The 57,671-nt window shown below is 70.4% G+C and carries 50 protein-coding genes; 41 read left to right on the forward strand and 9 right to left on the reverse strand.

The window, feature by feature from the left end:
- Positions 1 to 53: 53 nt before the first annotated feature.
- From pta to AMS65_RS13530, 10 genes are all read left to right on the forward strand, one after another.
- Positions 54 to 2,180, forward strand: a complete 2,127-nt coding sequence (pta, locus tag AMS65_RS13485; protein WP_053384707.1) for a phosphate acetyltransferase — start codon at positions 54 to 56, stop codon at positions 2,178 to 2,180.
- A gap of 34 nt (positions 2,181 to 2,214) precedes the next feature.
- Positions 2,215 to 3,396, forward strand: a complete 1,182-nt coding sequence (locus tag AMS65_RS13490; RefSeq protein ID WP_053384708.1) for an acetate/propionate family kinase — start codon at positions 2,215 to 2,217, stop codon at positions 3,394 to 3,396.
- 250 nt (positions 3,397 to 3,646) lie between these two features.
- Complete coding sequence (locus tag AMS65_RS13495) at positions 3,647 to 4,531, forward strand: ABC transporter permease (RefSeq protein ID WP_241489452.1); 885 nt, start codon at positions 3,647 to 3,649, stop codon at positions 4,529 to 4,531.
- Positions 4,532 to 4,535: 4 nt separating this feature from the next.
- Positions 4,536 to 5,318: an ABC transporter permease gene (locus tag AMS65_RS13500; RefSeq protein WP_053384710.1), complete on the forward strand. Its 783-nt coding sequence runs from the start codon at positions 4,536 to 4,538 to the stop codon at positions 5,316 to 5,318.
- 52 nt (positions 5,319 to 5,370) lie between these two features.
- Complete coding sequence (locus AMS65_RS13505) at positions 5,371 to 6,423, forward strand: ABC transporter substrate-binding protein (protein WP_053384711.1); 1,053 nt, start codon at positions 5,371 to 5,373, stop codon at positions 6,421 to 6,423.
- Positions 6,424 to 6,461: 38 nt separating this feature from the next.
- Positions 6,462 to 7,562, forward strand: coding sequence for an ABC transporter ATP-binding protein (locus AMS65_RS13510; RefSeq protein ID WP_053384712.1), 1,101 nt, complete (start codon positions 6,462 to 6,464; stop codon positions 7,560 to 7,562).
- A gap of 39 nt (positions 7,563 to 7,601) precedes the next feature.
- Positions 7,602 to 8,402, forward strand: coding sequence for a carbon-nitrogen hydrolase family protein (locus tag AMS65_RS13515; RefSeq protein WP_053384713.1), 801 nt, complete (start codon positions 7,602 to 7,604; stop codon positions 8,400 to 8,402).
- Positions 8,403 to 8,428: 26 nt separating this feature from the next.
- Positions 8,429 to 9,115 carry an RraA family protein gene (locus tag AMS65_RS13520; protein WP_053384714.1) on the forward strand — a complete coding sequence of 229 codons (687 nt, stop codon included), beginning with the start codon at positions 8,429 to 8,431 and terminating at the stop codon, positions 9,113 to 9,115.
- Between the two features lie 92 nt (positions 9,116 to 9,207).
- Positions 9,208 to 9,933, forward strand: a complete 726-nt coding sequence (locus tag AMS65_RS13525; RefSeq protein WP_053384715.1) for a 3-keto-5-aminohexanoate cleavage protein — start codon at positions 9,208 to 9,210, stop codon at positions 9,931 to 9,933.
- A gap of 77 nt (positions 9,934 to 10,010) precedes the next feature.
- Positions 10,011 to 10,487, forward strand: a complete 477-nt coding sequence (locus AMS65_RS13530; protein WP_053384716.1) for an Lrp/AsnC family transcriptional regulator — start codon at positions 10,011 to 10,013, stop codon at positions 10,485 to 10,487.
- Here the strand turns inward: AMS65_RS13530 and AMS65_RS13535 are convergent.
- The gene (locus AMS65_RS13535) at positions 10,468 to 10,995 is read right to left on the reverse strand and encodes an Lrp/AsnC family transcriptional regulator (RefSeq protein ID WP_053384717.1); all 528 of its coding nucleotides are present in this window, start codon (positions 10,993 to 10,995) and stop codon (positions 10,468 to 10,470) included. The genes AMS65_RS13530 and AMS65_RS13535 overlap by 20 nt on opposite strands.
- 151 nt (positions 10,996 to 11,146) lie before the next feature.
- Here AMS65_RS13535 and AMS65_RS13540 point away from each other — a divergent pair, with 151 nt between their 5' ends.
- The 8 genes from AMS65_RS13540 to AMS65_RS13575 all read left to right on the forward strand — a co-directional run bounded on the left by AMS65_RS13540 (position 11,147) and on the right by AMS65_RS13575 (position 22,334).
- A complete protein-coding gene (locus AMS65_RS13540; RefSeq protein WP_394324729.1) occupies positions 11,147 to 14,125 on the forward strand; it encodes a DNA polymerase III subunit gamma and tau in 2,979 nt (992 codons plus the stop codon).
- 70 nt (positions 14,126 to 14,195) lie between these two features.
- Positions 14,196 to 14,801: a recombination mediator RecR gene (gene recR / locus AMS65_RS13545; RefSeq protein WP_053384719.1), complete on the forward strand. Its 606-nt coding sequence runs from the start codon at positions 14,196 to 14,198 to the stop codon at positions 14,799 to 14,801.
- A 136-nt stretch (positions 14,802 to 14,937) separates the two neighbouring features.
- Positions 14,938 to 16,419, forward strand: a complete 1,482-nt coding sequence (locus AMS65_RS13550) for a 3' terminal RNA ribose 2'-O-methyltransferase Hen1 (RefSeq protein WP_083451709.1) — start codon at positions 14,938 to 14,940, stop codon at positions 16,417 to 16,419.
- A complete protein-coding gene (locus AMS65_RS13555) occupies positions 16,419 to 18,998 on the forward strand; it encodes a polynucleotide kinase-phosphatase (protein WP_053384720.1) in 2,580 nt (859 codons plus the stop codon). Before AMS65_RS13550 ends, AMS65_RS13555 begins: the two co-directional genes overlap by 1 nt.
- 191 nt (positions 18,999 to 19,189) lie before the next feature.
- Positions 19,190 to 19,423, forward strand: coding sequence for a hypothetical protein (locus AMS65_RS13560; protein ID WP_053384804.1), 234 nt, complete (start codon positions 19,190 to 19,192; stop codon positions 19,421 to 19,423).
- Entirely contained in the window at positions 19,420 to 19,773 is a 354-nt protein-coding gene (locus AMS65_RS13565) for a hypothetical protein (RefSeq protein WP_053384721.1), read from the forward strand. Before AMS65_RS13560 ends, AMS65_RS13565 begins: the two co-directional genes overlap by 4 nt.
- Before the next feature lie 67 nt (positions 19,774 to 19,840).
- Entirely contained in the window at positions 19,841 to 21,118 is a 1,278-nt protein-coding gene (locus AMS65_RS13570; protein ID WP_053384722.1) for an aspartate kinase, read from the forward strand.
- Between the two features lie 148 nt (positions 21,119 to 21,266).
- Positions 21,267 to 22,334: an aspartate-semialdehyde dehydrogenase gene (locus AMS65_RS13575; RefSeq protein WP_053384723.1), complete on the forward strand. Its 1,068-nt coding sequence runs from the start codon at positions 21,267 to 21,269 to the stop codon at positions 22,332 to 22,334.
- Positions 22,335 to 22,539: 205 nt separating this feature from the next.
- On the opposite strand, the gene AMS65_RS13580 is transcribed toward AMS65_RS13575, so the two are convergent.
- Positions 22,540 to 23,478, reverse strand: a complete 939-nt coding sequence (locus AMS65_RS13580) for a metallophosphoesterase (RefSeq protein WP_053384724.1) — start codon at positions 23,476 to 23,478, stop codon at positions 22,540 to 22,542.
- Between the two features lie 5 nt (positions 23,479 to 23,483).
- Positions 23,484 to 26,048 (reverse strand): transglycosylase domain-containing protein, encoded by a 2,565-nt coding sequence (locus AMS65_RS13585; protein ID WP_241489453.1) that lies wholly within the window; start codon positions 26,046 to 26,048, stop codon positions 23,484 to 23,486.
- Between the two features lie 196 nt (positions 26,049 to 26,244).
- Between AMS65_RS13585 and AMS65_RS19470 the strand changes: the two genes are divergently transcribed.
- Together AMS65_RS19470 and AMS65_RS13590 are read left to right on the forward strand one after the other, a co-directional pair.
- Entirely contained in the window at positions 26,245 to 26,412 is a 168-nt protein-coding gene (locus AMS65_RS19470; protein WP_075201009.1) for a DUF4177 domain-containing protein, read from the forward strand.
- Between the two features lies 1 nt (position 26,413).
- Positions 26,414 to 26,890, forward strand: coding sequence for a RidA family protein (locus AMS65_RS13590; RefSeq protein WP_053384726.1), 477 nt, complete (start codon positions 26,414 to 26,416; stop codon positions 26,888 to 26,890).
- A gap of 162 nt (positions 26,891 to 27,052) precedes the next feature.
- On the opposite strand, the gene acs is transcribed toward AMS65_RS13590, so the two are convergent.
- The gene (acs, locus tag AMS65_RS13595; protein ID WP_053384727.1) at positions 27,053 to 29,041 is read right to left on the reverse strand and encodes an acetate--CoA ligase; all 1,989 of its coding nucleotides are present in this window, start codon (positions 29,039 to 29,041) and stop codon (positions 27,053 to 27,055) included.
- Positions 29,042 to 29,261: 220 nt separating this feature from the next.
- Here acs and AMS65_RS13600 point away from each other — a divergent pair, with 220 nt between their 5' ends.
- From AMS65_RS13600 to AMS65_RS13640, 9 genes are all read left to right on the forward strand, one after another.
- Positions 29,262 to 30,266 carry a CpaF family protein gene (locus AMS65_RS13600; protein ID WP_053384728.1) on the forward strand — a complete coding sequence of 335 codons (1,005 nt, stop codon included), beginning with the start codon at positions 29,262 to 29,264 and terminating at the stop codon, positions 30,264 to 30,266.
- A gap of 35 nt (positions 30,267 to 30,301) precedes the next feature.
- A complete protein-coding gene (locus tag AMS65_RS13605; RefSeq protein WP_241489454.1) occupies positions 30,302 to 31,273 on the forward strand; it encodes a type II secretion system F family protein in 972 nt (323 codons plus the stop codon).
- Between the two features lie 167 nt (positions 31,274 to 31,440).
- On the forward strand, positions 31,441 to 31,899 hold the full coding sequence (locus tag AMS65_RS20375) for a DUF4244 domain-containing protein (RefSeq protein ID WP_241489455.1): 459 nt from the start codon (positions 31,441 to 31,443) through the stop codon (positions 31,897 to 31,899).
- Positions 31,877 to 32,374: a TadE/TadG family type IV pilus assembly protein gene (locus AMS65_RS20040; protein ID WP_075201010.1), complete on the forward strand. Its 498-nt coding sequence runs from the start codon at positions 31,877 to 31,879 to the stop codon at positions 32,372 to 32,374. Before AMS65_RS20375 ends, AMS65_RS20040 begins: the two co-directional genes overlap by 23 nt.
- Positions 32,371 to 33,171, forward strand: a complete 801-nt coding sequence (locus AMS65_RS13620) for a M23 family metallopeptidase (protein ID WP_053384729.1) — start codon at positions 32,371 to 32,373, stop codon at positions 33,169 to 33,171. The genes AMS65_RS20040 and AMS65_RS13620 overlap by 4 nt, the downstream gene beginning before the upstream one ends.
- Positions 33,172 to 33,342: 171 nt before the next feature.
- Positions 33,343 to 36,186: a type I DNA topoisomerase gene (gene topA, locus AMS65_RS13625; RefSeq protein WP_053384730.1), complete on the forward strand. Its 2,844-nt coding sequence runs from the start codon at positions 33,343 to 33,345 to the stop codon at positions 36,184 to 36,186.
- 80 nt (positions 36,187 to 36,266) lie between these two features.
- Complete coding sequence (tmk, locus tag AMS65_RS13630) at positions 36,267 to 36,899, forward strand: dTMP kinase (protein ID WP_053384731.1); 633 nt, start codon at positions 36,267 to 36,269, stop codon at positions 36,897 to 36,899.
- A gap of 14 nt (positions 36,900 to 36,913) precedes the next feature.
- Entirely contained in the window at positions 36,914 to 37,240 is a 327-nt protein-coding gene (locus tag AMS65_RS13635; RefSeq protein ID WP_157502283.1) for a hypothetical protein, read from the forward strand.
- A 43-nt stretch (positions 37,241 to 37,283) separates the two neighbouring features.
- Positions 37,284 to 37,802 (forward strand): DUF6609 family protein, encoded by a 519-nt coding sequence (locus tag AMS65_RS13640; protein ID WP_053384733.1) that lies wholly within the window; start codon positions 37,284 to 37,286, stop codon positions 37,800 to 37,802.
- Between the two features lie 45 nt (positions 37,803 to 37,847).
- On the opposite strand, the gene purL is transcribed toward AMS65_RS13640, so the two are convergent.
- The gene (purL, locus tag AMS65_RS13645; RefSeq protein ID WP_083451710.1) at positions 37,848 to 40,178 is read right to left on the reverse strand and encodes a phosphoribosylformylglycinamidine synthase subunit PurL; all 2,331 of its coding nucleotides are present in this window, start codon (positions 40,176 to 40,178) and stop codon (positions 37,848 to 37,850) included.
- 285 nt (positions 40,179 to 40,463) lie between these two features.
- Between purL and AMS65_RS13650 the strand changes: the two genes are divergently transcribed.
- The 5 genes from AMS65_RS13650 (at position 40,464) to AMS65_RS13670 (ending at position 46,033) form a co-directional block, all read left to right on the forward strand.
- On the forward strand, positions 40,464 to 41,576 hold the full coding sequence (locus tag AMS65_RS13650; RefSeq protein WP_053384734.1) for a hypothetical protein: 1,113 nt from the start codon (positions 40,464 to 40,466) through the stop codon (positions 41,574 to 41,576).
- A gap of 389 nt (positions 41,577 to 41,965) precedes the next feature.
- Positions 41,966 to 42,979 (forward strand): siderophore ABC transporter substrate-binding protein, encoded by a 1,014-nt coding sequence (locus tag AMS65_RS13655; RefSeq protein WP_053384735.1) that lies wholly within the window; start codon positions 41,966 to 41,968, stop codon positions 42,977 to 42,979.
- A complete protein-coding gene (locus AMS65_RS13660) occupies positions 42,976 to 44,139 on the forward strand; it encodes an ABC transporter permease (RefSeq protein WP_241489456.1) in 1,164 nt (387 codons plus the stop codon). Before AMS65_RS13655 ends, AMS65_RS13660 begins: the two co-directional genes overlap by 4 nt.
- A gap of 11 nt (positions 44,140 to 44,150) precedes the next feature.
- A complete protein-coding gene (locus tag AMS65_RS13665; protein WP_241489457.1) occupies positions 44,151 to 45,167 on the forward strand; it encodes an iron chelate uptake ABC transporter family permease subunit in 1,017 nt (338 codons plus the stop codon).
- Positions 45,168 to 45,250: 83 nt separating this feature from the next.
- Positions 45,251 to 46,033, forward strand: a complete 783-nt coding sequence (locus AMS65_RS13670; protein ID WP_053384809.1) for an iron ABC transporter ATP-binding protein — start codon at positions 45,251 to 45,253, stop codon at positions 46,031 to 46,033.
- Positions 46,034 to 46,221: 188 nt separating this feature from the next.
- On the opposite strand, the gene AMS65_RS13675 is transcribed toward AMS65_RS13670, so the two are convergent.
- Positions 46,222 to 47,526, reverse strand: coding sequence for a glutamyl-tRNA reductase (locus AMS65_RS13675; RefSeq protein ID WP_053384737.1), 1,305 nt, complete (start codon positions 47,524 to 47,526; stop codon positions 46,222 to 46,224).
- A gap of 118 nt (positions 47,527 to 47,644) precedes the next feature.
- Here AMS65_RS13675 and hemE point away from each other — a divergent pair, with 118 nt between their 5' ends.
- From hemE to AMS65_RS13710, 7 genes are read left to right on the forward strand one after another with little or no spacing between them, the layout of a single operon-like run.
- Entirely contained in the window at positions 47,645 to 48,763 is a 1,119-nt protein-coding gene (hemE, locus tag AMS65_RS13680; protein WP_053384738.1) for a uroporphyrinogen decarboxylase, read from the forward strand.
- Positions 48,753 to 50,270, forward strand: a complete 1,518-nt coding sequence (gene hemG, locus AMS65_RS13685) for a protoporphyrinogen oxidase (protein ID WP_053384739.1) — start codon at positions 48,753 to 48,755, stop codon at positions 50,268 to 50,270. The genes hemE and hemG overlap by 11 nt, the downstream gene beginning before the upstream one ends.
- On the forward strand, positions 50,267 to 51,331 hold the full coding sequence (gene hemC, locus AMS65_RS13690) for a hydroxymethylbilane synthase (RefSeq protein ID WP_053384740.1): 1,065 nt from the start codon (positions 50,267 to 50,269) through the stop codon (positions 51,329 to 51,331). The genes hemG and hemC overlap by 4 nt, the downstream gene beginning before the upstream one ends.
- Positions 51,328 to 52,299, forward strand: a complete 972-nt coding sequence (locus tag AMS65_RS13695) for a uroporphyrinogen-III synthase (RefSeq protein ID WP_053384741.1) — start codon at positions 51,328 to 51,330, stop codon at positions 52,297 to 52,299. Before hemC ends, AMS65_RS13695 begins: the two co-directional genes overlap by 4 nt.
- Entirely contained in the window at positions 52,296 to 53,267 is a 972-nt protein-coding gene (gene hemB, locus AMS65_RS13700) for a porphobilinogen synthase (protein WP_075201011.1), read from the forward strand. The genes AMS65_RS13695 and hemB overlap by 4 nt, the downstream gene beginning before the upstream one ends.
- On the forward strand, positions 53,264 to 54,619 hold the full coding sequence (locus AMS65_RS13705) for a glutamate-1-semialdehyde 2,1-aminomutase (protein WP_053384811.1): 1,356 nt from the start codon (positions 53,264 to 53,266) through the stop codon (positions 54,617 to 54,619). Before hemB ends, AMS65_RS13705 begins: the two co-directional genes overlap by 4 nt.
- A gap of 58 nt (positions 54,620 to 54,677) precedes the next feature.
- Positions 54,678 to 55,271, forward strand: coding sequence for a GNAT family N-acetyltransferase (locus tag AMS65_RS13710; RefSeq protein ID WP_053384742.1), 594 nt, complete (start codon positions 54,678 to 54,680; stop codon positions 55,269 to 55,271).
- Positions 55,272 to 55,494: 223 nt separating this feature from the next.
- Here the strand turns inward: AMS65_RS13710 and purQ are convergent, their stop codons facing one another.
- The 3 genes from purQ to AMS65_RS13725 form a co-directional block, all read right to left on the reverse strand.
- The gene (purQ, locus tag AMS65_RS13715) at positions 55,495 to 56,199 is read right to left on the reverse strand and encodes a phosphoribosylformylglycinamidine synthase subunit PurQ (protein WP_053384743.1); all 705 of its coding nucleotides are present in this window, start codon (positions 56,197 to 56,199) and stop codon (positions 55,495 to 55,497) included.
- Positions 56,199 to 56,456, reverse strand: a complete 258-nt coding sequence (purS, locus tag AMS65_RS13720) for a phosphoribosylformylglycinamidine synthase subunit PurS (protein ID WP_053384744.1) — start codon at positions 56,454 to 56,456, stop codon at positions 56,199 to 56,201. The genes purQ and purS overlap by 1 nt, the downstream gene beginning before the upstream one ends.
- 266 nt (positions 56,457 to 56,722) lie before the next feature.
- Entirely contained in the window at positions 56,723 to 57,631 is a 909-nt protein-coding gene (locus AMS65_RS13725; RefSeq protein ID WP_053384745.1) for a phosphoribosylaminoimidazolesuccinocarboxamide synthase, read from the reverse strand.
- Positions 57,632 to 57,671: the final 40 nt, after the last annotated feature.

The following is a 57,671-nucleotide window of genomic DNA, read 5'->3' on the forward strand; positions in this document are numbered from 1 at the left end:
CGAGTACGGTCTCCGCTCGCCGGAGCTGGGGCTGGGGCAATAGGCTTGAGGGCGTGGCTGCAAGCATCTACCTGACCTCGGCCGAAGGCCGCACCGGGAAGAGCGCCGTCGCCCTCGGGGTGCTCGACGCGCTCCTCGCCGATGCCCCGCGGGTGGGCGTCTTCCGCCCGCTCATCCGCTCCTCCGGCGGGCGGGACCGGGTACTCGAACTGCTGCGCACCCGGGCGACGGCAGAGGTGGCCTACGAGGCCTGCATCGGGGTCACCTACGAGGACGCGCACGCCGATCCCGAGACCGCGATGGTGCGTATCGTCGCCGCGTATCGCGAACTGCAGGAGCACTGCGACGCCGTGATGGTGGTGGGTTCGGACTTCACCGACGTCGCCGCGCCGACGGAGCTGGCCTTCAACGCGAGGATCGCCGCCAACCTCGACACCCCGGTGCTGCTGGTGCTGGGCGGCCGCTCCAACGAGGAGGCCGAGCACCTGGGTCAGCAGCCCGCACGTACGCCGGACGAGATCGCCCAGATCGCCGAGCTGGGGGTCGCCGAGCTGCGCGACGAGCACGCGACCGTGCTCGCGGCGCTCGTGAACCGGGCGGATCCGCAACGCCTGCCCGAGATCGAGCGCGCGGTGTCCGAGGTGCTGCCGGCCGGCATGCCGGTGTGGGCGGTGCCCGAGGAGCTGCTGCTGGTCGCACCGCCGGTCTCCGGGGTGATCGAGGCGGTGGACGGCCGGCTGGTGCGCGGCGGTTCGGACCTGCTGGTGCGCGAGGTGCGCGACGTGGTCGTCGCGGGCATGTCGATGGAGAATGTGCTGCCCCGGCTGCTCGAGGGCTCGGCGGTGGTGATCGCGGCGGATCGCTCGGAGACCCTGCTCGCGGTGACCATGGCGCACGAGGCGCCGACGTTCCCCACGATCGCGGCGGTGGTGCTCAACGGCGATTTCGAGCTGCCCGCCGCGGTGGAACGGCTGCTCGACGGCATCGACTCCACGCTGCCGGTGGTGCGCACCCGCTTCGGCACCTTCGACACGGCTCGGCGCATCTCCCGGGCCAGAGGGCTGCTGACGGAGGAGTCGCCGGCCAAGTTCGATACCGCGCTCGCCCTGTTCGCGCAGCACGTCGACGGAGCGACGCTGCGCGAGCGTCTGCGCTTGCACCGCGGCGGCGTGCGCACACCCGTCATGTTCGCCTACGAGCTCTTCGCCAGAGCTGCCGAGGCTGACGCGCACATCGTGCTGCCGGAGGGCCACGACGACCGGATCCTGCGCGCCGCGAGCACGCTGCTCGCCCGGGGCACGGTGCGTCTCACGATCCTCGGAGAGGAAGCGGCCGTGCGCAAGCGCGGCGGTGAGCTCGGCCTGACGATCGATGCGGCGGAGGTGATCGATCCCGCGACGTCGCCGCTGCGCGAACGGTTCGCCGCCGAGTACACCCGGCTGCGGGCTCACCGGGGAGTCACGCTGGAGCAGGCCAGGGATGCGATGGCCGACGGCAGCTACTTCGGCACGATGATGGTGCACCTCGACCTGGCGGACGGCATGGTCTCCGGCGCGGCGAACACGACCGCCCACACGATCAGGCCGAGCCTCGAGATCATCAAGACCCGGCCGGGGGTCTCGGTGGTTTCGAGCGTGTTCTTCATGGCGCTCGCCGATCGGGTGCTGGTCTACGGGGACTGCGCGGTCAACCCGGACCCGTCCGCGGCCCAGCTGGCCGATATCGCGGTCTCGTCCGCCGATACCGCCGTGCAGTTCGGCGTCGAGCCGAGGATCGCGATGCTCTCCTACTCGACAGGCGAGTCGGGATCGGGCGCCGACGTCGACAAGGTGCGGGAGGCCACCGCACTGGCACGGGCCGCACGACCGGATCTGCTCCTCGAGGGGCCGATCCAGTACGACGCCGCGAGCGATCCCGAGACGGCCGCTGCGAAGCTGCCCGGATCCGAGGTCGCCGGTCGCGCCACGGTCTTCATATTCCCCGATCTGAATACGGGGAACAACACCTACAAGGCGGTGCAGCGCTCGGCCGGGGCCGTGGCGGTGGGGCCGGTGCTCCAGGGGCTCGCGAAACCCGTCAACGACCTCTCGCGCGGGGCCACAGTCGAGGACATCCTCAACACCGTCGCGATCACCGCCGTGCAGGCGGGCGGGCGCCATCGGGCTCCCTCCGCCGATTGAGCGGCGCGCAGCGGAGTCGAAATCGAGGAGCAGAATGAGCCACATCCTGGTGATCAACGCCGGATCGTCATCGATCAAGTACCAGCTGGTCGACCCGGCGAGCGGCGAGCGGTTCGCCTCCGGTCTCGTCGAGCGCATCGGCGAGCCGGAGGGGCGCATCGTGCACCGCGGCGCGCGGGAGGAGGAGCTGGCGATCGCGGCGGCGGACCACACCGCGGCGTTCGAGGCGATGGTGGCGGCCTTCGCCCGGCAGGGCGCATGGGTCGAGAGCCTCGGGATCGCCGCGGTCGGGCATCGTGTGGTGCAGGGCGGCGACGAGTTCGTGGCGCCCACGCTGATCGATGACTCCGTGGCGGAGCGGATCCTGCAGCTCGGGTCGCTGGCCCCGCTGCACAACCCGGGCCAGTACCAGGCCATCGTCGCGGCTCGAGCGCTGTTCCCCGATGCACCGCACGTCGCCGTGTTCGACACCGCATTCCATCAGACCATGCCTCCAAGTGCATACACCTACGCGATCGCCCCCGAGGTCGCAGCGGAGCACGGCGTGCGACGCTACGGGTTCCACGGCATCTCGCACCAGGTGGTGTCGCGTCGGGCAGCGGAGTTCCTCGGGCGGCCGGTCGGAGAGCTGCGGCAGATCGTGCTGCACCTCGGCAACGGCGCCTCGGCGTGCGCCATCGACCGCGGGCGCTCGGTGGACACCTCGATGGGCCTCACTCCGCTCGAGGGGCTGGTGATGGGGACGCGCAGCGGCGACATCGATCCGGGCGCACTGCTGCACCTGCTGCGCGCGGGATACGACGTCGACGATCTCGACCGGCTGCTCAACGCACGGTCGGGGCTGCTCGGTTTCACCGGCACCAACGACTTCCGGGACGTGCGCGCGGCGGCCGAGGCGGGCGATGCCGCGGCCGCACTCGCGATCGACCTCTATGCGCGCCGGATCCGGCACTACCTCGGCGCGTATCTCGTCGAGCTCGGCGGAGCGGACACGATCGTGTTCACGGCCGGCGTGGGCGAGAACAACGCGGCGCTGCGGGCCGAGGTGTGCGCGGATCTCGAGTGGTTCGGGATCCGGATCGATGCCGACCGCAACGAGTCGACCGAGCGCGGCGCGCGCCGCATCAGCGCAGACGACTCCCGCGTGGAGGTCCTCGTCGTGCCCACCGACGAGGAGGCCGAGATCGCGCGCCAGACGCGGCAGCTCGTGGGGTGAACTCCCGGACCGGACGAGGAACGCGCTCGGGAGCTGAATCAGTGGCGAGCGGATGACTGCGGGGCGGGACCGCCCCTGTTTCCGCCGTTCCTGCCGGCTGCTCGAGGGCGCCGTGCGGGCCCTCCTCGCGAACTGCATGAAGATTCGCGGCGTCTCCCACGGATTCCGCAGCCTATTCAGGGGCGCGGCCCTCGCCCCGCGCCCAAGATGGTGAATGTACACAGACCGAAGGCGAGCGCAAAGGAGCAACGTGACATCGACGACACGCATGATTCACCTTGGTCGGAAGGAACGACCGAAACGCGGATCGCTCCTGCTGTTGATCCCGGGGCTGGCCTCGGTCGTGCTGCTGGGCATCCTTCCGCTGTTCATCGTGGCCCGCAACAGCTTCGCCGTCGCCGATAACTACGGCGGCATCACCGGCGGCTTCACCCTGGAGCACTACGCGAAACTCCTCGATCCGGTGTATTCCAAGACGCTCCTGTTCTCGCTCGGCCTCGGCCTCCTGAACACCGTCGTCTGCATCGTGGTCGGCTACCTCACCTCGTACTACATCGTGTCCCGTCCCGAGGGCAGACAGGGACTGCTCCTGCTCCTCGTCATCATCCCGTTCTGGACCGACTTCCTGGTCCGCACGTTCGCGTGGATCACGATCCTCGGTTCGGGCGGACCGATCGCCGGGGTGCTCGGCATCTTCGGCCTCTCCGGATTCTCCATGATCCCGAGCAACGTCGCCGTCATCCTCGGCCTGCTGTACGCCTTCCTGCCCACAGCGATCTTCCCGATCTACGCATCCATGCGATCGATCGATCCCTCGCTCAAGGAGGCCGCGACCGATCTCGGCTGCAGCTGGTGGGGAGTGCACCGCAGGGTGATCCTCCCGCTCAGCAGCCCGGGCATCCTCGGTGCGGCCCTCCTCACCTTCATCCCGACGATGGGCGTGTTCGTGATCCCGGTGCTGCTCGGCGGGGGCAAGGATCCGCTCGTGGGCAACCTCATCGTGACCCTCTACACCGAGTTCCGCAACCAGCCGATGGGCGCGGCCGTGTCGATGGTGCTGCTGGTGCTCATGGTGCTCTCGATGGGTCTGATCGGGCTCTTGCTGAAGCGCACCTCGAACAAGAAGGGAGCGTAGCCCCGTGGACCGCATCGTGAACGGCATCGCCCGTGGAGTATTCGTCTTCCTCTACGTGCCCATCGCCGCAGTGATCATCTACTCGTTCAACGCGGCGGGCACGAACACCCGCTTCGAGGGGTTCACCCTCCAGTGGTACGCCGACCTCTTCCAGGACGGGGCGCTGATGCAGACGCTCCGCACGAGCGCCATCGTAGCGGTGCTCACCGCGACCGTCGCGACGGTCATCGGCATCATGTTCGCCCTCGGCATGACCAGGTACCGGGGCCGCGGCAAGGGCGGACTCCTGGCACTCATCGCGCTGCCCCTCATCGTTCCCGAGATCGTGCTGGGTGTCGCCCTGCTGAGCGTCTTCAGCGCCACGAAGGTGCCGCTCGGGATCGCGACGCTCGTGCTCGGCCACCTCATCGTCTCGCTCCCTCTCGCGACGCTCGTGCTCATGAGCTCGGCGGCGATGCTGGATCCGAGCCTGCCGGAGGCTGCGACCGATCTCGGCTGCACCCCGTGGCAGACCTTCACCCGCGTCTACTTCCCCCTCCTCCGACCCGCGGTCATCGCGGCCTGGCTGCTGAGCTTCACCACCTCGTTCAGCAACATCGTCATGTCGACGTTCCTCAGCGGCGTCGGATCGACCACCCTGCCTCTGCGGATCTACTCGAGCTTGAAGACGGGGCTCACCCCGAGCATCAACGCGCTCGGCGCACTGCTCATCCTCCTCACCCTCGTGATCGTGCTGGCGGTCGGAGTCACGCAGATGCGACGCATCCTCGTCGACTCCCGCTCGTAGCGCTCCGTTCCACGCCTCACCCTCCATCTCACCCATCGAAAGGACAACCGTCATGAAGAAGAAGACTCTTGCTGCCGTCGGCATCGTCGCCGCGCTGGCACTGACCGGCTGCAGCGGAGGCTCCGAAGGCGGCGCCAAGCAGCTCAACGTCTACGCCTGGGCCGACGAGATCCCCCAGAGCGTGTTCGACGCGTTCACCGAGGAGACCGGTATCCAGGTCAACGTCGACAACTTCGACAGCAACGAGACCATGATCTCGAAGCTCGCCGCGGGCAACTCGGGCTACGACATCGTCGAGCCGAGCCAGTACGCCGTGCAGCAGCTCGTCGGACAGGAGCTGGTCGAGCCCCTCGACAAGTCGAAGATCGAGGGCATCGACAACATCGCCGAGACCTTCAAGGACCCGAGCTACGATCCCGGCCTCGAATACTCGGTGCCGTGGGTGTGGGGCACCACCGGCCTCATGTACAACTCCGAGTGCACCGGCGGCGAGGAGATCACGAGCTGGAAGTCGCTCTTCGACCCGAAGTGGGATGGCAAGCTGAACATGCTCGACAACATGCTCGCCGCGTACATCGCCGGCCTGCAGGTCAACGGCTACGGTGCCGACAGCAGCGATGAGCAGGAGATCGCCCGGGCGACGGAGTCGCTCATCGAGCAGAAGAAGATTCTCGCCGGCTACAACTCCACCAACTACGGCGAGCTCGTCGCGAACGGCGACGTCTGCATCTCCGAGGCCTGGGGCGGCACCAGCACGGCGAAGATCGTCGAGGAGAACGAGCATGTCCACTACGTGATCCCCGAAGAGGGCGGCAGCCTGTGGGTCGACGGCCTCGCGATCGCGAAGGGAGCGCCGAACCAGGATGCGGCTTACGAGTTCATCAGCTTCCTGCTGCGTCCGGAGATCGCCGCGATGGCCACGAACGACGGTGGTCTCGCGAGCGCGAACCAGGCGGCGCAGGAGCACGTGAGCGACCAGGGCCTGCTGTCGAATGCCGCGGTCTACGCGTCCGAGGAGCAGGTGGCCCAGGCCGACTTCATCGTCGATCCCGGCGAGGCCATGAAGTTCTACCAGGACGGCTGGACCCGGGTGAAGGCCTCCTGACCAGCACCCGTCGATTCGAGCGAACAGCGATTGGGATCATGAATACGCAGACCACGACCATCACCGCACCGGCCGTCGAGATCGAGGGCATCTCGAAGAGCTTCGACGGGCACCTCGCGGTGCACCCGCTCGACCTCGAGATCGGCGAGAACGAGTTCTTCTCGATCCTCGGCCCCTCGGGGTGCGGCAAGACGACGCTCATGCGGATGATCACCGGCTTCGAGACGCCGAGCAGCGGCAGAGTCAGGCTCGGCGGCGCCGATGTGACCGCCGTGCCGACGCGCAACCGCGATCTCAACATGCTGTTCCAGAGCTACGCGCTCTTTCCCCACCTCACGGTGTTCGACAACGTGGTCTTCGAACTGCGGGTGCGGCGCGTGCCCAAGGCAGAAGCCAACCGTCGTGCGCAGGAGGCGCTGGAGCTCGTGAAGCTCGCCCACCTCGGGGACCGGAAACCCGACCAGCTCTCGGGCGGTCAGCGGCAGCGCGTCGCCCTGGCGCGCGCCGTGGTCTCCGGCCCGAAGGTGGTGCTGCTCGACGAGCCTCTCGGGGCGCTCGACCAGCAGCTCCGGAAGGAGATGCAGTACGAGCTGAAGCGCATGCAGCGCGAGGTCGGCATCACGTTCATCTACGTGACGCACGATCAGGAGGAGGCGCTCACGATGTCGGACCGCATCGCGGTCATGTCGGAGGGCGTCGTCCAGCAGGTCGCTGCGCCCGAGGACATCTACAACAGGCCGGAGACCCGCTTCGTCGCGGGCTTCATCGGCAGCTGCAATCTGCTCGACGTCACGGTGCCGGCAGGATCCACCGGCCAGGAGGTCGGCGCGGTCCTCGACGGCGTCGGGGTGCTCCCCGGCGTGCTGGCCGAGGACGTGCTCCTCGAGCGGTCGGCGACGCTGCTCCTCAGGCCGGAGCGCATCGACGTGCGCCGCGGCGGAGAGGGCGTTGCCGGTGTGGTCGAAACCCTCACCTTCCTCGGCGAGGAATGGCACGTGCACCTCGCGGTCAACGCGGAGACGATGATCAAGGTGTCTCTGCCGAGCCTCGTGAAGGAACGAGATCTTCCCGGCCTCGCCATCGGGGAGGAGCTGCGCATGGCCTGGCGCCCCGAGGACGCGCGGATCGTCATCCGCTGATCCGACCACCGCACGACGAGCACACCAGAGAGAGAACCGATGAGAGTCGCCGTAGCCCAGACATCCCCCGGCATCGATGCCGACGTCAATTTCGCCACGATTCAGCGATACACCGAGGAGGCCGCGTCGCGCGGCGCGCGCCTGGTCGTCTTCCCCGAGGAGGCGGCGCTGCTGGCCGATGACGAGATCAAGCCGCGGATGGTGGAGATCCTGAGCGAGGTGTGGCCCCGCTTCGAAGCGCTGCTCGCGGGGCTCGCGCGGGAGCACGGGGTGACGATCATCGCGGCGGGGTACGAGCCGAACGAGGCGGGGAGCCCGTTCAACACGATCCTCGCCTTCGATCCCGCGGGGGAGGAGATCGCCCGCTACCACAAGATGCACACCTACGATGCGTTCGCCTACCAGGAATCCGCCTACGTCACCCGCGGGTCCGCGCTTCCGCCGATCATCGAGGTCGACGGCCTTCGCGTGGGAATCGCGAACTGCTACGACGTGCGCTTCCCCGAGCTCTTCCGCAGCATGGCGGACCGCGGCGTGGACATCATCTCTCTGTCGGCGGCGTGGGTGTCGGGCAAGGGGAAGGAGGAGCACTGGGAAGTGCTGACGAAGGCCCGTGCCATCGAGAACGTGAGCTGGTTCATCGCCTCCGGCACGGTCGGGCCGGACTCCGTCGGGCTCAGCCGGGTGATCGATCCTCTCGGTGTGGTGGTCGCCGCTGCTGACGCCCACGGTGAGGGCCTGATCATCGCGGATATCGATGAGGAGAGGACCCGCGTCGCCAGGCGCATGCTGCCCGCCCTGGAGAACCGCCGCATCGAACTCTCCTACAGCGTCCAGTAGCAGAACGACCCCGAAAGGAACCAACGATGTTCTTCCACACCGGAGACACCCCGAACGGACTCCCAGACGAACTCCGGGCCAAGCTCGAGCGTTTGAGCTTCCCCACTCTCGGCCACTACCTCGAGGAGGGATTCGCCGATCCCGGGATCCGGCGCATCGTCGCCGCAGGCGGCCGTGTCATCGGCACCGCCTTCACGGTGCGCACCACGGCGACCGATTCCACGGCCCTCCACCACGCCGCGGGAATGATCCAGCCCGGCCAGGTCCTGGTGCTCGACACCGGCGGGGACCGCCGGCACGCCCCGCTCGGCGAGGTCGTCGCGGCCCAGCTCGTGGCGCGCGGCGCCGCCGGAGCCGTCGTCGACGGTGTCGTGACCGACGTCGACGAGATCGATGAGCTCGGGCTCACCGTGCACGCGCGGGGCACGAGCATGCTCACGACGAAGCTGCACGGGATCGACGCCGGCGGTGTCAACATCCCGGTGACCTGCGGCGGAACGGTCGTCCGCCCCGGCGACGCGGTACTCGCCGACGCCAACGGCGTGCTGGTGGTGCCGGTCGATGTGCTCGAGCGGATCGTCGACATCGCGCTCGCGGACGACGCCGAAGAGCCCGGTCTCGTCGCGGAGCTCCGCGGCGGTGCGCCGCTCGGCAGCCTGACCGGCGCGAGTGCGACCGTCGAAACGCTGCTCGCAAGCGATACGCCGCAGTAGCGGCGACCCTCTCCCGCTCACTCTCCCTCGGCGAGCGCGGCCGCGAAGGCCGCTGCTTCGCCGTGCCCGAAAACCCCTGGAAAGGATCAACCATGCTGCTGAAAGCCGCCATCAACGGTGGTCGCCCCGTGGAGGAGCACCCCGCTGTTCCCCGCACGACCGAACAGATCGTCGAGGCGAGTCTCGCCGCGGTCGCGGCGGGCGCCGACGTCGTCCACGCGCACGTGATCGCGGATGACGGCGAGCAGACCATCCACCCGGATGCGGTGGGCGCCTGGGTGCGCGCCATGCGCGCCGCCGATCCCGGGATCGTCATCGGCACCACGACGGGGCTGTGGACGGTGTCCTCGCACGAGGAGCGCATGGCGAGCGTCGCGGCCTGGCCCGCCGACGCGCTGCCCGATTTCGCCTCGGTCGCGTTCTGCGAGGAGGGAGCCGCCGAGGCAGCCGAGCTGGTGCTCGAGCGCGGCATGATCCTGGAGTCCGCGGTGTGGTCGATGGACGATGTGCCGGCGCTGCTCGCCTCGTCGACGCTGCACCGCAACGTGCGCGTGCTCATCGAACCCGAGGTCGAGGATCCCGAACTCGCCGTCGCGCAGTGCCGGGAGATCGCCGCGACGCTCCGTCGCGCGGGCGTGACCGCTCCGATCCTGTACCACGGCTACGACGAGACGGTCTGGCCGGTCGTCGAAGCCGCGATCGAGGATGGCTGCGAGACCAGGATCGGCTTCGAGGACGGGGTCACCATGCCCGACGGCTCCATGCCGCGGGACAACGCCGAGCTGGTGCGCGCGGTGCGCGAACTGGACCCTCGCTGACCGCTCCGCCGGGTTCACGCGCGCCCCTCTCACCCGAGCCGCTACCCTGGGGTACAGCGGTGAGAGGGGCGGGCGGCATGCTGGACGATCTGGATCGGCGGCTCATCGAGATGCTCGCGCGCGACGGACGACGGAGCTTCGCCTCCCTCGCCGAAGAGCTGGGGGTCTCGCAGTCGACGGTGCGCACGCGTCTCGCGAAACTGCGGGAGGACGATGCGCTGCAGATCGTCGCACTGTGCAATGCGCTGCTGCTCGGCCACCAGGTCGTCCGCCTGCTGCTGCGAGTGCGAAATCTGACCCCGCGTTCCGTGGCGAACGGACTGCTCGGCATCAACCAGATCAACCACGTCGCGCTGGTCGCGGGATCCCACGACCTGTATCTCGAGGCGACCTGCCGAGATCAGCCGCAGCTCATCGACCTGATGGATGAGATCCGCCGGCACCCGGGCGTGGCCTCGATCCAGCCGATCATCGTCACCTCTCTGGCCAAGGACTACACCTGGGAGGGGCTGCGCGGCACCGCCGGGCAGAGCATCAGCGACCCGGACGGCTGAGAAGCCGCCCCGCGCGATTCGCCGGGAGCGGCTCGCGGAAGCCCTGCCACAGGTACGTGTCCTTCATCACCTCGAGCACGGTGAGCGTCTCGAGGTCGGAGATGCCGCGAATCCTGCGCAGATCCTGCAGCACGATCTTGCCGAGCTCCTGCGCGTCCTGCGCGACCACGTCGAGAATGATGTCGTAGTAGCCGAGCGCGCACGCGACGTACTTCACCTGCGGATGATCCGCGATCTCCTGGGCGACGCGGGCGACGGGGACCTCGGAGACGCGGATGCCGATGTGGGCCGCGATCCCGCCGATCTTCGTCTCGTCGTACATTCCGGCGACGTAGATGATGCCGAGCGAGACGAGACGGTTGTACCGCTGCCTGACCGTGGGCTCCGAGAACCCGATCCGGCGGCCGATCTCCGAGAAGGAGAGACGGCCGTCCACGCGGAGCTCGTCGATGATGTCCCGGTCGACATCGTCGAGAAGGGCTTCCTCCTGCTGCTTCACCGCATCCACGGCATCAGTGTACCTTCGGCGTTCTCTCCCGGGTGCCGGATCGCGGTCCGACGGGGCGCGAGAACGTTTTCCTCGGCTCGCGATCGAGCCCCGCGAGCCGGTCGGAGCGACTTCGGGCCGAATGTCGGGGGTCGCCGGTAGCATGGACCCCGTGGTTGCCGCACTGTATCGCCGTTATCGGCCAGAAACGTTCACCGAGATGATCGGTCAGTCGCAGGTGACCGAACCGCTCATGACGGCCCTGCGCACCGGACGCATCGGCCATGCCTACCTCTTCAGCGGCCCGCGCGGCTGCGGCAAGACCACTTCGGCCCGGATCCTGGCGCGCTGCCTCAACTGCGCCGAGGGACCCACCGACACCCCGTGCGGCACCTGCCCCAGCTGCGTGGAGCTGAGCCGGGACGGCGGGGGATCGCTCGACGTCGTGGAGATCGACGCCGCGAGCCACGGCGGCGTCGACGATGCGCGCGACCTGCGCGAGCGCGCCGTATTCGCACCCGCCCGCGACCGCTACAAGATATTCATCATCGACGAGGCCCACATGGTCACGGCGGCCGGCTTCAACGCGCTGCTCAAGATCGTCGAGGAGCCGCCGCCCCACGTGAAGTTCGTCTTCGCCACCACCGAACCCGACAAGGTCATCGGCACGATCCGCTCGCGCACCCATCACTACCCGTTCCGGCTCATCGCGCCCGGTGCGCTCATCGACTACGTGCAGTCGCTCTGCGACAGCGAGGGCGTGCAGGTCGAGCCGGGCGTGCTGCCGCTCGTGGTGCGGGCCGGCGGCGGCTCGCCACGAGACACCCTCTCGATCCTCGACCAGCTCATCGCGGGTTCCGAGGGCGACCTGGTCTCCGCCGAGCGCGCGGCCGGGCTGCTCGGCTTCACGCACGCCGAACTGCTCGACGACGCGGTCGCGGCGTTCGGCGCCCACGATCCCGCCGCGGTGTTCCGCGCCACGGACCGAGTGGTGCAGACGGGGCAGGATCCCCGGCGCTTCGTCGAGGATCTGCTGGAGCGCCTGCGCGACCTCATCGTCGTGAGCGCCACCACGGTCGACGGCGCGGCGGCGGTGTTCCGGGGAGTGCCGCAGGACCAGCTCACGCGCATGTTCGAGCAGGCCCAGAGCTTCGGACCCGGTGAGCTGTCGCGCATCGCGGACGTGGTGAGCGGTGCGCTCGACAAGATGGCCGGGGCCACCGCTCCCAGGCTGCAACTCGAACTGATGGTGGCCCGCGCGCTCGTGCAGAGCGGAACGCCGCAGACTCCGGCGGCAGCACCGGCGGGTCGCGCCGCCACCGCGCCACCGGCCGCCTCGCAGACGGAGCGCACGCAGCAGGCCGCTCGGCCGGCCGGCGCCAACGGTGCCGCGGGGCCGCGGGTCGGCGCTCCGGGGCCGGTCGCGGCACCGCCGGCACCGCGGCCCGACCCGCTCGCGGCCCTCGCCGCAGCGCGCAGCGCGGTGAACGAGCCGCAGGCTGCAGAGGCAGAGCGGGTCCAGTCGCAGCAGCAACCGCAGCCCGCGGCCGATCCGGGGCCGCAGGCGCCGAACGCAGCCGAGACCGCGGCCTCGATCCGGAGCTTCCTGCGCGAGGACCCGGCCGGTGCCGCGCTCCAGCAGGGCGCATCGGATCCTCAGGCCGAGCAAGCGCCGCGACCGGCCGAGCAGCCCCCTGCGAGCTCGTCGGCTCCGAGTCCCTCGGCTCCGAGCTCTTCAGGGCCGAGTTCTTCGGGGCCGAGTTCTGCGGCTCCGGGTTCTTCGGCCGAGCGCCATCCGAACGAGGCCGCGGCCTCCTTCGGGAGGCCCATCTCGGACGTGCTCAGCGCGGCCGACATCGCGAGTATCGGCTCCGAGCCGCCCGCGCCGGTTCGGGCCGCTCCGCAGCCGCCCGAATCGCCCGGACCCGAAGCCCCCGAGGCCCCGGCCCCGGGCGCAGCATCCGCGCAGGCTCCTGCTCCCGAGCCCGACGGGGCGCCCGCCCTCGATCAGCCTTCGGAGACGGCGGACGATTCCGCGGAGCACGACGAAGCAGCCTCCGGCGGGTTCGACGACCTGGTCGAACTCTGGCCCGAGCTGCTCGAGGAGATCCTGCAGCAGGACCGCGACGCCTGGAACGCCGTGCGCGCTGTGACGCCGCTCGCGCTGGAGGGCGACGTGCTCAGCGTCGGGCTCGCCTCGCAGTCCGACCTGGCCGCGTTCAAGGCCGCGGGTGCCGGACCGCTTCGCGATACGATCCACGCCGCCATCGGCGTGAGCGTGAAGTACGTGCCGAAGCGCGTCGCCGCGCGCGAGGGCGCCGCGCCGGGCGAAGGCCCGGGCGGACAGCAGCGGCCACCGCAGCCCGACGCAGAGGAGCCTCACCGAGCCGGCCCAACCGATGCGCCCGCGGTCGACATGAGCGACCCCGTGCAGCGTGCCGCCGCGAGGCTGAGCGCGCTCGGTCCGGCCCTCGCCGCGCCGGGCTGGGCGGGGCCGGTTCCCGCCGAACCCGCGACGACCGCCGTCTCCGATGAGGCGCGGCCCGATCCCGAACCGGGCGATCGAGCAGCAGCCGATCGGGAGCCCGTCGCGCCGAGCGGGCCGGTGCCGAACCCGGCGGGTGAGCACCCCTCGGATCCGAAGCGGCCCGAGACGAGCGAGTTCAGTGCCGCGGTCGCGGAACAGGCGCATCCGGCAGACGCGACGGAAACGGCGAGGCCGGCGGGGTCCGGTGCCTCCGACGACAGTGCTTACGGTGATGGCGCCTATGACGACGGCGCCGACGGTGCCTACGGCGACTCCGACCCGTACGACGACCCCTACGAGGGCGGCGATCCCTACGCCGGCGCGAGCGGCAGCGCCGCGATCCCGGCCGCCGCACCTCCCGCGGCTGCTGCACCGACGGTCGCCGCGTCCGCACCGGCGTCTTCCGCACCGGCGTCCTCCGCACCGGCGTCCTCCACACCTGTGCCGCCGGCACCGGTGGCCGCCGGCGGGTCCGACTCGGATGGCCCCGCGGCCGGGGCACCCGGCGATCCCGCGCAGCCGAAGCGCGCCGCCCCCGCCTTCACCCGGTACGGCGAGGCCGTCGTGCGAGAGGTCCTCGGTGCGAGATTCCTCGAGGAGCGCCCACTCCCTCCGAGCCAATGACGGGCACTGCGCCTGACCGCGCTGCGCCGCCCCACCCGCCCACAGCAGACCGATTCCGCGAGGAGACACCGTGTACGACGGCATCGTCCAAGACCTGATCGACGAGTTCGGCAGGCTGCCCGGCATCGGTCCGAAGTCGGCGCAGCGCATCGCCTTCCACATTCTGCAGACGCAGAACTTCGACGTCTCGCGCCTCGCCGAGCTGCTCTCCGAAGTGCGCGAGAAGGTGCGCTTCTGCGAGGTGTGCGGCAACATCACCGAGCAGGAGCGGTGCTCGATCTGCCGCGATCCTCGGCGCGACCAGACCCTCATCTGCGTCGTAGAGGAGCCCAAGGACGTGGTCGCGATCGAGCGCACCCGGCAGTTCCGAGGCCTCTACCACGTGCTGGGCGGCGCGATCAGCCCGATCGACGGCATCGGCCCGGACGACCTCAGCATCCCCGCCCTCATGCGCCGACTGAACGCGGGAACCGGCGATGAGGCGGTGCGAGAGGTGATCCTCGCCACCGACCCGAACCTCGAGGGCGAGGCGACGGCCGCATATCTCTCGCGTCTGCTCACGAGCATCGAGGTGCCCGTGTCGCGCCTCGCCTCGGGCCTGCCGGTGGGCGGCGATCTCGAGTTCGCCGACGAGGTGACCCTCGGTCGTGCCTTCGAGGGGCGTCGCAAAGTCTAGAGATCCACGTCAGATCAGCAGCGCCCGCCCCGGGCGGTGCAGCAGCGCCGTACCGCACGGCGCTCGGTCCCCGCCCTGCGGAGCACGCACCGAGCGACTGGTATCGTTCCACGAGGGCGACGCGAGAGGAACGCAGATGCTGGTGACGCTGAGCTACGAACCCGGGATGCGACTCGAGAACGGGGCGGCTACCGCGTCCGAGTCCCACGCAGCGGACGCCACTGCGCTCAGCCATCTTCTCCGCAAGCACCCGGAGCGCGTTCAGACGTTCTCGGCACCCGTGGGCGACATCCACGTCTTCTACCCCGAGGTGACCCCCGAGCGCTGCACCGTCGCCATGCTGCTCGAGGTGGATCCGGTCGGGCTCGTCCGCAGCAAGCGGTTTCGCGGCGACCCGATGTCGCTCGGGCACTACGTGAACGATCGTCCCTACGCGGCTTCCAGCATGCTCGCCGTCGCGATCGGAACGGTGTTTCGATCGGCGATGAGCGGCCGGAGCGAAGCCTTCCCCGAACTGGCTGCGTCTCCCATGCCGCTGCACATCGAGATTCCGGTCGTGTCCGCGGGAGGCAACCAGAGGGATCTCGCCCGACGGCTCTTCGAGGGGTGCGGCTGGCAGTACGCGGAGGACGTCGTTCCACTCGACCCCGCGTTCCCGGAGTGGGGAGCGTCGCGGTACCGATCGGTGGAACTGCGAGGGATCGTTCCGCTCTCGCACGCACTGCGCCAGCTCTACGTGCTGCTGCCCGTGCTCGACGACTCCAAGCACTACTGGGTGGGCGACGCCGAGGTCGAGAAGCTAACGCGAGCGGGAGACGGGTGGTTGGCGACCCACCCTGAGCGCGAGCTGATCACTCGCCGCTATCTCCTCAATCAGCGCGATCTCGTCGCCAGGTCGGAGGCTGCGCAAGATCTCGCTCCCGAGGACCCGGCCCGCGATGAGGCCTCCGCGGTGAGACCGCAGACGGTCACCGGCACCCGGGAGCAACCCGATGCTGCAACGCAGGGTGTCCCGCTCCGGATCCAGCGGGCAGAGGCGGTGCTTGACGTGCTGCACGAGGTGCGTGCGCACACGGTGATCGACATGGGGTGCGGCCCCGGCGCCCTGCTGACGAGGCTGGCGGGGGACCGATCCTTCACGCGGATCGTCGGCAGCGATGTCTCCGCCCGCTCGCTCGAGCAGGCGGCAAGAGCTCTGAAGCTCGACCGTGCCTCGGATGTCCAGCGGGAGCGCATCGAACTCCTCCACGGCTCGGTGGTCTACCGCGACACGCGACTGCAGGGCTTCGACGCCATGGTGCTGATGGAGGTCATCGAGCACGTCGATCCCTCGCGCCTGGACGCGCTGGAGGACTCCGTCTTCGTCTGCGCGCGGCCGGGCGCGGTGATCGTGACCACCCCGAACGTCGAGTACAACCGCCTGTACCCGGACCTCGAGCACGGCGGCGCGCGCCACGACGACCACCGCTTCGAGTGGACCCGCGCCGAGTTCCGGGCCTGGGCGGAGGGCGTCGCGGAGCGCCGCGGCTACTCCGTCGGGTTCCGGCCGATCGGCGGCGAGCATCCCGACTGCGGCGCACCGACCCAACTGGCGCTCTTCCGAAGGGAGGCCGCGTGATGAGCACCGCACCGCGCAGACCCGACGCGGCGTCCGGTACCGCCCCGGATTTCGCGCTCGCGCTCCCCAAGATGTCGCTCGTCGTGCTGATCGGCGCCTCAGGCTCCGGGAAATCGACGTTTGCGCGCCGCCACTTCGGCGAGTACGAGGTGCTGTCGAGCGACACGTTCCGGGGGATGGTGTCCAACGACGAGACGGACCAGGCGGCGACCTCGGCCGCGTTCGCCGCGTTGCAGTTCGTCGCGGGCAAACGGCTCGAAGCCGGACTCCTGACCGTGGTCGACGCCACCAGCGTGCAGCCGAGCGCGCGCAGAGAACTCGTCGCGCTCGCGCGTCGGCACGACGTGCTGCCGGTCGCGATCGTCTTCGATCTCCCGGAGTCGCTGTGCGTGGCCCGAAACGCCGAGCGCACCGCCGCCGGCAGCGCCCGCGGGGTCGCCCCGGGGGTCGTGAAACGGCAGAGCGATCAGCTCCGGCGCAGCCTTCGCAACCTCGGCCGCGAGGGCTTCCGCCGGGTGCATACCCTGCGCAGCGAGGAGCAGGTCGACGCCGCGACGATCGTGCGCGAACCGCTGTTGAACGACCGCAGCTGGGATCGGGGCCCCTTCGACGTGATCGGCGATGTTCACGGGTGCCGGAGCGAGCTGGAGGCGCTGCTGACCGAGCTCGGGTACGAACTCGTGCGCGACACGGCCGGTCGGCCGGTCGACGCCAGCCATCCGGAGGGGCGGCGCGTCATCTTCCTGGGCGACCTCGTGGATCGCGGACCGGATTCACCGGGTGTGCTGCGCCTGGCGATGGGGATGGTGGCGGCTGAGCACGCGCTGGCGGTTCCCGGCAATCACGAGGCCAAGCTCGTGCGTGCGCTCAGGGGCGCCAAGGTGTCGACCGGGCACGGGCTCGCCGAGACGCTCGCGCAGCTCTCGGGCGAGACGGCCGAGTTCCGGGACGAGGTGCTGACGTTCTGCGACGGGCTGATCTCCCACCTAGTGCTCGACAGCGGCGAGCTCGTCGTCGCGCACGCCGGGCTCAAGGAGCAGTACCACGGGCGGGCCTCGGGCCGGGTGCGCGAGTACGCGCTCTACGGCGACGTGACCGGCGAGACCGACGAGCACGGCCTGCCGATCCGCCTGCCCTGGGCCAACGACTACCGCGGTCGCGCCGCGGTGCTGTACGGGCACACGCCCGTCCCCGCGCTCGTGTGGACGAACAACACGGCGTGCCTCGACACCGGCTGCGTTTTCGGGGGCTCCCTCTCGGCCATGCGCTACCCCGAGCGCGAGGTGGTCCAGGTCCCCGCGGAGCAGACCTGGGCCGAACCGATCCGCCCGCTCGAAGCGCTCAACCCTGAACGGGAGCCGGGCATCCTGCGCCTCGACGACGTCCAGGGGCGACTGCGCGTCGAGACGAGCACGCACGGTCGCATCGGGATCAATGAGCGCCAGTCCGCCGGGGGCCTCGAGACCATGAGCCGCTGGGCGATCGATCCGCGCCGACTGCTCTACCTGCCGCCGACGATGTCGCCCCCGAAGAGCTCGTCGGTTCCCGGGTACCTCGAGCACCCGCGCGAGGCTTTCGAGTACTTCCTCGCGGAGGGCATCACGGAGGTCATCTGCGAGGAGAAGCACATGGGCTCGCGGGCGACGGCGCTTCTCGCGCGGGATCCGGCACGCTTCGATGCGCCGGAGGCGTGGCGCGGCACCATCTACACGCGAACCGGCCGGCCGTTCTTCGGGCGAGACGAGGAATCCGCGATGCTCGAGCGGATGCACGCCGCGCTCGACACCGCGGGAGTCTGGGAGGAGCTCGGGGCCGAGTGGGTGCTGCTGGACGGGGAGATGCTGCCGTGGTCGCTGAAGGCCGGTGACCTGATCCGGGATCTCTACGCCTCGGCGGCGGCATCGGGTCTCGCGGCGACGACCGCTGCGGAGCAGGCGCTCGCCGCAGCGGAGGCGTCCGGTCTGGACGTGCGGGCGATCTCGGCACGGATGGCCTCGCGCCATGCCGATCTCGAGCGGTTCCGCGACACCTATCGTCGATACGTCGGGCAGCCGGGCGAGGTGCGGTTCGCGCCGTTCCAGGTGCTCGCGGCAGGCGACAAGACCTATGAGAAGACCGATCACGGCTGGCACCTCGGGATCGCCGACCGCCTGGTCGGTGCGGCCCCTGAGCTGTTCCATGCGACGGGTCGGCTGCGCGTGGATCTCAGCGATCCCGCGGCGGTCGAGCGGGCGGTGCGGTGGTGGCTGGACCTGACCGAGCGCGGCGGGGAGGGCATGGTGGTGAAGCCGTTCGCCAACCTCACCCGGACCTCGAAGGGGCTGGTGCAGCCCGGAATCAAGGTCAGAGGGCGCGAGTACCTGCGGATCATCTACGGGCCGGGTTACGCGGAGGAGCAGGATCTCGCCCGGCTCCGGGAGCGGAACACGGGGCAGAAGCGCTCGCTCGCGGGGCGCGAGTACGCGCTCGGGATCGAGTCGCTGCACCGGGTCGCCAGAGGCGAACCGCTCTGGAAGGTGCACGAGGCGGTGTTCGCGATCCTGGCGCTCGAATCGGATCCCATCGACCCCAGGCTGTAGCACGCATATGCGGGCGGACGGACTGGTCATCGCCCGTTGCCCGCGGATTCGAGATGCTGCGCACCGGCCGGAGGAGCCGGGCGAGGATACGCGCGACCCCCGCTCTGCGCCACCCCCTGGTCGGCCACCGCCCTTCGGAGGAGTCTGAAGACATCGAGCGCCCTTCCGGGCGTTCGAGGGAGGACTTCATCATGGCTACCTGCGACACCTGCGGAAACGATTACGACAAGACCTTCACCGTGACGAGGGGCGCTACCAGCGGAACCTTCGACAGCTTCGAGTGCGCGGCGCAGGCGATGGCGCCGGAGTGCTCCCACTGCGGCTGTCGCATTCTCGGCCACGGCGTCGAGACCGATGGCTCGATCTACTGCTGCGCGCACTGCGCCAGGGCGGTGGGGGAGCACGAACTCGTGGACCGGGCATGACCGCCCCCGAAGGGGGCGATCGCCGCGCGCGCCCCGATCCCACGAAGATGAAGAACCAGCCGGCGCTGCAGACCTCGAGCGGCCTGATCTGGGTGGTGATGGCCGGGCTCTTCGCGATCCTCAGCCTCGTACCGCTCGTCATGCTGGCCGTCTCGGCCGGGGCATCGCAGCCCATCGCCCTGACGGCGGCCGCGCTGGTCGTGCTGCTCTACGCGCTGCTGGTCGTGCTGCGGCTGACGATCCCGGCCGGACCGCGCCGCCTGCGCTGGCTGGCGGTCTGCATGCTGACCATGGCCCTCGTCGCGCTCCTCGGCGTCTGGCTGTGCGCGCTGATCGAGAACCAGGCGTAACGGAGGGTTCGCCGAGCTGCGGTCGGATAGACTGGTCGTTCGCGTAGCATTTTGAGGAGGAACCCGCGTGGCGTTGATCGTGCAGAAGTTCGGGGGTTCGTCCGTTGCCGATGCTGAGAGCATCAAGCGCGTCGCCAAGCGCATCGTCGAGGCCCGCAGGGCTGGCAACGATGTCGTCGTCGCGGTGAGCGCCATGGGCGACACCACCGATGAGCTGCTCGACCTCGCGGCCGCGTGCACGCCGATTCCCGCTCCCCGCGAGCTCGACATGCTGCTGACCGCCGGCGAGCGCATCTCGATGGCGCTGCTGGCCATGACGATCAAGGGCATGGGCATCGAGGCGCTCTCGTTCACCGGCAGCCAGGCGGGCATGATCACGACCGCCGAGCACGGCGCAGCCAAGATCGTCGACGTCACGCCCGGCCGTGTCCGCGAGGCGCTGGATCAGGGCGCCGTGGCCATCGTAGCCGGTTTCCAGGGCTTCAGCCGCGACTCCCGTGACATCACCACGTTGGGCCGGGGAGGATCCGACACCACGGCCGTGGCGCTCGCCGCCGCCCTCGGGGCCGACGTCTGCGAGATCTACACCGATGTCGACGGCATCTTCACCACCGACCCCCGTATCGTGCCGCTGGCGCGCAAGATCGACGCCATCACCGCCGAGGAGATGCTCGAACTCGCCGCGGCCGGCGCCAAGGTGCTGCACCTGCGCGCGGTGGAGTACGCCCGCCGTCACGGCGTCGTCCTGCACGTCCGCTCGTCCTTCTCCGACGAGCACGGCACCATCGTCTACGACCCCGCGAAGGGGCATCCGAAGGGAGATCAGGTGGAAGAGCCGATCATCACTGGTATCGCCGCAGAGAAGAGCGAGGCCAAGGTCACCGTCGGCGGTGTGCCCGACGCGCCGGGCAAGGCCGCGCAGATCTTCGAGATCGTGGCGAAGACCAACGCCAATGTCGACATGATCGTCCAGAACGTCTCGGCTGCGCAGACGAACCGCACCGATATCTCCTTCACGATCCCAGTCGGCGACGGCCGCCGAGTGATCGAGGCCCTCGAAGCCGAGCGCGAGGCGCTCGAGTTCGAGAGCCTGCAGTACGACGATCAGATCGCCAAGGTCGCGGTGGTGGGCGCCGGTATGCGCACCAGCACGGGTGTCTCGGCGCAGCTCTTCCGCGCGCTCTACGAGGCGGACATCAACATCGAGATGATCTCGACCTCGGAGATCCGCATCTCCGTCGTCACTCGCGCCGACCTCATGGACAAGGCGGTGCGCGTGCTGCACACGGCCTTCGGCCTCGACGCCGACACCGAGGCCACCGTCTACGCGGGCACCGGCCGCTAAGCAATCGCCACTCTGCGACCGGCAGCGGAACGCAGAGTCTCCCACTCACCTGGCTCCTGCGGCTTGCTCCGCTCGCGCAGGACGACAGGAACAGATTGCATCCTGCGGCTTCGCGCAGGATGACAGGAACAGAACAGGATCCCGGACCATGGCAGAACAGCAGGGTTTCAACGTCGCCGTCGTCGGCGCTACCGGTCAGGTCGGCGCCGTGATGCGCCGTCTGCTCGACGAGCGGGACTTCCCGATCAAGAGCCTCCGTTTCCTCTCGAGCGCGCGCTCGGCGGGCACGCAGCTCGAATTCCGCGGCGAGCAGATCACCGTCGAGGACGTCGCCACCGCGGACAAGAGCGGCATCGACATCGCGCTCTTCTCGGCCGGAGGCTCCGCCTCGAAGCAGTACGCGCCGCAGTTCGCCGAGGCGGGCGCGATCGTCATCGACAACTCGAGCGCGTGGCGCCTCGACCCCGAGGTGCCCCTCGTAGTGAGCGAGGTCAACCCGCACGCCATCGACGGTGTGGTGGCAGCCGGTCGCGGCATCATCGCCAACCCCAACTGCACCACCATGGCGGCCATGCCGGTGATGAAGGCGCTCGACGCCGAGGCCGGTCTGGAGCGTCTCGTCGTCACCACCTTCCAGGCGGTGTCGGGCTCAGGCCTCGTCGGCGCGCGGGAGCTCGCGGGTCAGGCCGTGGCCGCGGTCGAGGCCGGCGGCATCGAGCAGCTCGTGCACGACGGCTCGGCCATCGACTTCCCCGCGCCCCAGGTCTACACCAAGACCATCGCCTTCGACGTGCTGCCGCTCGCCGGCTCGATCGTCGATGACGGCGAGGGGGAGACCGACGAGGAGAAGAAGCTGCGCAACGAGAGCCGCAAGATCCTCGAGCTGCCCGAGCTGCGCGTCGCAGGCACCTGCGTGCGCGTGCCGGTGTTCACCGGTCACTCGCTCTCGATCAACGCCGAGTTCGCCCGCCCCGTCTCCGCAGATCGGGCGCGCGAGGTGCTGGCTGAGGCGCCCGGCGTCGAGCTGAGCGACGTGCCCACCCCGCTCGAAGCCGCAGGCAAGGATCCCTCGTTCGTCGGCCGCATCCGCGAGGATCAGTCGGCCCCCGAGGGGCGCGGTCTCGTGCTCTTCATCTCGAACGACAACCTGCGCAAGGGCGCGGCGCTCAACGCCGTGCAGATCGCCGAGGTGGTCGCCGCCAAGCTCGCGGCGTAGCATCCTGCGACGAAGGGGAGCGGCCCGCAGGGTCGCTCCCCTTCGTCGTGCGTAGAGCGAGGCAGGCTGGACGGCGTGGTCGCAGGGGAGCAGCGGCAGCCGATTCCGCACGCGAAGCCTGGCTGGGTCTGGCAGCTTCGGTCAGTGCGAAGCACCGTCCGGAGCCGGAAGGCTTCGCGTGCGGAATCGGCTGCCGCTGCGCAGACTACCGCGCGGCTTCCAGCGTGATGAGCGAGGCTTCGGGGCGGCACGCGAAGCGCACCGGCGCGTAGATCGAGTTGCCGAGGCCGGCGCTCACGTTGAGGAACGCCGCCCGGTGGGCGTCGTACCAGACGCTCAGGCCACGCGCCTGCGCGGTGGGAAGGTCGCAGTTCGCGGTGAGCGCGCCCACGCCAGGTACACGCACCTGCCCGCCGTGGGTGTGGCCCGCGAGGATCAACTGAGCCCCGTCGTCGAGCAGCTCGCCCAGCGCCTCCTGATAGGGAGCGTGCACCACGCCCAGGCGCAGCGGAGGCTCTTCCGGGCCGTCCACGCCGTCCTCGGCGTACAGCGCCGCCAGTTCGGCGCGCATGGCGCTCGCGTCGTCGTAGCGGATGTGCGGGTCGTTCAGGCCCAGCAGTTCGATCCGGGTGCCGCGCAGTTCGAGGCGGGCGGCCGAGTTGTTGAGGTCGATCGCCCCGAGGCCCTCGAGTCCCGCGGTGAGGGCTTCGGTGTCTATGTCCGGCACCCGGGTGCTCAGGCGGCTGGGGGCCATGAGGTACTTGAACGGGTTCTTCAGGATCGGCCCGTAGTAGTCGTTGGAGCCGTGGACGAAGACGGTGGGGGCGATCTCGGCCAGCGGAGCCAGCGCGCGCAGCAGCATCGGGCGGGCCTGGAGGTGTCCCAGTAGGTCACCGGTCAGCACGACGAGATCGGGTCGCAGCTCGGCGAGCGATCGTACCCAGTCGATCTTGCGGGCTTGCCAGGGGGCGAGGTGCAGATCGGAGAGCTGCAGTACGCGAATCGGCTCGGCGCCCTCCGCGAGTAGCGGGAGCGTGTGCCGACGCACGGTGAACAGCCGGCGCTCGATGACGGTGGACCAGAGGAGGATGCCCGCCGCGGTCAGCCCGAGGGCTGCCGCGGCGGGTCGCGATGAGCGCTGCATGGGGCTCAGTCGTCGTCCTCGTTGTTGCCGCAGTTCAGCGTCAGCGTGATCACGCTGCTGGTGCGCGCCTCTGTGCCGCTGCCGGGGCTCACGGAGGTGACCTTGTCCCGTCTCGGGTCCGGCTTTCCGCTGCCATCGCAGGTGAAGTCGACGTGCGAGAAGCCCGCGCTCTTGAGTGCCGATTCCGCTTCCCGGCCGGTCGAGCCCACGAGGCCGCCCGGCACCTCCGTCGCCCTGCCGTTGCTGCGATAGATGGTGACGAGGGAGCCGAGACCGATCGACGCGCCGCCATCCGGATCGCTCTTGGCGATCATGCCCTTCGCCACCGAGGAGTCGACCTCGCCGCCGTCCGAGACGTCGAAGCCGACCTGCGTGAGCATGGAGACGGCCTCATCGAAGGACTTGCCCTTCACGTCGGGCACGGTCACCATGGTCTGCCGGATCGAGGTGGCCGAGGGCTCGGGGAAGGCCGTGCCGCCGTACTTCTGATCGGCGACGTTCATCATAGCGGGCCAGATGCGTGCGTCGGCGGTCATGAGGTCGCCGAACAGTTTGGTGGAGACGCGACCCATCGTGCCGTCCCACAGCTTCACGGGTTCGGCGTTGCCGACCCAGGTCGCCGTTGCGACGGTGGTGCTGGCACCCGCGGTCCAGTTGTCGACCACGTCGTCCGTGGTACCGGTCTTCGCGAGGTGAGGCACACCAGCGGCCGACCGCGCATGGCTCGCGAGTCCGTTGTTCACCGTGTACTCGAGTGCGTAAGCGACACCCGCGGCTACCTCGGGAGCGACACCCTCGGTGCACTTGCTCTTGGTGAAGGGCACCTGCTCGCCGTCGGGCCCGAGGATCTTCTCGATCGGCACGGGCGTGCAGACGGTGCCGTCGCCGGCGAACGCCGCGTAGGCCGAGGCGACCGTGATGGGCGCGATCTCGTCGATGCCGCCGTAGACGTTCGACGGCACCATGGAGAGGTCGCGGACGTTCCCGTTGAGCGTGGGCACCGTCGGGGTCACGCCGTCGTCCTGCGTCGGCAGATCCGAGGCGCGGTGCAGGCCGAGCTTCTGCGCGGTGGCGAAGGTGTCGCAGAGGTCCATGCGCTGCTGCATCGACACGAGGCCGCCGTTCACCGAGTTCGCGATGGCGGTGAGCACGGGCTGGTTGCCCCGCGTGCCCTCGTTGTCATTCGTGAAGGGGAAGGAGCCGAAGCCGTAGACGCCGTCCGGCAGACAACCGGCGCGGATCGAGTTCTCCTGCACGGTGCGGCTGTTGACGTTCACGATGTCGCGCACCGAATGGCCGGTGCGGATCCACTCCGCGAGGGTGATCGGCTTGAATGTCGAGCCGATCTGGAACCCGCTCGATCCGCCGTACTCGAAGTCGGTGTTGTAGTTGATGTTCGTGTATTCCGGGTTGGAATCGAGGAAGTCCTGCGCGTTGTTGAATGGCCGGTTCTGCACCATCGCGAGCACCTTGCCGGTGCCGACCCCGACGCTGACGCTGGCGCCGCCCACCTTGATGCCGTCCATGATCGCGGGCACGTTGCCGTGCATCGCCTCGAGGCCCGCCCGCTGCATGTCGAGGTCGATCGTGGTGTAGATCTGGTAGCCGCCGCGGGCGAAGTTGAAGGCGCGCTCCTCCTCGTCCTCGCCGAAGTTCGGATCCTGCTTGATGAACCGCTGCACGTAGTCGCAGAAGTGGCCGAGCCCGTAGGTCTTCTCGGCGAGGAAGCAGCCCTGCTCGCGCGGGGTGATCCTCGGCTCGACCGGGGTGTTGACGGCCTCCTCGTGCTGGGCCGCGGTGATCTTGCCGTGCCGCAGCATGCTGTCGAGGATCTTGTTGCGGCGCTCCTCGTTGGCGGCGAGGTTCTCCTCGACGTCGAGCTGGTACAGGGAGGGGTTGTTGACGATGGCCACGAGGCTGGCGGCCTCTGCGAGCGTCAGCTTCTTCGCCGACGTGCTGTAGTAGTACTGGGCAGCCGACTCGATGCCGTAGATCTGCCGGCCGAAGAGCGCGATGTTGAGGTAGCCGAGCAGGATCTCGTCCTTCGGGTACTTCTTCTCGATGCTGATGGCGTAGCGCATCTCCTGGAGCTTGCGCTCCATGTTCTGCTCCATCGCCTTGTCGTAGGCCTGCTTCTGCTCCTCCGGGTCGGAGATCGAGTACGCCTCCTGGATGAGCACATTGCGCACGTACTGCATGGTGATGGTCGAGGCGCCCGACAGGTTCTGCCCGGCTGCGTTCTGCAGTACCGCGCGCCCGCTCGCCAACACGTCGACGCCGCCGTGGGTGTAGAAGCGCGGATCCTCCTCGGACACCGCAGCGTCCTTCACGAACTGGGAGATCTCGTCCCAGCCCACCGTCTCCCGATCCTGCTCGTAGAACTCCGCGATCTTGTGGGTCGTGCCGTCCGCTTCCGTCGCGAAGAGCGTCGACGGCTCGGCGAGGCGCCCCGGGTTCAGGTGGTTCGGGAGCTTCTCGAAGATGCCGATCGCCGAGGACGTGGAGATGCCGCTCAGGGCGACCACTGGAGTGACCGCGGCGGTGACGAGCACGCCCGCGATGACGCTCATTGCAATGGCTCCGATGATGCCTCCGAGGGCACCGCCCGCGCTGCGCGGCTTGAATGAGCGCACACGCGAGGACTGTGATGTCTGACGGGTCATAGAATCAAGGGTAAGCGACGTTGCTGACAAAACCACGAAGCGGGTGCGCCCGCGGGCCTCGTCGCCCATACCATCGCCACCGACCACCGAGGGAGACCCGTACGTGAGTGATACGACCGAAGCCCCGCGCTGGGAGTACTTCGTGACGCCGCTGCTGCTGCACAACGAGGCCCAGATCCTGAACAACTGGGGGGCACAGGGCTGGGAGCTCGTGCAGATCATCGAGGGCCCGGCCGGTGGGAACGTCGCATACCTGAAGAGGAAGGCCTGATATGGCGTCAGTAATCGAGGAACGGCTGAGCGAACTCGGCTTCGAGGTTCCCGAGGTGGCCGCGGCCGTCGCGGCGTACGTGCCGGCGATGCGCGACGGCGACTACGTCTACACCGCCGGGCAGCTGCCCTTCGTCGACGGGGCGCTCCCCGCCACGGGCAAGGTGGGCGAGGGCGCGGGACTCGTCACGCCCGAGCAGGCCACCGATCTCGCTCAGCTCTGCGCCCTCAACGCGCTCGCGGCGGTGCGCGGAGTGGTCGGTTCGCTCGACAAGATCACGCAGGTGGTCAAGGTGACCGCGTTCGTCGCGTCGGATCCCTCGTTCACTGGTCAGCCGGGCGTCGCCAACGGCGCCTCGGTCTTCCTCGGTCGCGTGTTCGGCGACCTCGGCATTCACGTGCGCTCGGCCGTGGGCGTGGCGGTGCTTCCGCTCGACGCCCCCGTCGAGATCGAGTTCGTGTTCAAAGTCGAGGACTGAGGGATCACAGCGGCGCAGCCGCTTGATGCGTCAGTAGATGTCACCTAGACCGTCGCGAGGACTACTGGCGCGCGTAGCGGGGTGATGCCGGGCAGAACGCCTGAGGGGCGGATCCGCGAGTTCGGATCCGCCCCTCAGGCGTGTAGCGCTGCAGTGCCGGGACTACTGCCGCTCCTGGCGCATCCGCGCGGAGATGGTCTGCATGACGGCGGTGTCGGCGAGGGTGGTGGTATCGCCGATCTCGCGGCCCTCTGCGGCGTCCTTGAGGAGGCGGCGCATGATCTTCCCGGATCGGGTCTTGGGGAGCTCGTTCACCACGAACACCTGCCGGGGGCGGGCGATCGCGCCGATCTGAGCGGCGACGTGCTTCTTCAGCTCCTGCTCGGCGTTCTCGGGGGTGAGGATCGTCTGCTGGGACTTCAGGATCACGAACGCGACGACCGCCTGCCCGGTGGTCTCGTCGTCGGCGCCGACGACCGCCGATTCAGCGACTGCGTGGTGCTCCACGAGCGCGGATTCGATCTCCGCGGTCGAGAGGCGGTGTCCGGAGACGTTCATCACGTCGTCCACACGACCGAGCAGCCAGACGTCTCCGTCTTCATCGAGGCGGGCGCCGTCGCCGGCGAAGTACTGGTCGCCGAACTTCGCCCAGTAGGTGTCGATGAAGCGCTGGTCGTCGCCCCAGATGGTGCGCACCATCGAGGGCCAGGGGCGCTGCACCACGAGCAGGCCGCCCTGCCCGTTGCCGACCGGCTCGCCCTGCTCGTCCACGACGGTCGCGGTGATCCCGGGCTGCGGGATCTGCGCGCTGCCCGGCTTCAGGCTCGTGAGACCCGGCAGCGGGGAGATCATGATCGCGCCGGTCTCGGTCTGCCACCAGGTGTCGACGATCGGGGCGGCGCCCGCGCCGATGACCTCCCGGTACCAGCGCCACGCCTCGGGGTTGATGGGCTCGCCCACGCTGCCCAGCACCCGGATCGACGACAGGTCGTACTGCTCGGGCACCTGCCGGCCCACCTTCATGAAGGAGCGGATCGCGGTCGGCGCGGTGTAGAAGATCGTCACGCCGTATTTCTGGATGATCGACCACCAGCGGCCCCAGTCCGGGGTATCCGGGGTGCCCTCGTAGATCACCTGCGTCGCTCCGTTGGCGAGCGGCCCGTAGACGACGTAGCTGTGCCCGGTGACCCAGCCGATATCGGCGGTGCACCAGTAGACGTCGGTCTCCGGCTTCAGATCGAACACGTTGCGGTGCGTCGTCGAGGTCTGCGTGAGATATCCGCCCGAGGTGTGCAGAATGCCCTTGGGCTTGCCCGTGGTGCCCGAGGTGTAGAGGATGAACAGCGGGTTCTCGGCCGGGAACCCGTGCGCCTCATGATCCCCGTCGAACGCCGTGACCTCCTCGTGCCACCACAGATCGCGGCCCGGCTCCATCGTCACGTCATTCTTCGTGCGCTCGACCACCAGTACCTTCTGCACCGACAGCGGGCTCCCGGTCTCGAGCGCGAGCGCGTCGTCCACGGTCGGCTTGAGCGCCGAGACGCGTCCCTTGCGGTAGCCGCCGTCGGCGGTGATCACCAGTTCGGCCTGCGCGTCGTCGATGCGCGCTCGCAGGCTCTCCGCGCTGAAGCCGCCGAACACCACCGAGTGCGCCGCCCCCAGGCGGGCCACGGCGAGCATCGCGATCACCGTCTCCGGGATCATCGGCATGTAGATCGCCACCCGGTCGCCCGCGCTCACGCCCAGGCTCGTGAGCATGTTCGCGGCCCGCTTCACCTCGTGCGTCAGCTCGGCGTACGTGAGCGTGCGGGTGTCGCCCGGCTCGCCCTCGAAGTGGATGGCCGCACGGTCGCCGATCCCGGCGGCCACGTGGCGGTCCAGGCAGTTGGCCGCGACGTTCAGCTCGCCGTCGGCGAACCACTTCGCGAACGGCGGGTTCGACCAGTCGAGCACCTCGGTGAACGGCTTCGACCACTTCAGCTGCCGAGCCTGATCAGCCCAGTAGGCCTCGGGATCCTCGGCCGCACGCCAGTACACCGACGGATCGTTCACATTCGCCTGCGCGCGGAACTCGGCCGACGGCGGGTAGCTCTCCACCTCCTCACCCTGGTGCAGAGGGTGGCTTTCAATGGTCCCGTTCTGGTCAGTCATGGACGCCCTTATCCGATCGTTCGAGTGCGCGCCGTCCGCCGGCGCGGGGCCGAATCCGCGCACCGGCGAGTGGAGCAGTGCGCTATCCAGGGTATACCTTCCTCCCGGTGCGACTGATGCTTCGCTCACCGAGCGGAGAAAGACGCAGAGGGCTCGCGAGTTGTCCACATCGAGGCAACGGCGGATGCGCCGAGCACGCTCCCGTGTTTCGCTGAATCTCATGGATGCCCCATCCCTGCTGCCGGAGCGCTCTCCGCCCGAAACCCGTACGATCGGGCTCGGCCTCGCGGCTCGGCGCGCGTTCGGCGCGCTGCTCCCGCTGCTCGACGACCCGGAGCTGCGGGATCTGCTCGTCCAGGTGCGCGGCGGCGAGGGATCCCTCTGGATCGACCGGGGCGGGCGCATGCAGCCGGTGCCCGGCTGGCGCGCAGCACCCGAGGCGGTGCATCGCATGGCCACCGAGCTCATCGCGGCCGGCGGGCGTCATCTCGACGAGCTGCAGCCCTGCGCAGACGTGCGTCTGGGGGACGGGATCCGGGTGCACGCCGTGCTCCCGCCCGTCGCGGCGTCGGGTGCTGCGGTGTCCATTCGCGTACCGAGGATCTCGCCGCCCGGCCTCGACGAACTCGTGGGGGCCGGGCTGTGCGATCGCAGCATGGCCGCTGCGCTGCGCGACGCGGTGCGCGCACGACGCAACCTGCTCGTGACGGGCGGGACGGGGAGCGGCAAGACCACCGTGCTCGCGGCACTGCTCGAGCTCGCACCGGCGCACGAGCGCATCCTGGTGATCGAGGACGTGAGCGAGTTGCGGCTGCGCCACCCGCACGTGGTCTGCCTCGAGGCGCGTCAGGCGAGCGCAGAAGGAGTGGGAGAGGTGACGCTCGACCGGCTGCTGCGCGAGGCGTTGCGCATGCGCCCTGACCGTATCGTGCTGGGTGAGTGCCGAGGCGCCGAGGTCTCGACCCTGCTCGGTGCGCTGAACACCGGGCACGACGGCAGCGCGGGCACGCTGCACGCGAGTCGGCTGGACGACGTGCCCGCGAGGCTCGAGGCGCTCGGGGCCCTGGCCGGTTGGAACGCCGAGGCGCTCGCGCGTCAGGCGGTGTCCGCTTTGCACGGTGTGGTCCACCTCGCGCGCGGGAGGACCGGTCCCCGCGTCACCGCGGTCGGTCGGCTGGTCCTCACACCGGACGGGCTGCTCGGGATCGAGCGGGTGCGTCCGTGAACCGACGGAGCACGGCGAGCGGGTATCGAGATGGAGTGCCGGAGACGGTGGCGGTGGCGCGGTGGGGTGTCTTGGCGCGGTGGGGTGTCGTGACGCGGTCGCGCAGCGACCCCTCCACCGCGGGGCGGAGCGCGGCAGCGGAGAGCGCTTTGCGCTGCGCGGCTCTGCTGCGGGGAGGGGTCCCGCCGACACGGGTCTTCTCCGTGCTGGCGGAGGAGCCGCGGGCCGCGGGCTCCACGATCGAGGTCTCCGGGCGTGTGCAGCGGGGCGAGCCGGTAGCGGCCGCGATCGCGACGCTGAACGCCCCGGAGTGGCGGGTGCTGGCGGTGGCCTGGAGCCTGGCCGAGGAGAGCGGTGCTCCCCTCGCACCGGCGCTCGATCGCATCGGCGCCGCGCTGCGCGCGCTCGAGCGGTTGCGCGAGCGCCGGACGGTGCTGCTCGCGGGCCCCCGAGCCACGGTGCGGCTGGTGTCTGCGCTGCCGCCGCTCGCACTCATGCTCGGCTGGCTGCTGGGCTTCGATCCGTTCCCGGTGCTGCTGAGCCCGGTCGGCGCCGTGCTGCTGCCGGCCGGTGCCGCACTGCTGCTCGCGGGAATCGCCTGGGGGCGGGCGCTGCGTCGCCGAGTCGAGCAGACGGACCGCGTGGTCGGGATGGAACTCGAACTGGTGTGGATCGCGCTCAGTGGCGGCGCGCACCCCCATGCTGCGTCACGGCGGACGGTCGACTGCGTCGATCGATTCGGCGCCGAATGGGTGCCGTTCGACGGCTTCCTGCGCGACCGGACCCTCCGCGCCGTCATCGGATCGGCGGAGCGCACCGGGACCCCGCTCGGACCGATGCTGATCGAAGAAGCCGCCTCCGTCCGGGTTCGTGCGGAGGCGGATCTGGAACGCTCGGCCGAGCGACTGGGCGTGCGGGTACTGATCCCGCTGGGCGTCTGCGTGCTGCCGTCGTTCATCGTGCTCGGGGTGGTGCCGGTGCTCGTCTCCATGCTCGGGGGTGCCTGATTCAGGAGGAGGCGGGCGATGCGTGCCTTCGCCCACAGTCCCGGCGAACACACGCGTCCCTGCCTCTTCTCCACAGATTGCCCTGAACCGGCCGACCGGCGCCGCCCCGACCGCAGGATGGAAGGACCGGCGCACGCCGGGAGCCGTGCCCGACGGAGGGAATCCTCGTGAACATCAGACTCGAGCTCGTGTCAGACCGCGGTGCGGTGCACCCGCCGCCCGGAGCGCAAGGGCGGGCTGCCGGCGATGAGCCGGTCGCGCCGGTCAAGCAGGTCGGGCCGATCGAGCAGGTCGGGCCGATCGAGCAGGTCGATCTGATCGAGCAGGTCGGGCCGATCGAGCAGGTCGATCTGATCGAGCAGGTCGGGCCGGCCGATCCGATCGAGCCGATCGTGCCGATCGCACCCGGCAGCGAGATCGCCTTTTCGACGCCCTCGCGCCGGTGGGCGGCGACGCGCCTCCGGCGGCTGCTCGACGACGAACGCGGAGCGGTCACCGCCGAATATGCCATCGTGATCCTGGCTGCGGTGGCGTTCGCCGGGCTGCTCGTCGCGATCATGCGGTCGGAGGAGATCCGTGCGATGCTCGTGCGACTGGTCGAGAATGCGCTGGGCGCCGGCGGGTGAGAGCGGAGCGCAGCACGCGCCCGGCAGCGCGGTCGCCGGGCGTCGACGCGGGGTTCGAACGGATGACCAGGGTGCCGTCACCGCCGAGTTCGCGATCGTGATGCCGGCGATCCTCGTCGTGCTCGGTCTCACCGTCGGCGGCATCCTCATCTCCGCGCACCGCATCGCCCTGGTGTCGCTCGCGGCGCAGGTCGCACGGCTCGAGGCCCGCGGCGACGGCGATCTCGCGGCGTCCGCGTTGGCGGAGTGGAAGGCATCGTCCGTGGAGATCGGCCGCAGTCGGCACGGCGGGCTGCACTGCGTCACGCTGCGTTCCCATCCCGGTGGCGGCCTGCTTGCCGGAATCGGCATCGAGGCGCTCTCGTGCGCGGCGATCAGCGGCGAAGGGGTCGCCGACGGCGTGCCGGGAGATAGGGCGGTCGACGGGGGCTCGGTCGGTGAAGCGCCCGTCCGGAGCGAGGAGAAGGCGGGATGAGCGCCCCTGCACTGCTCGCCTGCGCGGGTGCGGCGTTCTGCCTCGCGCTGCCGGTGATCGTCGCGTCGTCTCAGATCGAAGCCGAGCATCGGGTCGCGGCGGCCGCCGACGCCGCGGCGATCGCCGCGGCCGACGCGCTCGGCGGGTGGATCGATGCGGAGCCGTGCGAGGTCGCTCACGAGGTCGTCGCCGCGCTCGAAGCGCGGCTGCTGCGCTGCCTGACCGATGCCGTGTACGCCGAGGCTCGGGTGGAGGTGGAGCTCACCGCGCCACTCGGGGTGGCCGAGGCCGCGGCTCGTGCCGGACCGGGTGCGGCCTCCGGGGTGGACGCCGCCCCGGACGGACCCGTGGGGTCGAACGGCTGGGCGTGGCCGTCCGATGCACGGGCGGTCTCGCAGGGTTTCCACGACGGATTGTCCATCGACCTGGCGGTCACGGGCGAGGGCGCGCTCTACGCGCCCTACGCCGGAGTGGTGGTGCTGGCCGGCCCCGATGGCGGTGGTGTACCCGAACCGTGTCTCGCTCAGCCGGAATGGTGGCGCGGCCCCAACTTCTCGGTCGTGATCCGTCACGAGTACCGCGAACGGGTGCTCTACAGCTCCCACAACCACGTCGCACCCGCGTCGCCGCAGCGTTTCGGCCTGACCCCCGGAAGCCGGGTGCGGGCGGGGCAGCGCGTCGCCACCGCGGGCATGAGCGGCTGCACCTCGGGCCCGCACACGCACTTCACCCTCTCGTCGAGCCCGGTGAACGCGCACCCCGACATCGACCCGTTCGCGTACATCGGGCCGCCCTGAACAGCCGCGCGGCTTGGCCCTAGTATTTACAGGAGGCACTGCGCCCCGGGCGCGGAGCAGTTCCTGCCCGATGGTGGATTCTCACACGAGAGTGTGTATCGTGTCGGTGCAGAGCGGTCGTCCGCGTTGAGGGACCCGTATCGCAGAGCTCGAAGCGAATGAAGGAGACCCGTGGCGGGTACGAAGAAACTCGTGATCGTCGAGTCGCCGACCAAGGCGAAGACGATCGGCGGTTACCTGGGAGATGATTACGAGGTCATCGCGTCGGTCGGTCATGTCCGCGACCTCGCAGAGCCCTCGGAACTGCCGAGCGACCTCAAGAAGGGACCGTTCGGCAGGTTCGCGGTCGACGTCGAGAACGACTTCGCGCCCTACTACGTGGTCAACGACAATAAGAAGAAGACCGTTGCCGAACTCAAGCGGGCCCTGAAGGGAGCGGACGAGCTCTGGCTCGCCACGGATGAGGACCGCGAGGGCGAGGCCATCGCGTGGCACCTGCTCGAGGTGCTGAAGCCCAAGGTGCCCGTGCGCCGCATGGTGTTCCACGAGATCACCAAGGAGGCGATCGAGCAGGCGAAGCAGAACACGCGCGATCTCGACATCGCGCTGGTGGATGCGCAGGAGACCCGCAGGATCCTCGACCGTCTGTACGGCTACGACATCTCACCCGTGCTCTGGCGCAAGGTCGCGCCGAAGCTGTCGGCCGGCCGGGTGCAGTCGGCGGCGACACGTCTCGTCGTCGACCGGGAGCGCGAGCGGCAGGCCTTCCGCTCCGCCGAGTACTGGGACCTGAGCGCCCGCTTCTGCCCGGCGTCCGACGCGGTCGACACGACCGCGTTCGAGGCCAAGCTGGTGCGTCTCGACTCGCAGCGCCTCGCCACCGGCGGCGACTTCGGCGACGACGGTGATCTCACGGCCAGAGCGGCGAAGGCCGGCGTGATCCGGCTCGAGCAGCAGCGAGCAGAGGCCCTCGCCGCACAGCTCTCGAGCGGCGTCTCCGCCGAGGTGCGCTCCGTCGAGACGAAGCCGCACACCCGTCGCCCCGCGGCGCCCTTCACCACCTCCACGCTGCAGCAGGAGGCCTCGCGCAAGCTGCGCTACAGCTCGCGGCAGACCATGTCGTTCGCGCAGTCGCTGTACGAGAACGGCTACATCACCTATATGCGTACCGACTCGCCCACGCTCTCGAAGCAGGCGGTCCAGGCGGCCCGCTCCCAGGCCGCGGAGCTCTACGGCGCCCAGACGCTGCCCGAGAAGCCCCGCGTCTACACGGGCAAGTCGAAAGGCGCGCAGGAGGCCCACGAGGCCATCCGCCCCGCCGGCGACACCTTCCAGCGTCCCAGCGCGCTCAAGGGAAAGCTCTCCCAGGGAGAGTACGCACTGTACGAGCTGATCTGGAAGCGCACCGTCGCCAGCCAGATGGCCGACGCCAAGGGCTCCACCGACACGGTCACCCTGGCCGTTTCCGTCTCCGAACCCGGCTCGGCGGCCCCCACCGCCGCCGAGTTCACCGCGAGCGGCACCGTCATCACGTTCCCCGGGTTCCTGCTCGCCTACGAAGAGGGACGGGACGAGAAGCGCGGCGACAGCGACAAGGCCGGTGGAGACCAGAACGTCTCGCTGCCGCAGCTCGCCTCGGGTCAGCGCCTCGGAATCGAGGATCCCGAGGCCAAGGGGCACGAGACGAGCCCCCCGCCCCGCTACACGGAGGCCAGCCTCACCAAGCGGCTCGAAGAGCTCGGTATCGGGCGCCCCTCGACCTACGCGGCGATCATCAGCACCATCATGGACCGCGGTTACGTGGCCAAGAAGGGGCAGGCGCTCGTACCGAGCTGGATCGCCTTCTCGGTGGTGCGACTGCTCGAGGAGCACTTCAGCGAACTGGTCGATTACGACTTCACCGCCGAGATGGAGAACGACCTCGACCGCATCGCGGCCGGCGAGGAGGCTCGCGGCAAATGGCTGGGAGAGTTCTACTTCGGCACCGACAGCCACCCCGGCCTGCGCGGTGTGGTTGACAACCTCGGCGAGATCGACGCACGTGCGATCAACACGATCAGGATCGACGACGAGATCTCGCTGCGCAACGGCAAGTACGGTCCGTACCTCGAGGTGTTCGATGAGAAGTGCGAGGTGGGCGATGACGGGGTGCTCAAGCCCCGCAGCGTCAACATCCCCGACGGAATGGCTCCCGACGAGCTGACGCCCGCGAAGGCTCACGAGCTCGCAGACGCCGAGCCCGCCGAGGACCGGGTGGTCGGGCTGCACCCCCTGACGGGGAAGCGCATTATCGCGAAGAACGGACGTTTCGGTCCCTACGTCACCGAGCTGCCCGACGAGGGGGAGGAACTGCCGAAGGGGCAGAAGCCTCGCACCGCGTCGCTCTTCAAGAGCATGGATCCCGCGACCATCGACCTGGATGTCGCCGTCGCCCTGCTCGACCTGCCGCGGGTGGTCGGGGTCGACCCCGAGTCGAACGCGGAGATCACGGCGCAGAACGGCCGCTACGGCCCGTACCTCAAGAAGGGCACGGACACCCGCTCGCTGCCGGGCGAGGATGCGATCTTCTCGATCGATCTCGCCGGCGCGCAGGAGCTCTTCGCGCAGCCGAAGTACGGCGCCCGGAAGGCTTCGAGCGCGCTGAAGGAGTTCGACGCGGACCCCGTGAGCGGCAAGCCGGTGCGCGTGCGCGACGGTCGCTTCGGCCCGTACGTCACCGACGGCGAGACCAACGCGACCATCCCCCGTGGCGACAGCGTCGAGGACATCACCTTCGAGCGAGCCATCGAACTGCTCGCCATCAAGCGAGCGAAGGGGCCGGCCAAGAAGAAGGCTCCCGCGCGCAAGACGGCGGCCAAGAAGGCCCCGGCCAAGAAGGCTCCGGCCAAGAAGGCCGCCGCGTCGGACGGAACCGCGAAGAAGGCGGTGGATCCCGCGCGATCCGCCGCGGCCAAGAAAGCGGCGGAGACGCGCCGAGCGAATGCCGCGAAGAAGGCCGCAGAGTCCGCCGGTTGAGCGGAGAGGGCGAAGCGAACGAAGCGCCGTGCTGAGCGTGCGCAGCGAGTCGAAGTATCGAAACCAAGGAGCGTGCGCCGATGACCGGTCTCTTCATCACCTTCGAGGGCGGTGACGGGGCGGGTAAGAGCACACAGGCCGAACTGCTCGGCGCATGGCTCGGGGAGCGCGGGCACGAAGTCGTGCGCACCCGCGAACCGGGCGGCACGCGCCTGGGGGCCGAGGTACGGCAGCTGCTGCTGCACGGGGGCGAAGCGATCGGGGACGTGGATCCCCGAGCCGAAGCCCTGCTCTACGCCGCCGACCGGGCGCAGCACGTCGCGAAGGTGGTCCGCCCGGCGCTCGAGCGCGGCGCGATCGTGGTGCAGGACCGCTACATCGACTCCTCGCTCGCCTACCAGGGGGCCGGCCGCGTGCTCGACCTCGCCGAGGTGCGCGGCATCAGCGAGTGGGCGGCCGGAGGGCTCTGGCCCGACCTCACGGTACTGCTCGACCTCGACCCGGACGCGGCCGCCGCGCGTCGACGCACTCGGGGCGGCGCGGCCGATCGCCTCGAGGCAGAAGCTGCGGAGTTCCACGCCGCCGTGAGGGGCGGCTTCCTGGCGCTCGCGCAGGAAGATCCCGATCGCTACCTCGTGCTCGACGCAGCGCAGCCTGCGGACGCCCTGAACGCGGCGATCCTCGCCCGCGTCGCCCCGCTCATCCGCAGCTGAGAATGGGTGCGAGCATGGTCGTTCCGTACTGGAGCATGCCGCAGAACCGTGTGGGGCGGCTGCTCTGGATCGCGCTGACCGCGATCCTCGTGCTCGTGTTCGCGGCCCTCGGCATCGTGCTCTTCATCCGGGTGCTCACGGGCGCCGCTGAGGCCGACAGCGCGGGCGATGCCGTATGGCAGTGGATCGTCGTGCTGCTGTGCGCGCTCGGAGCGGTCGTGTTCGGCTGGCTGCTCGCCGACGGGCTGCGCACAGTTGCGCGCGAGCACGCCGAGCGACGCCGAATCGCGGATCAGCTGGCCGCCGCCGAGGCGCGGATCCGCGGCCTGCGAGGTCCCTGACGCTGAGAGCGGTGGCCGCCGAGAGCTATGGCAGACTGACGGGATGGACGCGCAATGGCTTGCCGAGACCTTCCCCCTGATGAGAGGCGGCGGAGCGTTCCTCGTCGCCATCGGCCTCGGTATCGTCGCGGGCTCGTTCGGATCGCGGAGATGGCGCACGGTGAACCTGATCATCGGCGCCGCGGTGGGCGTGCTGATCATGTCGATCGGCGGAGCGACCAAGCTGATCTTCGCAGGGCTGCCATCGCCGGCGGTCTGGCAGTGGGTCGTTCTCGGCGTCGCGTTCCTCGTCGAGGGCTATCTCGTGAGCGTCGTAGTGAGAAGATTCCCCGATGTCGAATCGAGAGAGTTCTGGATGTGGATGCTGTTCATCGTCGGCGCCCACTTCCTGATACTCGGTGCGAGCCACGGTCCGGTCTGCGCCGTCCTCGCCATCGTCTGCATGGTCAACGCGTACATCGGGCTGAAGTCCACCTCTATCGACTTCCGCGTGTTCTGGGGGATCGACGGTGCACTGAAGGTGCTCGGCGGAGCAGCCATGATCGCGCTCAGCCTCGCCTGAACCCGGGCCGTACGGCCCCTCGGACTCAGGCGAGGCTGATCGGGATCAGCCGATCACCGCACCGAAGCGCGAGGGCAGCGTGGCCTGCGAGGCGGCGCCCAGCTCCGAGAGCGGCAGCGTGAAGCGGTCCTGCACCTCGATCGAAGCCGCGTCGCCCGAGCCGTCCGTGACGCCGATGCGCAGCACCGGGAAGTTCCGCCCCTCGCAGAGGCCGCGGAACTTCACCTCCTCCTCGTGCGGCACCGCGACCAGCGCGCGCGCCTGGGACTCCGAGAACAGCGCGGCCGTCTCGTCGACGCCGTCGCGCGAGACGATCTCGTCGATCCACACGCGGGCACCCACACCGAAGCGGAGCGCGCCGTCGGTGAGCGCCTGCGCGAGGCCGCCCTCGGAGAGATCGACCGCACCCGAGAGCAGGCCGTTCTGCGCGGCGGCGTGCAGCAACTCGGCCAGGGCGCGCTCGGCGTCGAGGTCGGCCACCGGCGGCGTGCCGCCGAGGTGGTCGTGCACGGTGCCGGCCCAGGCCGAGCCGTCGAGCTCGTCGCGGGTGGTGCCGAGCAGGTAGAGGTGCTCGCCCTCGTCCTGCCAGCCGCTCGGCACGCGGCGCGCCACGTCGTCGATGATGCCGAGCACACCCACCACCGGGGTGGGGTGGATCGGGGTGTCGCCGGTCTGGTTGTAGAGCGAGACGTTGCCGCCCGTCACGGGCACCTCGAGCGCGAGGCAGGCGTCCGAGAGGCCCTCGACCGCGCGCGAGAACTGCCACATGACCTCGGGGTTCTCGGGGCTGCCGAAGTTGAGGCAGTCGGTGACCGCGGTGGGCACGGCGCCCGAGGTGGCGACGTTGCGGTACGCCTCGGCGAGCGCCAGCTGCGATCCGACATAGGGATCCAGCTGGCAGTAGCGGCCGTTGGCGTCGGTGGCGATGGAGACGCCGAGGCCCGACTCCTCATCGACGCGGATCATGCCCGCTCCGTCGGGGAAGGAGAGTGCGGTGTTGCCGAGCACGTACTTGTCGTACTGGTTGGTGACCCACGACACGTCGGCCTGGTTGGGCGACGCGGCGACCGCGATCAGCTGCGCGCGCAGCTCCTCGCCCGACGCCGCACGGGCGAGGCCCGCGGCGCGCACGCCGTTCGCCTGCAGCGCGTCGATCCACGCCGGGTAGGCCACGGGCCGCTCGTACACGGGGCCGTCGACGGCCACCGTCGAGGGATCCACGTTGACGATCTCCTCGCCCCGCCAGTTGATGACGAGGCGGCCGGTGTCGGTGACCTCGCCGAGCACGCTCGTCTCGACGTCCCACTTCTTCGTGACCTCGAGGAACGCGTCCAGCTTCTCGGGTGCCACGACCGCCATCATGCGCTCCTGGCTCTCCGACATGAGGATCTCCTCGGCGGTGAGTGACGGATCCCGCAGCAGCACGCTGTCGAGTTCGATGAACATGCCGCCGTCGCCGTTGGCCGCGAGCTCGGAGGTGGCGCAGGAGATACCGGCCGCGCCGAGATCCTGGATGCCCTCGACGAGCTCGCCGCGGAACAGCTCGAGGCAGCACTCGATGAGCACTTTCTCGGCGAAGGGATCGCCCACCTGCACGGCCGGCCGCTTGGTTGGGCCGCCCTCGCTGAAGCTGTCGGAGGCGAGGATCGACGCGCCGCCGATGCCGTCGCCGCCCGTGCGCGCGCCGAAGAGCACGACCTTGTTGCCGGTGCCCGAGGCGTTGGCGAGGTGCAGATCCTCGTGGCGCAGCACACCGACGCCGAGCGCGTTGACGAGCGGGTTCTGCTGGTAGACGCCGTCGAAGACCGTCTCGCCGCCGAGGTTGGGCAGGCCGAGGCAGTTGGCGTAGGAGCTGATGCCCGCGACCACGCCGTGCACGACACGAGCGGTGTCCGGGTCGTCGATGTCGCCGAAGCGGAGCTGATCCATGACGGCGACGGGGCGCGCGCCCATCGAGATGATGTCGCGGATGATGCCGCCCACGCCGGTCGCGGCGCCCTGGAACGGCTCGATGTACGAGGGGTGGTTGTGGCTCTCCACCTTGAAGGTGACGGCCCAGCCCTCGCCGATGTCGATCACACCCGCGTTCTCGCCCATGCCGACGAGCAGGCGCTCCTTCATCTTGTCGTTGACCTTCTTGCCGAACTGGCGCAGGTAGATCTTCGATGACTTGTACGAGCAGTGCTCGGACCACATCACTGAGTACATCGCGAGCTCGCCCGAGGTGGGGCGGCGGCCGAGGATCTCGCGGATCTGCTCGTACTCGTCGGGCTTCAGTCCGAGCGCACCGTACGGCTGCTCCTTGTCGGGCGTCGCGATGGCATCGGCGACGGTGTCGGGGCGGGGGCCGGCAGGGATTGCGTCGGTGTCAGTCACGCTCGATGTGCTCCGTGGATCGGGTTCGGAACCGGCGGCGGGGCGCGCCGGACGTACGGTCTCCAGTCTACGCGCTCGCCGTCGCACCCGCGGCCTGCGCCGGGAGCGGTGCCCGCGGCGGTCGACCCGGCGAATGGGAGCCTCTTTCTGCCGCCTCCACCGGTGACGAAGCAGGAGAAGGTGACCGCCGGATCCGGAGAATCCGGGAGTCGGGCGGAGTCCGCGGCAGGATCCGCAGCACTGGCCGGGTAGCGATTCTCAGACGAACACGGAAGACTGTGAAGCATGAGCGATCCGAACACGAACGCACCCGGCCCGCAGTCCTCGGTACCCGCGAGCGCCCCGGAGCCCGCGCGAGAAGCTTCGCCGCAGGGCGGCCAGCCGGAGGCCTTCTCCTGGCAGCAGGGCCAGAAGCCGGGCGCGGGGGCGCCGCCGGCTCAGCCCACTCACCCGGGACCCGCGGCGAAGCCGAAGCGGGAGAAGGCGCCGAAGCCCGACGGATCGGCGCCGCAGCTCTCCACGTTCCTCAAGGTCAGCATCGTGCTGCTCGCCGGGCTCACGATCGCCTCGATCTCGCTGCTCTTCATCGGCGACTTCGAGGGCAAGTTCGAGCGGGTGTTCTCGACCTTTGCGCTGTTCGCGGTGTTCGTGCTCTTCACCGCGTTCGACACGCGTCGGGGGCAGAAGTCGGAGTGGTACGCGCCCGTGGCGCTCATCGCCAACGCCTACATCCTCGGTCTGCTGCTCATCGTGATCTGGATGACCCCGTACGACTCCTTCAGCCTCATCTGGGAGATCTTCTGGAAGTCGGTGCTCGTGATCGTCGTCACGCGGCTCGTGATCCTCTGCTGCCAGCTGCTGCTGCAGGCGGGGAACCGACTGCCCGCGGTGGTCACCCGCTTCGCGTTCGTCACGAGTGTGCTCGCGGTGCTGTCCGGGATTCTCTTCACCGCGCCGGTGGGCATCGAGGCCTTCGACCTCCACGTGCCCGATCTCTACTGGAAGATCGCGACCGCGTTGCTGATCCTCACCGCTCTCGGACTGTCGATCACGCTGCTGCTGCGCTGGTCGTACGGCGCGGATGCGCGAGAGGCTGCACGCGCTGCGGCACCCGCGGCACCGGCGGCGCCCGCGGCACCGCAGCCGTACCTGCAGGGCGGCGCCCAGCCGCTTGCTCAGGCTCCGCAGCAGGCACCCCAGCAGCCGCAGCAGGCTCCCCAGGCGCCCGAGGTGCAGCAGGCGCAGGTCCAGCAGCAGCCCCAGGCACAGCAGGCCTCGCAGCCGGCGCAGCCGCTGCTGCCGTGGCCGACCTTCCCCGACGGCCGCCCGCTGCCCGCGCGCCCCGACGGGCAACCCGACTTCTCGGCGCTGGGCCCCGTGCAGCCCGGACAGCGCTAGCGGCGACCCCGGGGCGGGGCGCGCAGCGGCGTTCGATGGCGTCGGGGAGCGGGATCGCGCCCGGGCGCCCGGGGTCCCCTCGACTCAAGCGGTGGCGGGGCTGCTGCGTGCGCTGCGGTCCGCCCTACGGGTGCCGGCGGGGCGTTTGATCCCTCGCTCCGCCGCACGCCGCTCCGCCGCACGCCGCTCAGCCGTTCCGCTCGGGTCGACGGGACCGAAACGCCGATCCCATCGGGAGCTTCAGGGTCATGGTTTGATCATCGGATGAAGATAAGCATAGGCTTATTTGAGTGACTCGGGGGATCGCGGCAGCGGGGTCCAACGGGTCTGATCGCGCCGGTGCACTTGTGCGCCGGCTTTTTTCGTCCACCGACCCCGAGGAGACCTCCGTGTCCAACCGTCTCACCCGAACCGCCTCAGTCGCGGCGCTGACGCTCAGCGCCGCACTCGTGCTCTCCGCCTGCTCCTCGAGCGCGCCCGCGGACTCCAGCACCGATGAGGGCAGCACGAACGAGACCGCGAGCACCGTCGTCATCACCGATAACCACGGCGAGATCGAGGTGCCGGTGAACCCCGAGACCGTCGTGGCGCTCGACAACACCATCTTCGACACCCTCGACGAGTGGGACGTCGAGCTCGCCGCCGTGCCCAAGGACGTCATGGGCTCGGTCTGGCCGGGCTACACCGATGACCCCGAGGTCGCCAACGTGGGCAACCACCGCGAGCCCAACCTCGAGGTCATCGTGGCCGAACAGCCCGACCTGATCATCGGCGGCTACCGCTTCGGCGACTACTACGATCAGATCAAGGCGCAGAACCCGCAGGCCGCGGTCATCGAGATCGCCCCGCGCGAGGGGGAGGACGAGTTCGACGAGCTCAAGCGCCAGACCGAGATCCTCGGTCAGATCTTCGCCCACGAGGACGAGGCCGCAGCGCTGAACGACGGCCTCGACGCCGCTATCGCCGGCGCGAAGGACGCCTACAACGGCACCGACACCGTCATGGCGGTCAACACCTCGGCGGGTCAGATCGGCTACCTCGCCCCCGTCGTGGGCCGCGGTCTCGGCCCCGTGTTCCCGGCGCTCGGCTGGCAGCCCGCGCTCGAAGTCGAGGGCGCCACCGACGATCACCAGGGCGACGACATCAACGTCGAGGCCATCGCCGACTCCAATCCGGACTGGATCGTGGCCCTCGACCGCGACGCGGCGTTCGCCCCCGAGGAGCGCGAGGCCGGATCGGCGCCCGCCGACGAGCTGATCAAGGATTCCGAGGCTCTGCAGAACGTCACGGCTGTGCAGCAGGATCGCATCGTGATCCTCGACCCCAACTTCTACCTCACCGAGGGCATCCACGCCTACACCGGGCTGTTCACCCAGCTCGAGGAGGCATTCTCGGCCGCATGAGCCAGAAGCCGACTGCGATCCCGCAGGGTGGTGACACCGGGGCGCCCGCTCACGAGAGCGGGCGCCCCGGTGGGCGTCTCCCCGGCATGGGGCGCACGAACCCCGGTGCGCCGCGGCGCGCGGGCGCCGATGCGGTGCGAGGGAGCGCGGGCGGTGCGGGCGGTGCGGTCGTCGTCGGCGGCACCCGCCCGGTGGCGCCGGAAGTCGCGCCGCCGAAGCGCCGGCCGTGGTTGCTCGCCGTCGCGATCCTCGTCGTGCTGGGCCTGCTGCTGGCCTCACTCGCCGTGGGCGTCTACGACATCGCGGGGAGCGACTTCGGCTCGGAGATGTTCTGGATCACCCGGGTGCCGCGCACGCTCGCGCTCGTGCTCGCGGGTGCCGCCATGGCCACCAGCGGTCTCGTGATGCAGATGCTCACGCAGAACCGCTTCGTCGACGCGACGACCTCGGGCACCACCGAGTGGGCCGCGCTCGGTCTGCTGCTCACGGCGCTGCTGCTGCCCGATGCGGGGCTGGTCGGCAAGATGGTGATCGCGAGCTGCTTCGCGTTCGTCGGGGCGATGCTGTTCATGCTGATCCTGCGCCGGATCGTGATCCGCACCACCCTCGTGGTGCCCCTGATCGGCATCATGCTCGGCGCGATCGTGAGCTCGCTCACCACCTTCCTCGCCGCGCAGTTCAACCTGCTGCAGATGCTCGGCACCTGGTTCATGGGCAGCTTCACCGCGGTGGTGCGCGGGCGCTACGAGGTGCTGTGGGTGGTGGCGCTCGTCACCCTGCTCGTATTCCTGATGGCGGATCGCATCACGGTCGCCGGCCTCGGCAAGGACGTCGCGACGAGCGTCGGCGTACGCTACGAGGCGATCCTCATCGGCGGCACGGCTCTCGTCGCGATCGCGGCGGGCGTCACCACCGTGGTCGTGGGTTTCCTGCCGCTGCTCGGCCTCGTGGTGCCGAACATCGTGTCGATGATCCGTGGCGACAATGTGCGCAGCAACCTGCCCTGGGTGTGCCTCGGCGGCATCGCGCTCGTGGTCGTCTGCGACCTGATCGGGCGCACCATCATCATGCCCTTCGAGATCCCGGTTTCGATGGTGCTCGGTCTCGTCGGCGCGGTGGTCTTCATCACGCTGCTGCTCAGGCAGCGGAGGGCCGTGTGATGGAGAGCATCGTGAAACTCGCGAGCACCGGCGAACCGCCGCTCGCGGCCGCACCCCGGGTTCCTCGCTGGCGGGAGGCGCTGCCGTTCATCGTGGTGTTCGGGGCCGCGGCCCTGTTCGCGGTCGCGATCCTCGTCTATGAGAACCCCGCGCCCGCCGGCAGCCCTGGCTTCTGGATCATCGTGCAGTCGCGACTCACCTCGCTCGGCACGATCGCCTTCGTCGCGGTGAGCCAGGCGCTCGCCACCGTGCTCTTCCACACGGCCACGTCGAATCGCATCCTGACGCCCTCGATCCTCGGCTTCGACGCGCTCTACGTGCTCATCCAGACCTCCCTGGTGTTCGTCTTCGGCACGGCCGCGGCGAGCATGGAGGGGATCCCGAAGATCATCGCGCAGAGCACGCTGATGGTGCTCTTCGCGACGCTGCTCTACGGGTGGCTGTTCTCGGGCAAGCGCGCCAATCTGCACCTGCTGCTGCTCGTCGGCGTGGTGCTCGGGATCGGGTTCGGCTCGGTCTCGATGTTCATGCAGCGCATGCTCACACCGAGCGAGTTCGACGTGCTGAGCGCGCGGCTCTTCGGCAGCATCGGCAAGGGCAACCCCGACTACCTGCCCATCGCGGCGTGCATCGTGCTCGCGATCCTCGTCTTCGTCTGGCGCCGCCGCCGCACCTACGACGTGGTCGCGCTCGGTCGCGATGTGGCGATCGGGCTCGGGGTGAACTACCGGCGCGAGGTGGTCACGGTGCTCGTGCTCGTCGCCGTGCTGGTGTCGGTGTCGGCCACGATGGTCGGCCCCATGACCTTCTACGGCTTCCTGGTGGCGACCCTCGCCTACCAGTTCGCCCGAGGCGACTCGCACGCGGAGACGATCCCGCTCGCCATCGGCATCGGGCTCGTCACCCTGCTGGGAGCCACCTTCGTGCTGCGGCACGTCTTCGCGGCGGCCGGCCTCGTCACCGTGATCATCGAGTTCGCCGGCGGCCTGCTGTTCCTGATCGTCCTGCTGAGGAAGGGGATGCGGTGACCGAATCGCGCACGGATATCGAGGTGCACACGAACACCGAGCCAACCACGGAGGCTGCGACGAGCATGCATGCCGAGGCGCGCATGCATGGCGAGGCGCGCGCCGGCATCGAATTGACCGGTGTCGAAAAGACATACGCGGGTCTGCATGTGCTCGGCCCGGTCGACCTCACGATCGAGCCGGGCGGCGTCACCGCCCTGATCGGCCCCAACGGGGCGGGCAAATCGACGATGCTCACCATCATCGGACGCCTGCTCGAGGCGGACAGCGGACGCGTTTCCATCGGCGGGCTCGACGTGCGCACCGCGAAGTCGAAGCAGCTCGCCCGGGTGGTCTCGATCCTCAAGCAGGAGAACCACTTCATGGCGCGGCTGACCGTGCGGCAGCTCGTCGCGTTCGGCCGCTTCCCGCACTCGGCGGGTCGGCTCACGGAGACCGACGAGCGGGCGATCCACGCGGCGATCGCGTTCCTCGACCTCGCCGGGATGGAGGATCGGTTCATCGACGAACTCTCGGGCGGCCAGCGGCAGCGCGCCTTCGTGGCGATGGTGCTCGCGCAGGACACCGACTTCGTGCTGCTCGACGAGCCGCTGACGGGCCTCGACATGCGGCACGCGGTCGGCATGATGGGGCAGGTGCGGGCCGCCGCCGACGCGCTGGGCAAGACCGTGGTGCTGGTGATCCACGACGTCAACTTCGCGGCCGCCTACGCCGACCGCATCGTGGCCCTCGCCGAGGGGCGTGTCGTCGCGTCGGGCACGCCCGAGGAGATCATCACCTCGGACGTGCTGGAACGCGTGTTCGAGACGCCCGTCGAGGTGATCGAGCGCGACGGCAAGCGGATCGCGGTCTACTACCGCCCGTGATCCCGCCCCGACCTCCCTCGCCCTGTGCCCTCCGCCAACCCTCCTTCGCGCGTCAGTAGTTGTCACCAAAACGCGCGCGAGGCAGCATCTACTGACGCGCGTTTATCGGGGCGGAGCTGGGTGGCCGGGCCGGGCCGGGCGGGGAGGGACCTGACGGGCGGGGAGGGACCGGGCGGCCGGGGGCGGGGCTACCGACCGACGGGCTGCTCGCCGACGGGCTGATCGCCGAAGAGCGCCGAGACCGCTGCGATCCCCTCGGCCGCGCTGCCGGCCCGGCCGAGCTCGCGCAGCCGCACGGTGGGGCGGTGCAGCAGGCGGCCTGCCAGGTGCCGCAGGGCGGCCTCCACCTCTGCCGCACGGTCGTCGTCAGAAGTGCGGCTGCGCAGCCTCGCGATCTCGTCGTCGAGGATCCCGTCGACGAACGAGCGCAGCTCGCGCAGCGCGGGCACCGCGTCGCGCTCCGCCTGAATCGCCGCGAACTCGGCCGCGGCGGTGCGCACGATGTCCCTGGCCTCGAGTTCGGCGCCCAGCTCGGGGATGGGGGCGTGCAGAGCGATGGTCTCCAGGTCGAGCAGTTCGACGCCGGGCACACCCGCGACGTCGGGCGAGATGTTGCGCGGCAGCCCCATGTCGATGAGCAGCCGGTGCCTGGCGCGGGGCGGCGCCGGCGTCTCGAGCATCCCGAACCGGGCGCAGAACGGCGCATTTCCCTCGGTGACGGTCTCGTCGAAGCGCTCCCGGGTCAGCAGCGGCTCGTTCATGCTGCTGCAGGCCACCACCAGGTCGGTGCTGCGGAGCTCCGTGTCCAGCGCCTTCGTCGCCACAGGGCGGATGCGGTGGGAGTCGGCGAAGACCTCCGCCCGGCCGGACGGCGAGTAGACGCCGATGTGCTGCGCGCCGCGAGCGCGCAGGGCAGCCAGGCTCGCCCCCGCGTACGCACCGGTGCCGATGAGCAGGATCCTGGCGGCACCCCAGTCGCCGACGCGGCTGTCGACCATCGCGAGGGCCAGCTGTACCAGCGAACGGCCCTTGGTCTGCAGGCCGGTGCGGTGCTTGACCCGCTTCGAGACCACCATCGCGTGCTGGAAGAGCCGTTCGAGCTCGGTGCTCGACCGGCCCGAGGTACGCGCCGCGTCGATGGCGCGCCGTACCTGCCCCGCGATCTCGCCCTCGCCGACGGAGGCCGATTCGAGACCGCTGGAGACGGCGAACAGATGCTCGACCGCGGCGTCGCCGCGGTGCACCGAGCACGCGTCCGCGAGTTCGGCCGGAGTGAGCTCGGCAGCCCGCGCCAGTCCGTCGAGGGCCTGCTCGGGAGCGAGGCCGGGCGCATCGAGGTAGGCCTCGAAGCGGTTGCAGGTGGCGAGCACGACGGCGCCGCGAGTGGTCCCGGCATCGCTGAGAGCGGCGGTCACCGTGTCGGTGCGGCGCTCGATGCGTTCGAGCAGATCGAGATCGGCATTCCGATGATCGACGGAGAGGCAGAGCAGCATGAAGATTCTCGAGAGGTGTCTTGATCGGGGGCAATTCGTGGATCGGAGCCCAGGGTTGCACCCCAAGCTGAGCAGATCAGATGTTTCACATCAGATCTATAAGCTAGCATCTCGACCGATGAACTTCCTCCCAGCTTCGCACCCGCTCGTCGACGGCCGCACGAGCGACGCCCCCCTGATCCGAGCCCTCCGCGGCGACCGCCCCGAGCGCGTTCCCGTCTGGTTCATGCGCCAGGCCGGGCGGTCGCTGCCCGAGTACCGCAGCATCCGCGCAGACCATCGTATGCTCGACGCCTGCGTGAATCCCGCACTCGCCAGCGAGATCACGCTGCAGCCCGTGCGACGGCACGGGGTGGACGCCGCGGTGTTCTTCAGCGACATCGTCGTGCCGCTCAAGCTCGCCGGTGTCGATGTCGATCTGGTCGCGGGCCGCGGGCCCGTCTTCGAGCAGCCCGTGCGCAGCGCCGCCGACGTGGCGCGCTGCCGCGCCGAGTTCACCGCAGATCGGCTGCGCGAGGCGCTCGAGCCGGTGCGCGAGGCGGTGCGGCTGACGGTCGAGCAGCTCGGCGGCACCCCGCTCATCGGCTTCGCGGGCGCGCCATTCACGCTCGCCGCCTATCTCGTGGAGGGCGGCCCCTCCCGGGATCACCTGCGCGCGCGTACGCTCATGCACTCGGATCCGGAGACGTGGCGCGAGCTGCTCGACTGGACCGCCGAGCTCAGCGGCGTCTTCCTCCAGGCGCAGGTCGAGGCCGGCGCGAGCGCGGTGCAGCTGTTCGACTCCTGGGCGGGCTCGCTCAGCGCGCGCGACTACCGGGAGCACGTCGCCCCCGCCTCGCGCCGCACGCTCGACGCAGTGCGCGGCGTCGGCTACCGGCACCCGCTGCGCGACGGCTACACCGCGCAGCAGGAGACCGTTCCGATGATCCACTTCGCGGTCGGCTCCGGCCACCTGCTCGAGGAGCTCGCCGAGGTCGGGGTCAGCGCACTGGGCGTCGATTGGCGCACCCCGCTCGACGAGGCCAGCCGTCGACTCGGCGATGCTCTGCCGTTGCAGGGCAATCTCGACCCCGCGTACCTCGGGGCACCCGCCGAGCAGCTCGAGGCCCATCTCGACGAGGTGCTCCGGCGGGGCTCCCGGGCTCCCGCGCACGTGCTGAATCTGGGGCACGGAGTGCCGCCCGAGACCGATCCGGCCGTGCTCACGCGCATCGTGGAACTCGCGCATGCCCGCTGACCGCCTCGGCGCCGTCGAGTCCCGTGCTGCCGAACCGGCAGCTGCGGACGAGACGGCATCCCCGGCAGCAGGCGCCGCCGCGGTCACCGCGGCGGTCATCGGCGGGGGTGTCTCCGGCCTCGTCGCGGCTCGTGAGCTCGCGCTCGCGGGGATGCAGGTGGTGCTGCTCGAAGCGGATGACCGCCTCGGCGGCCGGGTGCGCAGCGAGACGATCGCGGGCGCGACCATCGACATCGGCGCCGAGGCCTTCGCGACGCGCGGCGGCGGGGTCGCCGAGCTGCTCGCCGAGCTGGGGCTGGGCGGGGAGATCGTCAGCCCGGCACCGCTCGGATCCTGGGTGGTCGCGGGGTCTGGAGCGGTTCCGCTGCCCGCTGCGGGCACGATCGGGATCCCCGCGACGCCGCTCTCCCGCGACGCGGTGCGGGCGCTCGGCCGAGCCGGAGCCCTGCGCGCCGCCGCGGAGCCGCTGCTGCCGCGAGCCGTGGGACGCGGCGGATCGCTCGCCGATCTTGTCGAGGCCCGTCTCGGGCGGCGGGTGCTCGAGCGCCTCGTGCGCCCGGTGGTGCTCGGGGTCTACTCGACCGACCCGGCAGACATGACGATCGGCTCGGTAGCCGGTCTCGAGGCGGCCTTCGAACGCCGAGGATCGCTCGTGGCCGCGGCGCGAGACCTGCGCGGCAGCCGCACCGCAGCCGGAGGCGCGGTGGCGGGGCTCCGGGCGGGGATGGGCGCGCTGATCGAGGCGCTCGCCGCCGAGCTCGACCGCCTGGGCGTGACGGTGCGCACCGGGACCGCGGTGGGCGCCCTGCAGTCCCGCGCCGACTGCGAGGGCTGGACAGTGACCGAGGCCGAGCCGGGTACCGCCGTTGACGTCGACGCCGTGATCCTCGCGGTCCCCGAAACCGTCGCCCGGCGGCTGCTCCACGCGCCGCCGTCGGCCCCGGAGGGGCGCGTCGAAGTGATCGCGCTGCTCGTCGACGACACCCGGCTCGACCCGGCGCCGCGGAGCACCGGGGTACTGGTCGCCGCCGACGCCGCGCCGCGCATCACCGCCAAGGCGCTCACGCACGTCACGGCGAAGTGGCCGGCTCGGGCCACGGCCCTCGACGCGGGCCGCCATGTGCTCCGGCTCTCCTACGGCCGTGTCGGCAGCGCCCCGGCGACCGAGGCGCTGAGCGACGAGGAGGCGACCCGGCTCGCGATCCGCGACGCCTCGCAGATCCTCGGAGTCGAGCTCCGAGCGGATTCGATCCGCGGCATGCGCCGACGGGCGTGGATCGCGGGATCATCGACCACTGGTGCCGACTCCCCGCTCCCCGAGCCGAGCGGGGCTGCGTTCGCGGGAGACTGGGTGAGCGGCACGGGGCTCGCCTCGGTGATTCCGGGAGCACGCGCGGCGGCGAGGAGGATCATGGAGGTGGCCCTCCGGGATGATCGGGCCATGGAGACCGGCACCCCGGAGACGAACCGCACGGCATCGCATCACGAAGGAGCCCAGCAGAGATGAACGAGCACCGACCCGCAGCACGGGTGCGCCGATCCGACTCGCCGGTGGCCGCCGCCCCGGGCCTGATCCGCATCGGCACGCGAGGGAGCGCACTCGCGGTCGCCCAGACCACCACCGTCGCCGAGACGGTGGCCGAAGCCACCGGGCTCGAGGTGGTGCTCGTCATCGTGACGACCCACGGCGATATCTCGCGGGCTCCGCTGTCGCAGCTCGGCGGCACCGGGGTCTTCGTGAGCGCGCTGCGAGACGCGCTGCTCGCGGGCGAGTGCGATCTCGCGGTGCACTCGCTGAAGGATCTCCCCACAGGTCCGTGCCCGGGCATCTCCCTGGGCGCCGTGCCCGAGCGGGCCGACGCGCGCGACGCGCTCTGCGCGCGCGACGGGCTGACGCTCGAGACGCTGCCCGAGGGGGCTCGAGTCGGCACGGGATCGCCGCGCCGCGTGGCGCAGATCCTCGCCAGGCGCCCCGACCTCGACGTGCACGACCTGCGAGGGAATGTCGATACGCGGCTCGGGCGGGTCGGCGTCGATCTCGACGCGGTGATTCTGGCCTGTGCCGGGCTCGACCGTCTCGGTCGGTCCGGAGTCATCACCGAGCGCTTCCCGCTCGACGAGGTCCCGGCCGCGCCGGGGCAGGGCGCGCTGGCCATCGAGGTGCGCGCCGACGACGCCGAGCGCGCACCGTACGCCGCTGCCCTCGCCGCGCTCGACCACGCGGAGTCGCGCGCGAGCGCCCTTGCGGAGCGCGCCGTGCTCGCCACGCTCGAGGCGGGCTGCGCCGCCCCCATCGGCGCGACCGCGCGCGTCGAGGGAGACGGGGCCGACGGCCGGCTGGTGCTGCGCGCCGAGGTCGCGAGCCTCGACGGGACGCAGCGGCTCGGGACGGAGGAGGCGCTGCCCTGGGCGGCCGCCGATCCCGAGCACGTGCGGACCCCGGAGCGCCTGGGGCGCGCCGTCGCTCAGCACCTCTTCGAGATGGGGGCCGCGATGATCGCTCCGCTCGGAGGGACGAGCCCCGGCGCGACCCGCCCAGGAGGATCGCGCCCCGGAGGGCCGCGATGAACTCCTCCTCGCCCGTCCCTCGATCCGGCACGCCCGATCTCGCCGGCCGGCGCATCCTCGTGCCGCGCGACGGCGCGACGGGTGAGCGGTGGGCGGCCGCGATCCGCGAGCGGGGCGGTGAGGCGATCGTCGTGGCGCTCACCGAGACCGCGCCGCCGGAGGATTCGTCCGCCCTCGCCGATGCGGTGGAGCGCTGGAACCGCGGGACGTACGACTGGCTGGTGCTGACGAGTGCGAACGGTGCGCACGCGGTCGCCGATGCGGGCGCGCGCCCGGGAGCCGCTGAGGTCGCCGCCGTAGGTCCCGCCACCGCCGAGGCGCTGCGGGAGCGGGGCTTCAGGGTGATGCTGCAGCCCGAGCACGACTTCTCGGCGGCGGGGCTCGCGGAGGCGCTGCTCGACCGGATCGGCATCGCTGCGGCGGGTACGGCCGGAGCGGGTTCCGCAACCGGACGTCCGGCGGATCCGGCGGACGTCCGGCGCCTGCTGCTGCCGCTCTCCGAGATCGCCTCGGACGAACTCGAGCGGGCGCTCGCCGCGGCCGGTCACGTCCCGGAGCGCGTCACCGCCTATCGCACCCTCCCCGCCCCGCGAGATGCGGTGCGCGAGGCGGAGATCGTCGCGGGCGGGGTCGACGCGATCCTCGTGCTGAGCGGCTCCGGCGCTGCTGAGCTCGTCCGGCGCTTCGGCCCGCCGCGCACCGGGTCGCTGCCGCGCGGCTCGCTGCTGGCCGCCATCGGCGAGCCGACGGCCCGCGCACTCGCGGCCCACGGTCTCCGCGCCGACGCCGTCGCGCCCCGGCACACCGTCGACGGACTGCTCGACGCGCTGGCGGCGAGGCTCGCCGATCCCGCGTTCCCGTCCGAAACCCCCGATCCCGAAGCCGCCGATCCCGCGGCCCCCGGCCCTGCCGCGCCCGACGCCGACCGCACCACCCCATCCGCACGACCAGAAGGAAGCCGCGCATGATCCCCACCGTCCGACCGCGCCGCCTGCGCACCACCCCGGCCATGCGCAGACTCGTCGCCGAGACCCGGCTGCACCCGGCCGAGCTGATCCTGCCCGCCTTCGTGCGCGAGGGGATCGACGAGCCCCGCGAGATCGCATCCATGCCGGGGGTCTTCCAGCACACGCTGGACTCGCTGCGCCGTGCCGCCGCCGAGGCCGCCGAGGCGGGTGTGGGGGGCATCATGCTGTTCGGCGTACCCGCCGTGCGCGACGCGCACGGCAGCGCGGCCGACGACCCCGAGGGGATCCTCAACCTCGCCACCCGGGCCGTCGTCGCGGAGGTCGGCGACGCGCTCGTCGTGCAGACCGACCTCTGCCTCGACGAGTTCACCGATCACGGCCACTGCGGCGTGCTCGACGCGCGCGGGGCGGTCGACAACGACGCGACGCTCGACCGCTACCGCGCCATGGCGATCGCGCAGGCCGATGCCGGCTCAGCGGTGCTCGGCCTCTCCGGCATGATGGACGGGCAGGTCGCGGCCGTGCGCGACGCGCTCGACGACGCCGGGCACCAGGACACGGCGATCCTCGGATACTCCGCGAAGTACGCCTCGGCCTTCTACGGACCCTTCCGCGAGGCCGTCGACTCGCAGCTGACGGGCGACCGCCGCAGCTACCAGCAGGATCCCGCCAACCGGCGGGAGGGCCTGCGCGAGGCGGAGCTCGATCTCGCCGAGGGCGCCGACATCGTCATGGTGAAGCCCGCGATGAGCTACCTCGACGTGCTCGCCGACGTCGCTGCGACGAGCCCGGTGCCGGTGTGGGCCTACCAGGTCTCGGGTGAGGCGGCCATGATCGAGGCGGCCGCGGCGAACGGGTGGATCGACCGGCGCCGGGCGATCGAGGAGTCGGTGCTCGGGATCCGACGCGCGGGAGCCGATGCCGTGCTCAGCTACTTCGCCGTCGAGCTCGCGGGGTGGATCCGATGAGCGCCGTGTCGAACGCCCGGCCGAGCGCCGGCGGCGCCGGCACCGTGCGCAGCGCGGAACTCGCCGAGCGCGCCTCGCGGGTGATCCCCGGCGGCGTGAACTCGCCGGTGCGCGCGTACGGCTCCGTGGGCGGCACCCCGCGCTTCCTCGTCTCAGGGCGGGGGGCGTACGTCACCGACGTCGACGGCAACGAGTACGTCGACCTCGTGGCCTCGTGGGGGCCGGCGCTGCTGGGGCACGCGCACCCGGCCGTGGTCGCGGCGGTGCAGGAGGCCGCGAGCCGGGGGCTCGGCTTCGGCGCCTCGGTGCCCGAGGAGGCCGAACTCGCCGAGGAGATCATCGCCCGCGTGCCGGAGGTCGAGCGGCTGCGGCTCGTCTCGACCGGTACCGAGGCCACCATGACCGCGATCCGACTCGCGCGCGGCGCCACCGGACGTCCGCTCATCGTCAAGTTCGCGGGGCACTACCACGGGCACTCCGACGGGCTGCTGGCCGAGGCCGGATCCGGTCTCGCGACGCTGGCCATGCCGGGGTCTGCCGGAGTCACCGCCGAGACCGCGGGCCAGACGCTCGTGCTGCCCTACAACGATCCGACGGCGCTCGCCGCCGCCTTCGCCGAGCACGGTGACCGGATCGCCGCGGTCATCGCCGAGGCCGCGGCCGCGAACATGGGCGTGCTGCCGCCCGAGCCCGGCTTCACCGCCGCCATGATCGAGATCGCGCACCGCCACGGTGCGCTCGTGATCCTCGACGAGGTGCTCACGGGCTTCCGGGCCGGACCCTCGGGCTACTGGGGGATCGAGCAGGCCCGGGTGCCCGAGGGGGAGACTCCCGACCTGTTCACCTTCGGCAAGGTGGTGGGAGGCGGCCTGCCGCTCGCCGCGCTCGGCGGGCGCGCCGAGATCATGGAGCTGCTGGCGCCGCTCGGCCCCGTTTACCAGGCCGGCACGCTCTCGGGCAATCCGCTCGCGGTGGCCGCCGGGCTGACGACGCTGCGGCACGCCGACGTCCCCGCCTATCGTGCGCTGGGGCTGGCCGCCGACGCCATCGCGGATGAGGTCGCGAGCGCGTTCGGTGCGGCCGGAGTACCGTTCCGCGTGCAGCGGGCCGGCAGCCTGTTCAGCGTGCTCTTCGGGGAGTTCGCCGAGGCGCCGCTCGACTACGCCGCGGTGCAGCAGCAGGATGTGGCGCGGCACCGCGCGTTCTTCCACGCGATGCTGGAGCAGGGCGTCAACCTGCCGCCGAGCGCGTTCGAGGCCTGGTTCGTCACGGCCGCGCACGACGACGCCGCGCTCGAGCGGATCGCGGCAGCGCTTCCCGCGGCGGCTCGGGCGGCCGCGGCTGCGGGCTGATCGACTGGCGCGGGGCGATCGGTCTCGGCGTCCGCGCCTCCCGCGGTAGGCTGCCGGGGTGAGTGCAGGGATCGAGATCCGGCGGATCCGGCCGGAGGAGTACGCGGAGGTCGGAGCGCTCGTGCGCGCCGCCTACGAGCAGGACTACGCGCTCGGCGGGGACTACCTTGCCGAGATCGAGGACGTCGGCGGACGCGACGCGCGCTCGGAGGTGCTCGTCGCGGTCGATGCCCACCCCGCCGCCGGCGACGCCGACGCCACCGGCGACGCCGAGCGGCCGGGCGCCGCCCAGCGCGGTCCGGCCGTGCTGGGCACCATCACGATCCCCCTGCCGGGCGAGCGGCTCCAGCCGGACACCGCCCCGGACGAGATGGACGTCCGGCTCCTCGGCGTCGCCCACGCCGCCCGCGGGCGGGGGATCGGCGCCGCCATCATGGAGCACTGCCTCGGGATCGCCCGCGATCGGGGCCTCGTCGCCGTCGCCCTCCACACGGGCGAGCAGATGCGCGCGCCGCAGCGGCTCTACGAGCGCATGGGTTTCTCCCGCGTCCCGGAACGGGACTTCGAGATCGACATCCCCGGCCGCGCGCAGCCCCGGCTGATCCTCGCCTACCGCTTCGCCCTGGAGCAGCCGTCGCGCGCGGTCGCGTAAGCGGGCCGAGCCCCGGGGTCGACCGGCGGCGACTCCGGAACGAGCCCGTTCCGCACCCATTTCTCGGCTCTCACCCGTATTTCGGCTGGATTCAGGTAATCCCATCCGAAACACGGGTGAGAGCCGAGCCAACGTATGTGAGGCGGGGAGAACGGGGACACGGGAAGCGACGGAGGGGCGGTGGATCGCTGATCCACCGCCCCTCTCGCGTCTTCGCCGCGGACTAGACCCGGGCGGCCAGCGCGTTCACCGCGCTGGTGAAGAACTTCAGCCCGTCGACGCCGGAGCGCATCGCCTCGGGCATGTCCGGGCCGAAGCCCGGCTCGACGGCGTGCTCGGGGTGCGGCATGAGGCCGACGACATTGCCGCGCTCGTTCGTGAGCCCCGCGATGTCGTTCAGCGAGCCGTTGGGGTTGACGCCCGCGTAGCGGAACGCCACGAGGCCCTCGCCCTCGAGCCGCTTGAGGGTCTCGTCATTGGCGATGTAGCCGCCGTCGCCGTTCTTGAGCGGGATCACGATCTCCTCGCCCTGCTCGAACTCGTTGGTCCAAGCGGTATCGGCGTTCTCGACCACGAGCCGCTGATCGCGGCGGATGAACTGCTGGTGCGCATTGCGGATGAGGCCGCCGGGCAGCAGGTGCGACTCGACGAGCACCTGGAAGCCGTTGCAGATGCCGAGCACGGGGAGCCCCTTGTTCGCGGCGTCGATCACCTCGGTCATGATGGGCGAGATCGCGGCGATGGCGCCGGGACGCAGGTAGTCGCCGTAGCTGAAGCCGCCGGGCAGCACGATGGCGTCGACGGCCTGCAGGTCGTGATCGGCGTGCCAGAGCTCGACCGGCTCGGCCCCGGCGAGACGGATGGCGCGCTGCGCGTCGCGGTCGTCGAGCGATCCGGGGAAGGTGACGACGCCGATCCGGGCGGTCATCAGCGAGCCTCGCCGTCGACGGTGATCGAAACGACGTCCTCGATCACCGCGTTCGAGAGGATCTCATCGGCGACCTGGCGCACCTCGGCGAGTACGGCGTCGGTCACGTCGCCCTCCACCGTGAACTCGAAGCGCTTGCCGATGCGCACGTTCTGGAACTTGCCGTGGCCCAGGCGATCCAGCGCGCCCGTGGTCGCCTTGCCCTGCGGATCGAGCAGCTCGGCCTTGGGCATGACATCAACAACAATCGTGGGCACCCGGGGTCTCCGTTTCTCGAGGTGAAGCTCACTCAATTCTCGCACACCGTGGTGTGCCGGTGGCGGGGGCAGGTTTTCTGCACGCCGCTATCCATCCGCGGTTCGCGCGGTCCTGCGGACGGCGCGAACCGCTCCCGCCAGGCCCGGCCACGCGGCGCGCAGAAAACCTGCCCCCGCCACCGTTCAGAGGCGCGAGCTCCGATTCGGCTCCCGTCGCAGTGGTGGCCCGGGCGCCACGTGGTTTCAGGGGGAGGGGGAGGGGGAGGCTACTCGCCGGTGAGGCGGGTGTAGAGCTCGGCGTAGCGGGCGTAGGTCTGCGAGACGATCTCGTCGGGCAGCACGGGCGGCTCGCCCTGCTTGTCCCAGTTGGCGGCGAGCCAGTTGCGCACGATCTGCTTGTCGAACGAGGCCAGGCGATCCGCCCGCGCCAGACCGGCGTCGAAGTAGGCCGAGGCGTCCCAGTACCGCGAGGAATCGCTCGTCAGCACCTCGTCGGCCAGCACCAGCTCGCCGGCCCGGTCGCCCTCGGCCCTCGGATCGCGCCCGAACTCGAACTTGGTGTCGGCGAGCACCACGCCCCGCTCGGCGGCGAGATCCCGCGCCGCGGTGAAGATGCGCAGCGAGGCGTCGCGCAGTGCGGCCGCGACCTCTTCGCCGACCAGCTCGGCGCTGCGCTCGTAGGTGATGTTCTCGTCGTGCTCGCCGAGCGCCGCCTTGTACGCCGGGGTGTAGATGGGGGTCTCGAGCAGATCGCCGTCCTCGAGGCCCTCAGGCAGCTCGATGCCGCAGACGGCACCCGTGCGCTGGTACTCCGCGAACCCCGATCCGGTGAGGGCGCCCCGCACCACGCACTCCACGGGGAACATCTCGAGCCTGCGGGTCACCATGGCGCGGTCGGCGACCGCCTCGGGGACGGCGGGGGCCCCGGATCCCTCACCCGCGAGGTGGTTGGGCACGTCGATGCGCGAGAACCACCAGTTCGACAGGGCGGTGAGCAGCGCCCCCTTGCCGGGGATCGGCGGCTCGAGCACGTGGTCGAACGCGCTCACCCGGTTGCTCGCGACCACGAGCAGGTGGGCTTCGGACCCGTCTGCCGGCACGTAGAGGTCGCGGACCTTGCCGGAGTAGATGTGCTTCCAGCCGTCGAGCTGCGGGGGTGCGGAGAGTTGCGTCACCCGTCCATTCTTTCACCATGCGCGGCGGATCCGCCGGGTC

Origin of the sequence: Leucobacter celer subsp. astrifaciens, assembly GCF_001273835.1 — a bacterium.
GTDB lineage: Bacteria > Actinomycetota > Actinomycetes > Actinomycetales > Microbacteriaceae > Leucobacter > Leucobacter celer.

Excerpts from the sequence above, each read along its gene's own strand:
- AMS65_RS13575 (WP_053384723.1), top strand. The coding sequence starts at position 21,267 with ATGGCAGAACAGCAGGGTTTCAACGTCGCCGTCGTCGGCGCTACCGGT.
- AMS65_RS13515 (WP_053384713.1), top strand. The coding sequence starts at position 7,602 with ATGAGAGTCGCCGTAGCCCAGACATCCCCCGGCATCGATGCCGACGTC.
- AMS65_RS13675 (WP_053384737.1), bottom strand. The coding sequence starts at position 47,526 with ATGCTGCTCTGCCTCTCCGTCGATCATCGGAATGCCGATCTCGATCTG.
- AMS65_RS13620 (WP_053384729.1), top strand. The coding sequence starts at position 32,371 with ATGAGCGCCCCTGCACTGCTCGCCTGCGCGGGTGCGGCGTTCTGCCTC.
- AMS65_RS13520 (WP_053384714.1), top strand. The coding sequence starts at position 8,429 with ATGTTCTTCCACACCGGAGACACCCCGAACGGACTCCCAGACGAACTC.
- hemB (WP_075201011.1), top strand. The coding sequence starts at position 52,296 with ATGATCCCCACCGTCCGACCGCGCCGCCTGCGCACCACCCCGGCCATG.
- AMS65_RS13560 (WP_053384804.1), top strand. The coding sequence starts at position 19,190 with ATGGCTACCTGCGACACCTGCGGAAACGATTACGACAAGACCTTCACC.
- AMS65_RS13660 (WP_241489456.1), top strand. The coding sequence starts at position 42,976 with ATGAGCCAGAAGCCGACTGCGATCCCGCAGGGTGGTGACACCGGGGCG.
- AMS65_RS13550 (WP_083451709.1), top strand. The coding sequence starts at position 14,938 with ATGCTGGTGACGCTGAGCTACGAACCCGGGATGCGACTCGAGAACGGG.
- hemC (WP_053384740.1), top strand. The coding sequence starts at position 50,267 with ATGAACGAGCACCGACCCGCAGCACGGGTGCGCCGATCCGACTCGCCG.
- AMS65_RS13525 (WP_053384715.1), top strand. The coding sequence starts at position 9,208 with ATGCTGCTGAAAGCCGCCATCAACGGTGGTCGCCCCGTGGAGGAGCAC.
- AMS65_RS13695 (WP_053384741.1), top strand. The coding sequence starts at position 51,328 with ATGAACTCCTCCTCGCCCGTCCCTCGATCCGGCACGCCCGATCTCGCC.
- hemG (WP_053384739.1), top strand. The coding sequence starts at position 48,753 with ATGCCCGCTGACCGCCTCGGCGCCGTCGAGTCCCGTGCTGCCGAACCG.
- AMS65_RS13640 (WP_053384733.1), top strand. The coding sequence starts at position 37,284 with ATGGACGCGCAATGGCTTGCCGAGACCTTCCCCCTGATGAGAGGCGGC.
- AMS65_RS13555 (WP_053384720.1), top strand. The coding sequence starts at position 16,419 with ATGAGCACCGCACCGCGCAGACCCGACGCGGCGTCCGGTACCGCCCCG.
- AMS65_RS20040 (WP_075201010.1), top strand. The coding sequence starts at position 31,877 with ATGCGCTGGGCGCCGGCGGGTGAGAGCGGAGCGCAGCACGCGCCCGGC.
- AMS65_RS13705 (WP_053384811.1), top strand. The coding sequence starts at position 53,264 with ATGAGCGCCGTGTCGAACGCCCGGCCGAGCGCCGGCGGCGCCGGCACC.
- purQ (WP_053384743.1), bottom strand. The coding sequence starts at position 56,199 with ATGACCGCCCGGATCGGCGTCGTCACCTTCCCCGGATCGCTCGACGAC.
- acs (WP_053384727.1), bottom strand. The coding sequence starts at position 29,041 with ATGACTGACCAGAACGGGACCATTGAAAGCCACCCTCTGCACCAGGGT.
- tmk (WP_053384731.1), top strand. The coding sequence starts at position 36,267 with ATGACCGGTCTCTTCATCACCTTCGAGGGCGGTGACGGGGCGGGTAAG.
- AMS65_RS13650 (WP_053384734.1), top strand. The coding sequence starts at position 40,464 with ATGAGCGATCCGAACACGAACGCACCCGGCCCGCAGTCCTCGGTACCC.
- AMS65_RS13670 (WP_053384809.1), top strand. The coding sequence starts at position 45,251 with ATGCATGGCGAGGCGCGCGCCGGCATCGAATTGACCGGTGTCGAAAAG.
- AMS65_RS13530 (WP_053384716.1), top strand. The coding sequence starts at position 10,011 with ATGCTGGACGATCTGGATCGGCGGCTCATCGAGATGCTCGCGCGCGAC.
- AMS65_RS13600 (WP_053384728.1), top strand. The coding sequence starts at position 29,262 with ATGGATGCCCCATCCCTGCTGCCGGAGCGCTCTCCGCCCGAAACCCGT.
- hemE (WP_053384738.1), top strand. The coding sequence starts at position 47,645 with ATGAACTTCCTCCCAGCTTCGCACCCGCTCGTCGACGGCCGCACGAGC.
- AMS65_RS13590 (WP_053384726.1), top strand. The coding sequence starts at position 26,414 with ATGGCGTCAGTAATCGAGGAACGGCTGAGCGAACTCGGCTTCGAGGTT.
- AMS65_RS13580 (WP_053384724.1), bottom strand. The coding sequence starts at position 23,478 with ATGCAGCGCTCATCGCGACCCGCCGCGGCAGCCCTCGGGCTGACCGCG.
- AMS65_RS13585 (WP_241489453.1), bottom strand. The coding sequence starts at position 26,048 with ATGAGCGTCATCGCGGGCGTGCTCGTCACCGCCGCGGTCACTCCAGTG.
- AMS65_RS13635 (WP_157502283.1), top strand. The coding sequence starts at position 36,914 with ATGGTCGTTCCGTACTGGAGCATGCCGCAGAACCGTGTGGGGCGGCTG.
- AMS65_RS13565 (WP_053384721.1), top strand. The coding sequence starts at position 19,420 with ATGACCGCCCCCGAAGGGGGCGATCGCCGCGCGCGCCCCGATCCCACG.
- AMS65_RS13505 (WP_053384711.1), top strand. The coding sequence starts at position 5,371 with ATGAAGAAGAAGACTCTTGCTGCCGTCGGCATCGTCGCCGCGCTGGCA.
- AMS65_RS13510 (WP_053384712.1), top strand. The coding sequence starts at position 6,462 with ATGAATACGCAGACCACGACCATCACCGCACCGGCCGTCGAGATCGAG.
- AMS65_RS13490 (WP_053384708.1), top strand. The coding sequence starts at position 2,215 with ATGAGCCACATCCTGGTGATCAACGCCGGATCGTCATCGATCAAGTAC.